At 69.2% G+C, this 54,437-nt stretch carries 63 protein-coding genes and 1 pseudogene (2 of these 64 cut by a window edge); 48 read left to right on the forward strand and 16 right to left on the reverse strand.

Going from position 1 to position 54,437, the window contains the following annotated elements:
- The 6 genes from OHB41_RS49545 to OHB41_RS49570 all read right to left on the reverse strand — a co-directional run.
- Window positions 1–145, reverse strand: the 5' end (the start) of a protein-coding gene (locus OHB41_RS49545; protein WP_266708945.1) for a hypothetical protein. 215 nt of this gene lie to the left of the window's left edge; 145 of the gene's 360 nt are visible here — the first part of the coding sequence; its start codon is at window positions 143–145; its stop codon lies beyond the left edge, outside the window.
- 488 nt (window positions 146–633) lie between these two features.
- Window positions 634–1,140 (reverse strand): lamin tail domain-containing protein, encoded by a 507-nt coding sequence (locus OHB41_RS49550; RefSeq protein WP_266708947.1) that lies wholly within the window; start codon window positions 1,138–1,140, stop codon window positions 634–636.
- 466 nt (window positions 1,141–1,606) lie between these two features.
- Window positions 1,607–2,350, reverse strand: coding sequence for an SOS response-associated peptidase (locus OHB41_RS49555; protein ID WP_266708949.1), 744 nt, complete (start codon window positions 2,348–2,350; stop codon window positions 1,607–1,609).
- Between the two features lie 150 nt (window positions 2,351–2,500).
- Window positions 2,501–2,755: a hypothetical protein gene (locus OHB41_RS49560; RefSeq protein WP_266708951.1), complete on the reverse strand. Its 255-nt coding sequence runs from the start codon at window positions 2,753–2,755 to the stop codon at window positions 2,501–2,503.
- Window positions 2,756–2,890: 135 nt separating this feature from the next.
- Window positions 2,891–3,124: a hypothetical protein gene (locus OHB41_RS49565; protein WP_266708953.1), complete on the reverse strand. Its 234-nt coding sequence runs from the start codon at window positions 3,122–3,124 to the stop codon at window positions 2,891–2,893.
- A gap of 397 nt (window positions 3,125–3,521) precedes the next feature.
- A complete protein-coding gene (locus tag OHB41_RS49570) occupies window positions 3,522–4,388 on the reverse strand; it encodes a pentapeptide repeat-containing protein (protein ID WP_266708955.1) in 867 nt (288 codons plus the stop codon).
- A gap of 142 nt (window positions 4,389–4,530) precedes the next feature.
- Between OHB41_RS49570 and OHB41_RS49575 the strand changes: the two genes are divergently transcribed.
- The gene (locus tag OHB41_RS49575) at window positions 4,531–4,773 is read left to right on the forward strand and encodes a hypothetical protein (RefSeq protein WP_266708957.1); all 243 of its coding nucleotides are present in this window, start codon (window positions 4,531–4,533) and stop codon (window positions 4,771–4,773) included.
- A 108-nt stretch (window positions 4,774–4,881) separates the two neighbouring features.
- Here the strand turns inward: OHB41_RS49575 and OHB41_RS49580 are convergent, their stop codons facing one another.
- The 3 genes from OHB41_RS49580 to OHB41_RS49590 form a co-directional block, all read right to left on the reverse strand.
- Entirely contained in the window at window positions 4,882–5,817 is a 936-nt protein-coding gene (locus OHB41_RS49580; protein WP_266708959.1) for a hypothetical protein, read from the reverse strand.
- Window positions 5,818–5,923: 106 nt separating this feature from the next.
- Window positions 5,924–6,244, reverse strand: coding sequence for a hypothetical protein (locus OHB41_RS49585; protein WP_266708961.1), 321 nt, complete (start codon window positions 6,242–6,244; stop codon window positions 5,924–5,926).
- 59 nt (window positions 6,245–6,303) lie between these two features.
- Entirely contained in the window at window positions 6,304–6,657 is a 354-nt protein-coding gene (locus tag OHB41_RS49590) for a hypothetical protein (RefSeq protein WP_266708963.1), read from the reverse strand.
- Between the two features lie 90 nt (window positions 6,658–6,747).
- Between OHB41_RS49590 and OHB41_RS49595 the strand changes: the two genes are divergently transcribed.
- On the forward strand, window positions 6,748–7,008 hold the full coding sequence (locus tag OHB41_RS49595) for a hypothetical protein (protein WP_266708965.1): 261 nt from the start codon (window positions 6,748–6,750) through the stop codon (window positions 7,006–7,008).
- Between the two features lie 24 nt (window positions 7,009–7,032).
- On the opposite strand, the gene OHB41_RS49600 is transcribed toward OHB41_RS49595, so the two are convergent.
- From OHB41_RS49600 to OHB41_RS49610, 3 genes are all read right to left on the reverse strand, one after another.
- A complete protein-coding gene (locus OHB41_RS49600; RefSeq protein WP_266708967.1) occupies window positions 7,033–9,306 on the reverse strand; it encodes a hypothetical protein in 2,274 nt (757 codons plus the stop codon).
- Window positions 9,307–10,577: 1,271 nt separating this feature from the next.
- Window positions 10,578–11,345 (reverse strand): GntR family transcriptional regulator, encoded by a 768-nt coding sequence (locus OHB41_RS49605; RefSeq protein ID WP_266708969.1) that lies wholly within the window; start codon window positions 11,343–11,345, stop codon window positions 10,578–10,580.
- Window positions 11,342–11,884 (reverse strand): GntR family transcriptional regulator, encoded by a 543-nt coding sequence (locus OHB41_RS49610; protein WP_266708971.1) that lies wholly within the window; start codon window positions 11,882–11,884, stop codon window positions 11,342–11,344. The genes OHB41_RS49605 and OHB41_RS49610 overlap by 4 nt, the downstream gene beginning before the upstream one ends.
- Window positions 11,885–12,035: 151 nt before the next feature.
- Here OHB41_RS49610 and OHB41_RS52490 point away from each other — a divergent pair.
- The 12 genes and pseudogenes from OHB41_RS52490 to OHB41_RS49665 form a co-directional block, all read left to right on the forward strand.
- Window positions 12,036–12,260, forward strand: a pseudogene (locus tag OHB41_RS52490) (helix-turn-helix domain-containing protein); the annotation flags it as partial.
- Window positions 12,261–12,524: 264 nt separating this feature from the next.
- Window positions 12,525–13,337: a hypothetical protein gene (locus OHB41_RS49615; RefSeq protein WP_266708973.1), complete on the forward strand. Its 813-nt coding sequence runs from the start codon at window positions 12,525–12,527 to the stop codon at window positions 13,335–13,337.
- 395 nt (window positions 13,338–13,732) lie between these two features.
- On the forward strand, window positions 13,733–13,900 hold the full coding sequence (locus OHB41_RS49620) for a hypothetical protein (protein ID WP_266708975.1): 168 nt from the start codon (window positions 13,733–13,735) through the stop codon (window positions 13,898–13,900).
- Window positions 13,897–14,184: a hypothetical protein gene (locus OHB41_RS49625; protein WP_266708977.1), complete on the forward strand. Its 288-nt coding sequence runs from the start codon at window positions 13,897–13,899 to the stop codon at window positions 14,182–14,184. The genes OHB41_RS49620 and OHB41_RS49625 overlap by 4 nt, the downstream gene beginning before the upstream one ends.
- 152 nt (window positions 14,185–14,336) lie before the next feature.
- Window positions 14,337–14,489: a hypothetical protein gene (locus OHB41_RS49630; protein WP_266708979.1), complete on the forward strand. Its 153-nt coding sequence runs from the start codon at window positions 14,337–14,339 to the stop codon at window positions 14,487–14,489.
- A 70-nt stretch (window positions 14,490–14,559) separates the two neighbouring features.
- Window positions 14,560–14,724 (forward strand): hypothetical protein, encoded by a 165-nt coding sequence (locus tag OHB41_RS49635; protein ID WP_266708981.1) that lies wholly within the window; start codon window positions 14,560–14,562, stop codon window positions 14,722–14,724.
- Between the two features lie 170 nt (window positions 14,725–14,894).
- Window positions 14,895–15,209 carry a WhiB family transcriptional regulator gene (locus OHB41_RS49640; protein WP_266708983.1) on the forward strand — a complete coding sequence of 105 codons (315 nt, stop codon included), beginning with the start codon at window positions 14,895–14,897 and terminating at the stop codon, window positions 15,207–15,209.
- A gap of 55 nt (window positions 15,210–15,264) precedes the next feature.
- The gene (locus OHB41_RS49645; protein WP_266708985.1) at window positions 15,265–15,468 is read left to right on the forward strand and encodes a hypothetical protein; all 204 of its coding nucleotides are present in this window, start codon (window positions 15,265–15,267) and stop codon (window positions 15,466–15,468) included.
- Between the two features lie 352 nt (window positions 15,469–15,820).
- Window positions 15,821–16,012, forward strand: a complete 192-nt coding sequence (locus OHB41_RS49650) for a DUF5999 family protein (protein WP_323138641.1) — start codon at window positions 15,821–15,823, stop codon at window positions 16,010–16,012.
- A 493-nt stretch (window positions 16,013–16,505) separates the two neighbouring features.
- Window positions 16,506–18,266: a DUF2637 domain-containing protein gene (locus OHB41_RS49655; RefSeq protein ID WP_266708989.1), complete on the forward strand. Its 1,761-nt coding sequence runs from the start codon at window positions 16,506–16,508 to the stop codon at window positions 18,264–18,266.
- 113 nt (window positions 18,267–18,379) lie between these two features.
- Window positions 18,380–18,865, forward strand: coding sequence for a hypothetical protein (locus tag OHB41_RS49660; RefSeq protein WP_266708991.1), 486 nt, complete (start codon window positions 18,380–18,382; stop codon window positions 18,863–18,865).
- Entirely contained in the window at window positions 18,862–19,170 is a 309-nt protein-coding gene (locus tag OHB41_RS49665; RefSeq protein WP_266708993.1) for a hypothetical protein, read from the forward strand. Before OHB41_RS49660 ends, OHB41_RS49665 begins: the two co-directional genes overlap by 4 nt.
- Window positions 19,171–19,492: 322 nt before the next feature.
- On the opposite strand, the gene OHB41_RS49670 is transcribed toward OHB41_RS49665, so the two are convergent.
- Window positions 19,493–19,750 (reverse strand): hypothetical protein, encoded by a 258-nt coding sequence (locus OHB41_RS49670; protein ID WP_266708995.1) that lies wholly within the window; start codon window positions 19,748–19,750, stop codon window positions 19,493–19,495.
- 1,191 nt (window positions 19,751–20,941) lie between these two features.
- Here OHB41_RS49670 and OHB41_RS49675 point away from each other — a divergent pair.
- The 33 genes from OHB41_RS49675 (at window position 20,942) to OHB41_RS49835 (ending at window position 45,954) form a co-directional block, all read left to right on the forward strand.
- Window positions 20,942–21,370, forward strand: coding sequence for a hypothetical protein (locus OHB41_RS49675; RefSeq protein WP_266708997.1), 429 nt, complete (start codon window positions 20,942–20,944; stop codon window positions 21,368–21,370).
- A 24-nt stretch (window positions 21,371–21,394) separates the two neighbouring features.
- Window positions 21,395–21,814 (forward strand): conjugal transfer protein TraB, encoded by a 420-nt coding sequence (locus tag OHB41_RS49680; RefSeq protein ID WP_266708999.1) that lies wholly within the window; start codon window positions 21,395–21,397, stop codon window positions 21,812–21,814.
- An 82-nt stretch (window positions 21,815–21,896) separates the two neighbouring features.
- Entirely contained in the window at window positions 21,897–24,023 is a 2,127-nt protein-coding gene (locus OHB41_RS49685) for a chromosome segregation protein ParM (RefSeq protein ID WP_266709001.1), read from the forward strand.
- Between the two features lie 25 nt (window positions 24,024–24,048).
- Window positions 24,049–24,312: a hypothetical protein gene (locus tag OHB41_RS49690; RefSeq protein ID WP_266709003.1), complete on the forward strand. Its 264-nt coding sequence runs from the start codon at window positions 24,049–24,051 to the stop codon at window positions 24,310–24,312.
- 131 nt (window positions 24,313–24,443) lie between these two features.
- A complete protein-coding gene (locus tag OHB41_RS49695) occupies window positions 24,444–24,950 on the forward strand; it encodes a hypothetical protein (protein WP_266709005.1) in 507 nt (168 codons plus the stop codon).
- A 300-nt stretch (window positions 24,951–25,250) separates the two neighbouring features.
- Entirely contained in the window at window positions 25,251–26,030 is a 780-nt protein-coding gene (locus OHB41_RS49700; protein WP_266709007.1) for a hypothetical protein, read from the forward strand.
- A 103-nt stretch (window positions 26,031–26,133) separates the two neighbouring features.
- The gene (locus OHB41_RS49705; RefSeq protein ID WP_266709009.1) at window positions 26,134–28,635 is read left to right on the forward strand and encodes a DNA translocase FtsK; all 2,502 of its coding nucleotides are present in this window, start codon (window positions 26,134–26,136) and stop codon (window positions 28,633–28,635) included.
- A gap of 244 nt (window positions 28,636–28,879) precedes the next feature.
- The gene (locus OHB41_RS49710; protein WP_266709011.1) at window positions 28,880–29,353 is read left to right on the forward strand and encodes an RRQRL motif-containing zinc-binding protein; all 474 of its coding nucleotides are present in this window, start codon (window positions 28,880–28,882) and stop codon (window positions 29,351–29,353) included.
- A 243-nt stretch (window positions 29,354–29,596) separates the two neighbouring features.
- Complete coding sequence (locus OHB41_RS49715; protein WP_266709013.1) at window positions 29,597–30,115, forward strand: hypothetical protein; 519 nt, start codon at window positions 29,597–29,599, stop codon at window positions 30,113–30,115.
- Between the two features lie 130 nt (window positions 30,116–30,245).
- Complete coding sequence (locus tag OHB41_RS49720) at window positions 30,246–30,623, forward strand: hypothetical protein (protein WP_266709015.1); 378 nt, start codon at window positions 30,246–30,248, stop codon at window positions 30,621–30,623.
- Between the two features lie 65 nt (window positions 30,624–30,688).
- Complete coding sequence (locus OHB41_RS49725) at window positions 30,689–31,411, forward strand: NUDIX domain-containing protein (protein ID WP_266709017.1); 723 nt, start codon at window positions 30,689–30,691, stop codon at window positions 31,409–31,411.
- A gap of 433 nt (window positions 31,412–31,844) precedes the next feature.
- The gene (locus tag OHB41_RS49730; RefSeq protein WP_266709019.1) at window positions 31,845–32,300 is read left to right on the forward strand and encodes a transcriptional regulator; all 456 of its coding nucleotides are present in this window, start codon (window positions 31,845–31,847) and stop codon (window positions 32,298–32,300) included.
- Window positions 32,297–33,028, forward strand: a complete 732-nt coding sequence (locus OHB41_RS49735; protein ID WP_266709021.1) for a hypothetical protein — start codon at window positions 32,297–32,299, stop codon at window positions 33,026–33,028. Before OHB41_RS49730 ends, OHB41_RS49735 begins: the two co-directional genes overlap by 4 nt.
- 153 nt (window positions 33,029–33,181) lie before the next feature.
- The gene (locus OHB41_RS49740) at window positions 33,182–34,141 is read left to right on the forward strand and encodes an ATP-binding protein (protein ID WP_266709023.1); all 960 of its coding nucleotides are present in this window, start codon (window positions 33,182–33,184) and stop codon (window positions 34,139–34,141) included.
- Window positions 34,138–34,338, forward strand: coding sequence for a hypothetical protein (locus OHB41_RS49745; protein ID WP_266709025.1), 201 nt, complete (start codon window positions 34,138–34,140; stop codon window positions 34,336–34,338). The genes OHB41_RS49740 and OHB41_RS49745 overlap by 4 nt, the downstream gene beginning before the upstream one ends.
- 118 nt (window positions 34,339–34,456) lie before the next feature.
- Window positions 34,457–34,756: a hypothetical protein gene (locus OHB41_RS49750; RefSeq protein WP_266709027.1), complete on the forward strand. Its 300-nt coding sequence runs from the start codon at window positions 34,457–34,459 to the stop codon at window positions 34,754–34,756.
- 94 nt (window positions 34,757–34,850) lie between these two features.
- Complete coding sequence (locus OHB41_RS49755) at window positions 34,851–35,528, forward strand: GGDEF domain-containing protein (protein WP_266709029.1); 678 nt, start codon at window positions 34,851–34,853, stop codon at window positions 35,526–35,528.
- Window positions 35,525–35,965, forward strand: a complete 441-nt coding sequence (locus OHB41_RS49760) for an ASCH domain-containing protein (protein ID WP_266709031.1) — start codon at window positions 35,525–35,527, stop codon at window positions 35,963–35,965. The genes OHB41_RS49755 and OHB41_RS49760 overlap by 4 nt, the downstream gene beginning before the upstream one ends.
- Complete coding sequence (locus OHB41_RS49765) at window positions 35,962–36,240, forward strand: hypothetical protein (RefSeq protein ID WP_266709033.1); 279 nt, start codon at window positions 35,962–35,964, stop codon at window positions 36,238–36,240. The genes OHB41_RS49760 and OHB41_RS49765 overlap by 4 nt, the downstream gene beginning before the upstream one ends.
- A gap of 21 nt (window positions 36,241–36,261) precedes the next feature.
- Window positions 36,262–36,465 carry a hypothetical protein gene (locus OHB41_RS49770; RefSeq protein WP_266709035.1) on the forward strand — a complete coding sequence of 68 codons (204 nt, stop codon included), beginning with the start codon at window positions 36,262–36,264 and terminating at the stop codon, window positions 36,463–36,465.
- Window positions 36,465–36,941, forward strand: a complete 477-nt coding sequence (locus tag OHB41_RS49775; protein ID WP_266709037.1) for a hypothetical protein — start codon at window positions 36,465–36,467, stop codon at window positions 36,939–36,941. Before OHB41_RS49770 ends, OHB41_RS49775 begins: the two co-directional genes overlap by 1 nt.
- Complete coding sequence (locus OHB41_RS49780) at window positions 36,941–37,126, forward strand: DUF8839 family protein (protein ID WP_266709039.1); 186 nt, start codon at window positions 36,941–36,943, stop codon at window positions 37,124–37,126. Before OHB41_RS49775 ends, OHB41_RS49780 begins: the two co-directional genes overlap by 1 nt.
- Window positions 37,127–37,251: 125 nt before the next feature.
- Complete coding sequence (locus OHB41_RS49785; protein WP_266709041.1) at window positions 37,252–37,596, forward strand: hypothetical protein; 345 nt, start codon at window positions 37,252–37,254, stop codon at window positions 37,594–37,596.
- Entirely contained in the window at window positions 37,593–38,348 is a 756-nt protein-coding gene (locus OHB41_RS49790) for a hypothetical protein (protein WP_266709043.1), read from the forward strand. Before OHB41_RS49785 ends, OHB41_RS49790 begins: the two co-directional genes overlap by 4 nt.
- Window positions 38,349–38,447: 99 nt before the next feature.
- The gene (locus OHB41_RS49795; RefSeq protein ID WP_266709045.1) at window positions 38,448–38,687 is read left to right on the forward strand and encodes a hypothetical protein; all 240 of its coding nucleotides are present in this window, start codon (window positions 38,448–38,450) and stop codon (window positions 38,685–38,687) included.
- 175 nt (window positions 38,688–38,862) lie between these two features.
- Window positions 38,863–39,168 (forward strand): hypothetical protein, encoded by a 306-nt coding sequence (locus OHB41_RS49800; RefSeq protein ID WP_266709047.1) that lies wholly within the window; start codon window positions 38,863–38,865, stop codon window positions 39,166–39,168.
- 75 nt (window positions 39,169–39,243) lie between these two features.
- Window positions 39,244–40,125: a hypothetical protein gene (locus OHB41_RS49805; RefSeq protein ID WP_266709049.1), complete on the forward strand. Its 882-nt coding sequence runs from the start codon at window positions 39,244–39,246 to the stop codon at window positions 40,123–40,125.
- 113 nt (window positions 40,126–40,238) lie between these two features.
- Complete coding sequence (locus tag OHB41_RS49810) at window positions 40,239–40,673, forward strand: RapZ C-terminal domain-containing protein (protein WP_266709051.1); 435 nt, start codon at window positions 40,239–40,241, stop codon at window positions 40,671–40,673.
- Window positions 40,670–41,350 (forward strand): hypothetical protein, encoded by a 681-nt coding sequence (locus OHB41_RS49815; protein WP_266709053.1) that lies wholly within the window; start codon window positions 40,670–40,672, stop codon window positions 41,348–41,350. The genes OHB41_RS49810 and OHB41_RS49815 overlap by 4 nt, the downstream gene beginning before the upstream one ends.
- Window positions 41,347–41,874, forward strand: coding sequence for a hypothetical protein (locus OHB41_RS49820; RefSeq protein WP_266709055.1), 528 nt, complete (start codon window positions 41,347–41,349; stop codon window positions 41,872–41,874). The genes OHB41_RS49815 and OHB41_RS49820 overlap by 4 nt, the downstream gene beginning before the upstream one ends.
- 251 nt (window positions 41,875–42,125) lie before the next feature.
- Window positions 42,126–43,088 (forward strand): phage Gp37/Gp68 family protein, encoded by a 963-nt coding sequence (locus tag OHB41_RS49825; RefSeq protein ID WP_266709057.1) that lies wholly within the window; start codon window positions 42,126–42,128, stop codon window positions 43,086–43,088.
- Window positions 43,089–43,204: 116 nt separating this feature from the next.
- Window positions 43,205–44,134: a DUF1643 domain-containing protein gene (locus tag OHB41_RS49830; RefSeq protein ID WP_266709059.1), complete on the forward strand. Its 930-nt coding sequence runs from the start codon at window positions 43,205–43,207 to the stop codon at window positions 44,132–44,134.
- Window positions 44,135–45,147: 1,013 nt separating this feature from the next.
- Window positions 45,148–45,954: a hypothetical protein gene (locus tag OHB41_RS49835; RefSeq protein WP_266709061.1), complete on the forward strand. Its 807-nt coding sequence runs from the start codon at window positions 45,148–45,150 to the stop codon at window positions 45,952–45,954.
- Window positions 45,955–46,185: 231 nt separating this feature from the next.
- Here OHB41_RS49835 and OHB41_RS49840 read toward each other — a convergent pair whose 3' ends face one another.
- Both OHB41_RS49840 and OHB41_RS49845 read right to left on the reverse strand, forming a co-directional pair.
- A complete protein-coding gene (locus OHB41_RS49840; protein ID WP_266709063.1) occupies window positions 46,186–47,097 on the reverse strand; it encodes a ParA family protein in 912 nt (303 codons plus the stop codon).
- A gap of 301 nt (window positions 47,098–47,398) precedes the next feature.
- Complete coding sequence (locus OHB41_RS49845; RefSeq protein WP_266709065.1) at window positions 47,399–48,571, reverse strand: ParB/RepB/Spo0J family partition protein; 1,173 nt, start codon at window positions 48,569–48,571, stop codon at window positions 47,399–47,401.
- Window positions 48,572–49,065: 494 nt separating this feature from the next.
- On the opposite strand from OHB41_RS49845, the gene OHB41_RS49850 reads away from it, so the two are divergent.
- Window positions 49,066–50,949, forward strand: coding sequence for a DUF2637 domain-containing protein (locus OHB41_RS49850; protein ID WP_266709067.1), 1,884 nt, complete (start codon window positions 49,066–49,068; stop codon window positions 50,947–50,949).
- Window positions 50,950–51,262: 313 nt separating this feature from the next.
- Here the strand turns inward: OHB41_RS49850 and OHB41_RS49855 are convergent, their stop codons facing one another.
- On the reverse strand, window positions 51,263–54,437 hold the 3' portion of the coding sequence (locus OHB41_RS49855) for a LysM peptidoglycan-binding domain-containing protein (protein WP_266709069.1). Its footprint extends 98 nt past the window's final position; only the last 3,175 of its 3,273 coding nucleotides appear in the window; the start codon falls outside the window, past its right edge — the gene reads right to left on this strand; the stop codon is at window positions 51,263–51,265.

The following is a 54,437-nucleotide window of genomic DNA, read 5'->3' on the forward strand; positions in this document are numbered from 1 at the left end:
TTACCAGCTGCCGGACCAGGCCCTCCAGAGAATCCGGGGCCGTCAGTCCCCACTTCCTGAGCCTACCGGCGACCGCCGTGAACGCCTTGCCTGGCGCCCATGGCTGTGCTTCCAGCGACCAGGCTGCGCCCTGGCGGTTCCTCATGACCGGTCGCCCGCCGCGACCCGAGTGCTGGGTCTGGGACAGGGAAGAGGGTCCCAGGCGGATCTGCGGTGGGGGCGGAGACGGAGGCTTCTTCGGTGGCGGAGGGGTCCTCGGAGGGTAGTCCGGGCGCGGCTTGATGGCCTCGGGCTCGTTGTTCGGCTCCATGGCGGCCCCCAGGGTATCCGCGTGCGTGCTCACTCATCGTAGAGGCGTCATAAGCACTCTGAGACGAGAATCGTCGCATCTCCTCCCGGTATCCGGCCCACGGTGCTCACTCTGCCGTCACTATGGGCGCCGCGGAGTCGGCTCTGCCGACTGGTAGGGGGCTGCGATAGGCAGCTCCTGTGGCCAGGCGCGGTGTGGGGCATCGGTGGGTCGGCAGCCGACGGCGCGATGCGAAATCCCGCCTCCGGAGTACCGGAGGCGGGATCGTGTGGAGCGCCTGCTCGGTGTGGTGACCGGCTGTGTGGTCACCGGTGGGTGGGGGTTCAGAGGCGGCGGCCGTGGTGGTTGCCGTCGTGGCCGCGGTGGTGGCGGCCGCCCCAAGAAGCGTCGTCGATGAAGCGGCCGTGGTCGTTGCGGAGGGTGGCGGTGTCGGAGCGGTTGTCCCAGACGTAGTTGCGGCGGTCCTGGTAGACGTCGCGGTAGGTGTCACGGCCGATGCCGGTGTGGACGCGGACGGTCGAGCGGCCGTCGAGGCGGTAGTGGTGGAAGGTGTAGGTGTGGCCGTCCTCGTCCGAGAGGGTCCAGTCGTCGAGGTTCACGCTGCGGCGGGAGGTGTTGGTGACGTCGATCCACTCCCGGTTCAGGGAGCGGTTGGAGCGGTCGTCGAATCCCGGGGAGTCGGCCTGCACGTCGCTGATGACCACACTCGAGCGGTAGGCGGCGGCCTGGTGGGGGCTGGACTGAGCGGAGGCTGGCAGGGCGGCTGCGCCGAGGGCGGCGCCGGCGGCGAGCGTGGCGGCGGCGATACGGCGGATCGAACGAGAAGACATGAGCAGTCCCCTGAGGTGCGAGCCCACAACCTGCCGGGGGTGACCGGCAGTAGATGAGCGGTGTGCGGATCCCGGCTGGTGCCGAGGACCCACAGCTTGGCCGCTCGCCAGACTCGATGGGAGTTGCGTCGTTTCATGTTGCTGTATGCGGACATTTCCGTGACGGTCGCCTGCACTGCTCAACCAGCGCTTGGAGGCGGAAGGGCCGGTTCACGGGAGGGTGCACCCACCGGCCACCCGCTGGAGTGGAAGCGGTTTCCAGCTCCCTGTGCGCCCTCGCTACGGCACCCTTCTGCGCCCCCGCGGGCCCCATTTGGTCGGTAACAGGCGAAAGTTGCGGATATTCGCACTCTTGGTGAGTAAGAGAAAGTGTGCGCGACTCATACCGCTGTGGGGAGTTGGCGGCCTCGCATCGGGGCGCGGCCTGACGCTCGTGGCCACGGTGGATCTGTCCCTCGGCTCGCGGCTACGCGGGAGGTTCGTCCACCAACTGGGGGCCGTTGTTGCGGACGCTGTTGACGGCCGTGGAGACCGGGCGGGTGTCGAGGTGGCCGTCGCCGGGCTGGGTGAGCAGGGCGCGAAGGTCGTCGGGGTCCTGGTGGTGGGGGTCGAGCCAGGCGTCGTAATGGTCGGGTGTGAGGGCCAGCGGCATGCGAGGGTGCACCCGGCCGGCGGCGTCGGTGGCCTCGGTAGTGAGGATGGTGCAGGTGATCCGCCAGGCGCCCGGGTCGTCGTCCGGCCGGATCTCCGGGTTGCGCCAGTACTCGTACAGGCCGGCGAGCGCCATCACCTGGTCGTCCTCGCGGTAGATGAAGTACGGCTGCTTCCGGGCCTTGCCGGTGACCTCATCCGTTGCCTGCTGCCATTCGTAGAAGCCGTCCGCGGGCAGCAGGCAGCGACGCTTGACGAAAGCGCGGCGGAAGGCAGGCTTCTCGTGCACGGTCTCCACCCGCGCATTGATCATCCGCGCGCCGATCTTCACGTCCTTCGCCCACGACGGGACCAGACCCCAGCGCAGCGGCCTCAACTCACGTTCCACCGGCGCGCCGTGGCCCTGATCGCGCGGCGCGCGCTCGAGGACCGCCCACACCTCGTTCGTCGGAGCGACGTTCCAGTTCGGCGCCAGCGCTTCCTCGGGACGCCAGGCGGCGACGTGGAAGAGCTGGACCAGGTCCTGGGGACTGCGAGTCGAGACGTAGCGGCCGCACATGCAGCAACTGTGCCACCGTCGCCCCAGGACGCCGGTCATGCCTTCATCTGCGGACGTGTCGGAGCGAGTCGTCATCACGCGCCATGCGGAGTTCCGCACCGATCAGGGCCACCTGATCGATACACCGCAGAGCCGCAAGGGCCTCAGGGGTCAGCTGCGCTCGGTCCATTCTCTGAGGACGGCTGCCAGGGCCTGCACGTCCGTCTGCCCGGATGACACCTGTTCGGCAATGTCGGTGGCTTCCTTGGCGAGGATCCGTGCGGGCAGGCCGCTGGCATGCAGGTAGCCGACCGCGACCGCTGCGCCGAAGAGCTCGTTGCTGTGCTCGAGTGCCGGTATCCGGGCAAGGGAGTGGAAGAGGGAGGCTGCCCGGTCCCAGGGCTGCGGGTATGCAGGTTCGTCCATAACGTGGAATGCGTGCCGCGCCCGGGCCGCCTCCAGCGCCCCCCAGTCCGTAATATCTGGATCACCGAGCTGCGTGCGCGCAACTTCCAAGAGCCACGGAAGATCTACCGTGAGGTACACGAAGTCGTTCCCGCCTTACGCGGCGGTCACGCTGGGGCCGGGCTCGGGGCCGAACCGGGCCGCGAACTCCTCCCGCATCCCGGGAGTGCTCAAGAACTGGGCACTACCCTCAAGGAAGCGGGCCCTGTCGAGCTGGTGGGCCAGCACGCGTCCGGCGTACACCGTGGGGTCCTCGTGCAGCTCGCCGGCTTCGCGCGCGAGCTGCTCGTACTGTTCGTCGTCAATGCTGATGCGGAGCTCCCTGGGCATGTTCTTCACGGTAGCTGGATTTGCCGCCTGCTGGGGAGAGTAGGGCCGACAGGATCCGGAACCTGCGCGGGCACTGATGGCGGCGGCACCACCCGAAACGATTAGGCGTTGTTTCTGCGGGCTTCGTCCGCGAGGGAGGCCCGGAATGCCTCTCGTCCCGGCCCCTCGGGCGCCCACGGCATACGGCCGCGCTCCGCATGTACAGCGGAGGTCACGTCGAGAACGCCCGGCCGAACGGCTCGGTTGCTCCTGCTGAGGATCGCGACTCCAGGTTCTGGCCCTGCTCGCGGTTCAGGGTCCTGCGGACCTCGCGCAGAAACGGTCAATTCCGCGGTTCCGGAGTGCCCGCAGCCAGGCGTCCCTGGCGGCGGCGGCTTCCTCGCTCTGCGCCACGTCGTCAGTCCCGTTTCGCATCCCTTTGCGTGTCCCGTGTGATCTTCGCCCGGACTCGCGAATCTGACGCCAGCGGCTTTGGTAGTTGCCGCAGCGGTGGGATTCGGCTGGCACTGAGCAGTTGATCCACGGTGAGAGTCGCCTCAGAGAGGTCCCCTTGGCTGAAGTCAGCAAGTACGAGGTTCGCCCCGGTGAGGTCTACGCCGGTGAGGTCAGCTCCGTCGAGGGTCGCTAGCTCGAGGTCGGCCTTGGTCAGGTTCGCCTCGTTAAGGCCCGCGAAGCGAACGTTGGCCCCGTACAGGTCAACGTTCGCAAGACTCGCCCCCTCGAGCATCGCGAAGTCGAGGTTCGCCCCTCTGAGATTGGCGTGGTCCAGGTCCGCCTTCTTGAGGTCGGCGTTGGCCAAGTTCGCCCCGTGCAGGTCGATTTGGGCGCTGCCGTCCTCTGCGGTGTTTCGCTGGACCAAGACTTGCAGAGCCGCAGCGATGTCCGGCGGCATAGCGCCGATGGCCTTCAGCGACGGAGGGGCGGACCGGGAGTGGGGCTTCTGCGGAGCGTGCACCCGGGCGAAGGCGCAGAGGATACGAATGATGGCAGGCTGGTCGCGGGCGGAGTCGGTCATAATGCGTTGAAGCGCGTAGATGCCGCCGAGGCGGATGTCGATGGTGTCTGAACCGAGATTGGTGACGGCATCGTTGTACCGGTCAGTGATCTGCCCCTGCTCGGCTATCTGCAGAGTCTCCCCTGACTGCTGCACGGTGGAGAAGGTGAAGATCAGGGCGATCACGGCCGCGATCCCCGGCAGCCCGGTCACAACCACCATCGCCCACTGGGTTCGTAGTAGCCGTCGCTCCGCCGCTGTGTCGGACATGACTCCCCCTTAGATCGGAGGACCGACGGTAGCGCCGGTGTCCACATCCGGTCCCTGATTCGCCTACTTGCCCTCCGGTAGCCCGATGTACCCGTGCCTCTCCATCGGAAGGCGAGGCATAGGCCAATCAGTGAGAGGCGCAATGCACTTCACCGCGACGGTCTGCGCCCACGATTCTGGACCGCCGTTCCGTTTATTCGGCAAGCACCGGCCCGAGCACGGTGCACACATGGACAAGGTCCGTACCCTGACCAATGGCCACCTGCGGAAAAGGATCGCGGGGCACGGGCGGAGCGTCCAGGACCACATCCTTCACGGCGCCGAATACAGCCTCGGCAGCGGCGCAGTGAGCTCGGTCATCGTGTGGGTTCAGAGCTGCTTCTGACCCGAACGGCTGGAGTGCCCGCCACCGATGGTGGCGGACCCTCCAGCCCTTTCAGATGTCATGCCCGCGGATTCTGACCTGGTGCCCGATGGCGTTCCCTGCCAGAGCTCAGCTGTCGAGGTCGAATGTTCCGGAGACACCGGTCTCGCAGAACAGGGCGTCGTCGTGGCGCACGGCGACCGGCCACAGGTTCACGCACTTGCGTTCGTCGACGACGACGTGCCCCGCCTCCTTGAGGAAGTACGTGAACCAGGCGAAGGGCCGGTCGCTGCGGTCGAGATCCACGCTGGCCTGGACGACGGCGCGCGGGTCGGACCACGGAGAGACGGCAGCGGACCCGGGCACGGTGTCGCCGTCGTCGTCGGTGGCGGGCCCGAAGGCTCCGATGCGCAGGTCAAGGCCCATGCACGCGGCGCAGTAGCAGTGCGCCCTGGCGTAGGCGCCGCGGTGGCCGGTCACGCTCCAGCGGGGCCAGTGGTTGGTGCGCGGGCCCCAGCCGAGCTTCTTCTGCTCGCGGACGGTGCGGGCGCAGGCCTGGCAGGTTTTCGGGATCCGGCCGTGCGCGGCGATCATCTTCTCGTAGTCGGCCCGGTTGTCGGGCAGGTGGAAGTCGACCATGTCGCTGCCCAGGCCAGTACCCCAGTTGGGCTTGTCCCGGTGCCGCAGCGGCAGCATGTCCGGGGTGCTGGATGCTTCCAGTGCGAGGGGAAGCAGGGCGTGGGTGTCGGCGTCGGCCGGCCAGGCGCCGCCCGGCAGCGCGGCAGAGATGCGGGCGGCTGCGGCTTCCGCGTCCGGGCGGGTGAGGCAGGGGAAGCGGGCTGCGGTGTGCCCGTCGGGTGTGGAGATGTTCCAGCACTGGGTGCCGTAGCCCTCGTATGCGCGGTGTTGGCGGCGGATGTGGGGTGCGGCGTCGAGGGGGCGGGACCAGCCGGTGTGGACGACCAGGCCGCCGGGGGTGAGGTAGCCGGTGCCGGTCTCGGCTTTCACGTCGTCGGGAAACGCCGGCGTGAAGGCGATCGTGCGCGCGAGCGTGAGCTGTGTCATCTGTCGTCCCATCTCAGGCGGGTTGGATGCGGGAGTCGGTCCACGGCGAGGTCGGACACACGCAGCGGTGGGGGTCCCCAGCTGTTGTCGGGGACCCTCACCGTGTTCACCAGAAGCAGACGCGGCCCTCAATGCGGGCGAGCAGTCCGTCGGGGAGCAGGTCCCGGTCGGTGGCGCTGTGCAGCACGATGAAGGCGGGATCCATGTCGACGGCGCCGTTGGGCAGGACCCGGTAGGCGGAGATCTGGGCGTGCCAGGTGCGTCTCGGGGCGATGGCATCCGCCTCGTAGGCGATGCACGCGCTGTACGGCGCGATCGTCGTGCCGGAGCGGTCGCTCACGTGCGGGATGTCCGTGAGGGTCAGGAAGGCGAGGTGGGGAAACTGGCCGGTGGAGGGCCCCTGCGCGGGGTGGACGGTGGTCAGCACGGCGGTCTCCCTTCCGGCGGGGCGGCGTGGCGTGACAGGGGTGTTGAGCGCGGACGGCGTCATGACCGGTCTTCGACCTGCTGCGGAACCATGACGATCCGGCGGCCGTCGGCGGCGATGACGATCAGGGGGTGGCCTTCGTCGGCGGCGTCGAACACGGCTTGGGCGATGTCCTGGTTGCCGGTCAGGGCCTCGGGGCTGGGGTCGATACAGAGGAAGTCGACCGGGCACTCCAGCGCCGCGCGGACGGCGTCGCGGGTTCCGGGCTGGGACGGCGGCCGGAGACCGGCGGCCAGGGCGGCCTGGTCCAGGTCGCTGTCGGTGAGATCGCTCTGCGCGCCCGTGCTCAACACCGAGTGGACGAGGGCGGCTTGGTAGGCGGCGGGCTGAGTGCGTTCGGTGATCCGTGGCATGGGTCCCCCACACAGAGCAAGTGGCTTGCCACTTTTAAAGGTAGCCGGACCTGTTGAAAGTGGCAAGCCACTTATGGGATGGTCTTCGTCATGAGCAGCAGCAGACACCGCGACCCGGGCCTCACCGTCCGTCCGCCCGCCGCCCTCAAAACAGCCGCCCAGGACCAGCTAGGCCAGCGCGGCCGGGAGACCAAAGCGTTCGTCGTGGCCTGCCTCAACGCCCTGGTCGCAGACCCGGACGGCTTCCTGGAACACCTCGCGGAACACTGGCCGGCCGAGTCCCGCCGCGGCCGGCCACCGCGAGAGACCCCAGCTGAGTCCTGCCGAACGACCACGCCCCATGGGGCGTGACGCCCAGGTACTCAGCGACCTCCATCACGCCACCACCGGCTGGCTGCCCGCACGTGCGGCGGGACTCGCCCACGTCGCCCGCTGCCGGAGCGCGTGCAGTTCCCCCACGGACTGTCGGAGCAGGTACTCAGCAGCGCGGCGGCCCGCTGCATCCGCCGCCCTGACGGCTTCCGCTTCAGATCCTTGACCCCGTCGGCACGCCGCGTATGCACTATCGGCCTCCGCCACAGCCTCCCGCGACCTCAGCAGCCGGCGCAGCGCGGCCGTTCGACGGTCATCGCGGATCTGCTGGGCGATCTGCGGAGTGGTGTACGCAATCCACTCCGGCTCGGCGTCCGGACCGCAGGCCTGCTCGCACGCCGCTACCAGCAACTCGCGCGTGTCGCACTCGCACCGCCTGGTGAGTGCGGCGACCGCGGCCGCGTCGGAGAGATCTGCTCGTACGGCGACCGCCAGGTCGACCGACTCCTGCACCAGGTCCTCGGCACGGCGCCGGTAGGAACACCCTGGGCACAGGCCAGCGGAGCCGGGCAGCCCACAGTCCGCGCAGGAGGCCTGCCTGCGGGCTTCCTGCGCATCTTCCTCGAGAGCGCGGCGCCGCGCGACGGCCTGCTGCCGCTGCTCGACCTCGCGTTGTGCCCGTGCCCGGCGCAGCTGTGCCCGCTGCTCATCGAGGGCATATTCCTCCCGCAGCCGCCGGTCGGTCTCGGCCCGGCGCTCTGCGAGTGGGGCGTACGGCATGTCGGCGTCGACCGCGGCCGCGATTCGGGCCCGCAGCGAACGCCGGATGTGGACGACGTTGCCGCAGCTCGGGCAGTCCTCGCCCGTGTCCAGGCGGATGCCGTCGTCGCATCGCCGGTCCGGGCACGCTGGACGCTGGACCAGACCCCGACCCAGCAGCCAGCCCATCGGATCCCGGACCAAGGCCTCGCCTCCGACCTCCCGCAACCGGTCAACGAGGCGGTTGGCCAGCACCTGCGGGGCGGCGGCCGGATCAACGATGCCGGACAGGACCACCAGAGCCTGCTCAACGGCGGGAAGAACCACGGCCCTTTGGCCATCGCGCAGGTGCCGCCACAGGTAGGCCACCGGAGCCAGAGCCACCTGCGATCGAAGAGCGCCGGGGTCCTTTTGCTGGTGCTGTCCGTGACCGTCGCTGACGACCGGCGGGCATACGCGGCTGCTGGAGTGCCCGAAAGCCACTCCCCCACCTGGATCGTCTTGATGGTTTTCCCCGCGGAGCGGGCCGCCTCCCTGAGCACCGGCAGCCGGTGCGGACGACGCAGCAGAAGCGTCCAGTGCCTGGTCCTCGTGCGTGCACGCGCGCTCCGGCCGACCACAGCACCCCGAATCGGCGTAGCCGGAAACCCCAGGACCACCATCAGCTTCAGGAGATTCGTCAGCCACAGGAGGGTGATCAGTGTGAAGGGATGCCGTCTCTGCGAGGTCTGCCCCATCAGGACTGCAGACCTCGCTCTCGCCGTTGACCTGCGGCGTTACCGGCACAAGGGACCTCCTAGCAGGCAATGCCGAACCTGCGAGGTCTCTAACACAGCCATCAGGGCCATCACTTCGTCCACGGAGACCCCCGTTTCTGACACCGTGCGCGGCCGTCACCGCCGGCACCACCAGGCGTGAGGCCTGCCACAGGCCCGACGCGGTCTGCCGCCGCGGCCGCTCCACCAGGCCGGCATCCTCCAGCCGAGCCATGACCCGCTCAGCCCGAGACGACGAGCACCCCAGCAGCCGAGCCAGGGTCACCACCGGCCGCCCGTAGCGCTGCTCGACCCGGCCGCCACACAACCGCACCCGGCCCGTCTCCGCCGTCTCCAGCACCAGCAAGAGCATGGCCAGCCGGTCCGTCGCAGCTCCATGCCCTGTCCGGGCACCCAGCAGCCCGGCCGGGGTCACACGCCCATCCCGATGCGCCCAGCCCGGCGCCATTAGGGCCTCCATCAGCCGCAGCAGCGTTGCCAGCTCTGACTTCTGCAACAGCAACGGGTTCCCGGCCTTGCCTCGGGCTTCCCACAGCGGCAGCACACGGCAGGTCAGGCCGCGGTCTTCGCCGAACTCACCGGTCATCGTCTCGACGTCCACCACGCCGGACCGACGCAGGCCCGGAACGACCGCGTGTCGCACCCTGGACTCTGACAGCCCCAGCCACCGGCCAAGCTCACGAGCCCGGATCTCCACCACGCCGGTCTCGGACGGCGTACGGGCAGCCAGCACCACCACCGCAAGCCGCACCGAGTCCGACACGCCATCGTCGAGACCCGAGGCATCCAGCAGCGTGTGCACGGCAGCCGTCAGACGAGCCCGGGCATCTGTCCCGAGCACCAGAGGGTGCCCGGGACCTCGTTTCACGGTCGGTCCGAGCACATCCGGCACGGCGTGGAGCAAACGACGCCGTACCGGACGGTGGGTAGCAGGCACGGTCGCGGAGCTCACGACGACGCTCCGGTGGACCGCACAGGACGCGCCATTTCAGCCCGCTGGCATGGCGGGATAGCGGCTTGAGGCCGAAACTGTGACCGGGTAGACGGCGCAAAATGCGCCAAACGGGCATGGGTGAGCTGACAAAGAGCAGCCTGATGCTGCAACATGGGTCCTGCTCTCCTGCAGTTGAGGGAGGGCACGAAAAAGGCGCCTTCGGCGCTGGTTCGGGGAGAACCAAAGATTGAAGTGTTCGGCCGGCTGCTAACCGGACGAACAATCCCTTCAGGGGGCCTGCGAAGCCCGCCTGGTGGCAGATGGGACGCCATAGCCGAGGTGACTGCGAATCGCCTAGGTGGCCGGGCGTCCCGACGGCTGTTAGACCCGCTTACCGGGCGCCGCCTATCGCGATTACGACATACAGCCCCCTCGTGGGGCAGTCGTGTACCCGTACGCGGATCGGTGCGGGAAGTCCGAGAGGGCACCAGGCCGGAGCGACGCACTGGTCGCTGCTACAGCTGGTGCCGTGTTGTGTGTCGTGCGGAGGGTACGGGTACCCTGCTGCATGTCGATCACCTTGGTCGTGGAAGGGGTGGTCGGCTGGCCGCAGAGCCTCCGCCAAGAGGTTCCGGCCCGCCCCCTTGACTTGCCTAAGGTCTTGGGGGCTTTTCATTTTTGGATCAAGCTCGGAGACACGATACTCCCCAGTCCTGATCCCCGTAGTGGCTGGGGAAGACGTGTCGTCAAAAGCTGTATGGTCCCGCCGCGCGGTGCCTCGAAGGCTCCGTCGTCAGTACGCTCGAAGGCCGGGCTGCCGTTTGCACACCTCGTCAGCTGTTGCTGGGGGAGCGCCAGTTCAGTCTGGTCTTCCAGGCGGCGAAGCAAGGTGGGCAGGGGCGCCTCATGCGTGTCAGTCACTTCGGTGCGGCTGCGCTTCCATGCCTGGTGAACATCTCCGGTGAGGCGGCATTGCTGGTCTCCTTCGCGAAGTGCCGTGAGCTTCCTTCACCAGGAGCCCCGCAGCGGGGGAGCCAGAACCACCGAGTGGCCTCGGTGGCCCTGAGATCTCAAACTGCGGCCCAAGCTACCAACCTTTCGCGAAATGCGGCAAGGTCGCGAGCGAGTGTGAGCAAGCCTCAGAAGTCATAACGCAGTTCATAGAGGTGGCTGGCCTTCGCCATCTCAGTCACCTCGATCACGCGATCCTCGCGGCTGTGTACAACTCGCAGCGTGCGGAGGATCGGAAGGTCGCTCGGCAGCCTGAGTGTTTCGTACTGCTCCTGGGTTGCGATGCATGCCGAGACCCGGTCCACGGTTCGGACGGGCGGGTAGCCCGCTTCAGCAAGCAGGGCGGGGGTGCCCCCACGGATCCGCCTCTTCTGTGCGATTGGCGTATTTCGTGCAAGTTCCAACGGGTAGTAGGACTTCACCAACTCACACGGCTCGTCGTTGAGGAGCAGGATCTGCTTGCGCAGCACAGCCGTTTCGTCCGCGGTGATGCCGAGCGCCTCCCGAACATCGGCAGGAGGAATGACTTCTGCAACTTCAAGGAGTTGGGATTTCCCTGTCTGACCCCTGTTCTCCGCCTCCGTGATCCACCGGTACTGGTCACCCGGGGCGGCCGGCGGCGAGTACTGAGATGGAGTCATGGTCTGCAGCCGCTGGCGCCGAACTTTCACGGAGCTCCCCGGACGGCCGACGATCAGTCCTTCGTTCTTCAGCAGCCCCAGAGCTTTTTGGACAGTCGCATTCGAGGCTTCGAAACGTGTCTTCAGCTGTTCCGTTGACGGGATGGCCGTGTCGGCTGCGTAGTCGCCGGATCTGATCTGCGCGCGTAGGTCGGCTGCGATCCGCTCGTGGAGGGGGCGTGGGTCGATGCTCTCGCTATCGATGGCGGGGCTCATCCCTGCTTCTTCAAGGTGTAGGAGAGGTGGCGCCCTCGCGAGGGCATGGTGATCGCGTCTACTTGCACAGGCTTGCCGTCTGAGGCGACGTGGACGCGGAGCAAGAGCAGCACCGGCTCATCTGCGCCAAGGTGCAGGAGCCGGCGTTCGTCAGCAGTGGGCATCCGTGCGCTGATGTCTTCGTGGATGTCGGTCACGGCGTACCCGAGTTCTGCAAGTAGCGTCACAGCCCCGCCCTTGATCTTCTGAGGAGAGGCGAGCGGCGTGTCGGATGCGACCGATGTCGGGTAGTAGGTATCGGTGAGTTCTACCGGTTCGCCATCGAGAGTGATGATCCGCTTTCGCGCTACAGCGGCCTCTTCCGTGTCGACGCCAAGCGCCCTTGCCACCAGTGGCGGTGCCTGCATGGTGCCTGCGAAGATCAGCTCTTGGCCCCCCTTGCGGCCGTGACCTGCGGCTTCTTCGGACCAGGCATCACGCTGGCCTGGAGCGCGTGGCGCAAGGTATGGCGCTGAGGCACTGATCCACTTGTCACTCACCAGCTCGACCTCCCCGCTCGTTGCGATCGCCGAACCTTATCGCTATTCACGATAGGTGCCCTGGTGGGGTGGCTGCATCTTGATGCGAAACCTTGCCGCCTTTCGCGAAAGGTAGTACGTTCGTCGCGTCACTCGGCCCAGAGGAGCGAGATTCATGGAACAGCCTGCGGCTTCGAGGCCCGACCTCTCCGTACAACAGGTAGCCCGTCGCCTGGGGAAGCACCCGGCGACCGTCTACCGGTACATCAAGCGGGGAGAGCTGGGGGCCGTTCGAGACGAGCGACCTTGCACCTGCGGTGCAGGTGTACGAGGCGGGGCGATCCGCATCCCGGCCGAAGCGCTCGAGAACTTCAATTCCGCAGCTGCAACTGGCTGAGCCAGTCCGCCGATTTTTGACGGACCTCTAGCAGAAGCAGCGTTGCTACACCGCGAAACAGCGGGAGTCACCGCCTCTCGGGGCGGCGGCAGTGGGGTCGAGCCGAGCTCCCCCGGCCGGAGGCGCCTGTATCGAATAGCTGTACCTGATTCACCTCGAACAGCGCAGCTGCGCTGTCTGTCCGCCAGGCCGGCCGAACGGCCAGCCTGGCGTGGCAGAGAAGGCAGCACCCGCGCTTGCCGCCCGCTCGCGTCAGGAGGATCGATGCCCCGCATTCGACCCGGCCGTACCCGGTCCAAGAACACCAACCGCCGACCGCCGCTGCTGCTCAGCACCATGGCCCCCGAGGACTTCAATGTCCGCCCGGGCGAGGTGCGGTCGATCGTCTGCCCCGACTGCCTCACCTGGCGTCGGATCATGGGCGATACGGTCCTCAAGATCCGCGAGCACTGCATCTCGGCGAAAGTGGCGGAGGGCGAGAAACACATCCAGTGCGACGGTACCGATCAGGTCGTGGAAATCGACATCGACGTCCGGCGCTGGCAGGCCCGGCAGGACCGCTTACTGCGGGACGCGATGCCGCAGGAAAACCGTCGCGCCGCGCAGCAGTTCTACAAGCCGCTCCCGGCTCCGGCCACTCCGGTCTCCCGGATCACGACGGAGGTCACGCTGGACTCGGTGCGCCAGTCCTACCTGGCCCACCGCAAGGGTTGCACCCTGTGCGCCGGCAGCCAGCACTGCACAGACGGAGGCGTCCTTGCCCGCCGGTACGTCCTCGCTCTTCAGGTCGAGCCCACTCGGCGCCTGGCCCGGGACCTGATCGAAGAGGAGGAGCGGCGTACCGCGAAGAAGCTGGCGGCACAGTGGCCGGCCGGGCGTCGGCAGCAGTGGGCCAAGCACGGCGGTGAGGCGGTTGAGAGGGCGAACAACCGGTGCTCGGAGCGCACGCCGGGATCGGTCTCCGAGTTCCGCGGTCCGCAACTTCCGCTGAGGCCGCAGAACGTGGCAGCGCACGAACGACGGCAGGCCGAACTCGGCGAGCAGTACGCGCTGAAGAAGTCAGCACCCGGCGCCTGACCCGTACCCCGAGACGAACGACCACGGCCCCGGCCATCCCTTCAGCCGGGGCGGCCGGGGCCGTGGCTGCTCGTACAGCGGTCAGTGAGGAGGAACGCGCAATGAAGAGCGACGACGACGTCTCCTTCGAGGAGATGTGCGACGGGTACGAGACCGCGGACCAGAGGGAGTACGAGGAGTTCATGGCCGCGACCGAACCGACGACACCAGACGGCAGCTAGCTTGCGCTGCCCACCGGCGACCGCGCCCGCTGCCAGCCAGCGGGGCCCGGCCGCCGGTGGAGTGCGCAGGACGCACTGCCCCGCCGCGGCGGGGCCCCATCTACGGCAAACCCCCGGGGGTGTCCACCCCGGGGGTTCTTTGCCGCTGGTCACCCTCCAGACAGGACGACCCGCATGACCATTCTGAACGACACCCCCATGGCAGTCACCCGCCCGCCGTTACCGAACCGGCCGATCCCCCACGAGAAGACCCCCGACCGGCCAACGCCCGCCAGCCCCCGCCCGCACCCACAGAACGCACGGCACGACGGCCTCGACGTCCTGATCGGAGCCGCCGCATGATCCCGACCGCGATCCCCCGGCCTCGCTCCGAGGACGAGATCGGCCCGCGCCAGCCCGGGGCGCTCTACCAGACCGACACGGGCGCGTACGAGGTCCTCGTGCTGATCACAGACCCGGGCGAAGCGGCGCAGCTGCTGCGCCGCAAGGACGCACAGTGGGCGCTCATCGTCCGTGACGTGCTGCGGGCCGACAGCGAGCCGCACGCGACCGGCGCCGCGTGGACCAGCGATGACCGCCTGGTCCGCCCCGGCCGCGCGCCCGCGGCCTTCGTGCCTGCCGCCTGACGATCCGCCACGGTCCCTCTTCCGTCCGACCCGCTCGCTGGTGCGACGGGAGACGGGCCGCGGCTGTTCGTACGAACAGTCGCCTGAACAGCACGACAGCCCCGGAGCGTCTCAATTCACCGGGGCTGTCCAGGACCTGCTTGGAGGACCTGATGCACCACAGCATGGCACGCGCTACCGGGCAGCCGCAGGCTGGGATCGTCGACGACATCGAGCGCGAGGACGACTTGAAGGGCTATGAGCCGGAGGACGTCGCCGTCGTCGGCGTGGCCCAGGTGCTGGCCGGTTGGGAGCTGGCGGCATGACTGACGCCGAACGCGAGGCGCTCTCGCAGAAGAACGCGGAGAAGAACAAGCGGTCGGAGAACCACCAGAAATGACTCGGCCGACCGACGACCTGTTCGTCCGCTACATGAAGGCGTTCGAGGACTCCACCGAGCACACCGCCGACTGCCCGGCCTGCCAGGGCCCGACGCCATGCGCGTACGGGGCACCGATCCGCGAACGGTTCACCCGCCTGCAGGACGCTTACACCGAATGACAGCGGCAGCGCTGAACCCCCGGCTTTGCCCGTCGTCCCCGCGCCTTCCCGGCCTAGGCCGGCGGAGACCGGGAGCTCCCCCGCTCAGGCCGTCCGGCCGCCGACATCAAACAGCCCCGGGGTGGCCGCCCCGGGGCTGTCTCTTGAACTGGACCTTCTGGGAGGCCCTGATGAATCGCAACTCCAGCGTACCGACGTGGGGCTACGGCTCCGTCTCCACCGCCGCGGGCCCCGCACGACCCAAGCCCGCCTGCGTCGGCGAGGACCCCGAGCTGTTCTTCCCCGTCGGCAACACCGGTCCGGCGCTGTACCAGATCGAGGAAGCCAAGGCCGTCTGCCGCCGCTGCCCGCTGCAGGAGAGCTGCCTCCAGGGCGCGCTGGACCGCGGTGAGGCCACCGGCGTGTGGGGCGGGCTGAGCGAGGACGAGCGTCGCTCGATGAAGCGCCGCGCGGCTCGCAACCGTGCACGTCAGGCCAGCGCCTGACACTCCCCCTCCACCCCAGTCCCGCCCTGCCCCGACCTGATTTGAGGAGACCGACGTGGCCCTCCCCGCCTGGCTTCGAAACCAGCTCGACGCTGCCCAGGCCGAAACGGAGAACGACGGCACGACGTGGTCCGCGTTCGTCACCACCGATGACGGCCTCGCTCCGATCGTTGGTGCTCATGACCGAGACCACGCCCAGCAATGGCTGGACGAGGCCGGGCGTACCGGCCTCGTCGCGCAGAGCCGCCGAAAGAACTGAGGACAAGCCGCATGCTTGCCCGCCGCCCCGGCGGCACGCCACACAGCAACTCACGCCCGCAACCCTGCCCAGCCCGTCGTCACCGGCCCGGCCCCGGCCAGTCCGGTGACGAAGGAGAACGCAGGGACCGCACGCGGACTCCGCTGCCGCGCTGACTGATCCGTTCTGTCGGCTGCCTGACCCGCCCGGCCCAGCCTCGCACCTCGCGTGCAAGAGCCGGGCCGGACGGCGTCCAGGGGAGCCGCGCAGCCGCGCAACTCACCCCACTACAACGCCCGGAGGCACCATGCACACGCTCCCGTTACGGACCCCGCTGGACGACACCCGCCTCAACCGCCGCCTGCCCGCATCCCTGTGTCGGCACACCCCGGCCTGCCCGGCCGCGAGCAGCACGGACGCGGAAGCAGCTCGCGTCGTGACCAGCCACCCCGGACAGGGCTGGAGCCTGCTCTGCAACGGCCTGGTCGCCTTCGAGGACACCGGCGACCTGCTGCCCGACGGCGCGGTCGTCGCTCCGCGCCGGGGCTTCACGGTCGTGGCCTGACGGCTGCCTGATCCGCCCGCACCGACCGCCTCTTCGGCGTCTGGGTCGGGCGGTGACTGGGAGCCGGACAGCCCGGACCGATAGTCGACAAGAGCCACTTGATCACGGCGAGCTCAGGGTCCAGCCCGAGACAGGGCTTCGCTTCGCTGTCTTGGCGGTTTCGGCAGCACGCCCCAACCGCGGATCGACCGAGGCCGGTTCTTCGGCATCCCCCACACCGACCTTCGCTCGCGTAGCGCGGATCCGAGAGCTGATTTCGCGCGTACCCGGCGGGAGCCGCACCCAGTTTCGCGCCCGCCCCAGGGCGCTTCGCAAAAACGGTCGCCCGTCTATCGAGTAACCGTCCCAGCCGCGCGCCCACCGCGGGTGTGCCGGGGCCGGTTTCGCGATCAACAGACCACATCTACCGCTGCTTCGGGTACGCACCCCCGCGTTTCGGGAGCAGCGCCCGCCGTTTCGTGCACGCCCCGAATGATCCCTTCCGGAGGTCCCGATGACGATGACTGACTGGCCGCGAACCGCGGTCGGACCCGCTCCCGAGACGCCCGCGCCGGCCGCCGTTTCGGAAACACCTCAGCCGGTTTCGACGACAACCGATGCCGTTTCGGGCAGGACAGACGTCGTTTCGGAGACGACAAACGGAACCGGAACGAAAGCCTCTCCGGCGAAGCTGACCGGCACCCAGAAGTGGACCACCGGCGGGATCGTTCTGGCCGCGCTCGCCCTCGCGGGCATCGGCCTCTACCTGTCCTTCGAGCACGTCGCGGACTTCGCCTTCAAGGAGCTGCGGTTCGGCACGCTGGGCAAGGGCCAGCTGTTCGCGGTCGGTGTCGACGTCGGCATCATGGTGATGATCGCTGTCGACCTGCTGATGGCCTGGCTGCAGCGCCCCATCGGCTGGATCCGCTACCCGGTGTGGCTACTGACCGGCGCGACTGTCGTCCTCAACGCCGCGTCCGGCGCCCCGGAAGGGGCGTGGAAGCTCCTCGACTACGTCGCCGCCGGCGCTCACGGCGTGGTGCCGGTCCTGTTCATCACGGTCGTCGAACTCGGGCGTACCGCCATCGACCGCGTCGTCCGGCCCGAGCAGGAGGAACGGGACTCCATCCCGTGGCTGCGGTGGATCCTCGCCCCGATCGCGACGGCCCGGATCTTCCGCCGGATGCGGCTGTGGGGCGTCACCTCCTACCCGGAGATGATCCGCCGCGACCAGCAGCTCATCGCGTACGAGCAGTGGCTCAAGCGCAAGTACAAGGGGGACATCGACGCGGCCAGCGAGGACGAACTGCTGCCGATGCGGATGGCCCCCTACGGCTACACCGTCGATCAGGCCCTGGCCATGCCCGACGAGCAGGAGCAGGCAGCCCAGGAGCGCGCGGAAGACGCTGAGCAGCGGCGCCTGGACGCGGAGACACGCAGCGAGGTCGCCAAGGCGGCGTCGCAAGCCGAACGGCTGCGCGCCAAGGGCCAGGTACAGATCGCCCAGGCCGAGGTCGACGGCCAGACCGGTCAGGCCCGCGCTCACGCCCAAGCCCAGGTCAGCGCCGCAGAGCGGGCTGCTGAGCTGGAGCGGGAGGCACTCGACAACGCCGTGGTGGCCGAGGCCCGCAGCCGCGCTGCGGAGGCGGAGCGCAGGGAGGCCGACGAGCGTGAGGCCAAGGCCGCCGCGGACCTGCGCGCGGCGGAACTGGAACGCCAGGCGGCCGAGAAGCGGTGGGAAGCGGCGCTGGCCGACCAGGTTGCTGCAGCGGAGGCAGAGGCGATCGAGACCCAGGCCGTTGCCGAAGCCCGCAAGGCCACGGCCGAAGCGGAGCGGGCCGCTGCCGAAACCGCACGGGACGCTGCCGAAACGCGGCGCGCCGCTGCCGAAGCGAACCGGCGAGCAGCGGAGGAAGCCGAGCGAGCGGCGACCGCCGACGCCAACGCGCAGGAGGCCCGGAAGCGCGAGGCCGAAAGCGAGTTCGCCGCCGCCGAAGCGCGGCTGGCTGCCGCCGAAACCGAGCGACGTGCGGTCGAAATCGAGGATGAGGCGAAGGCCACCCCGCGCGAGCGGGCGGTCCGTAAGGTCGCGCGCATGGCGCTCGCGGCCGGCCTCGTGCCCGAAGGCCTCGCATACGAGGACATCCACCACGAACTGCGCGACCGGATCTCCATCGCCGACGTCCAGCGCGAACTCGCGGTGTCCTCCACGGACACCGCGTCCAAGTACCGCCAGGAAGCCAGCGTGCTCATGGCGCACGGCTACCGCGGCTGAACAGCCGTCCGGCACACACCAGTGAGGGCCAGCCCGCGCGATTCGGGCTGGCCCTCGCTGCGACTGCCGGGAGCAGTCACAGAACCCCTAGTACAGCAGGAGGAATCCCCACCGTGAACAGCAACGACCCGAACCAGAATCCCTCTCCCCTCAGTGAGGTCGCGCGGAACCCGGATGCAACTGCCCGGTACCTGGCCAACGTTCAGCGGGTCCTGCTGGACATCGGCGAGAACTTGGAAACCCTCGCCCGCGAAACGCGCCTCCACCTGCGCGGCACGCACGTGGAAGGAGATCGCCGCTATCACGCCGCACTCCGTGCCAGGCCGGTCGAAAAGGCGCTGAGGGACGTACTCGCCGACCTCAACCACCTGGCGGCGGGCCTGGAAAAGAGCGCCTACAAGCGCCGCGCTCACGATGAGGCCGTCGTGAATACGGTCAGGGACCGAAAGGAGAGGAAACTGGAGAAGATGCGTCGGAAGAATCCTGAGCTGCAGGCGACGCCCGGAACCACCTCTGACCAGGGAGAACGAACCCGGAACGTGGGATACAGTAGCCCTGCGAGCATTTACGACCTGTCGCGTAACCGGGATTCCGCGTGACGCGGCCCCTCAACAGCATCGAGCGCTCCATTCAGGGGCGGAACGAATGGCTGAGAGAAGAAGAGCGCAGGTCGGTCGAATCGCGCGGCGAACTCGGCCGCATGGAGTTCTGGCTCCGCATCACTCGATCCCAGATCTTGAAGGACGTCAAGGCCGGTCGAAGCGATGCCATTCCCGGATTCACTCAGGTGTGCCGCCTGTTCGGACTGGCCATCGGCAAACGGGCCGGCGGCGACGACCGGCTGTGGAACCACCTGATGCAGTACGCGGAACAGGTTCTGCAGCAGCACGACCCACGTCACTGAACGTCACACACGAAGGCCCCGTCGGACGTCGGCGGGGCCTCGCGCGCGTAAAGCGTGCACACGTGCACGTGCACGCGCGTGCACACAAGACCTCACGCTCTGTCAAGCCCCTGGAAGGAGGTGCACCGTGTCCGACGTAGACGATCCGACCGGCATCCTGGTCCGCGGACCGTGGCGCGATGAGCCGTCGTACGCGCCGCCACCCATCCCTGATTTCGCGGACACTATTCCGGCAGCAGATGATTCCTCGGAAACTCAGCCGGACCTGTCTGGAAATGCTGCGCTGAATCTTTCCCCGATTCCGTCCGCGCCGGATCCGGCGTCAGTGCTGCGATCCGACGGAATTGCAGAACCAGAAGCGGAAGACGGTGAGGATCAATACGGGGACGGCGAGTATGTTCAGCCTCGTTCTCTCGCCGATCGACTCGGTGACTGGCTGGAATTCCGTCTGGAAAGAGCCCGAGACCGTCACGAAGGGGAAGCTCTTTTTCGTGAGGCGGAAATAGCGCGGAAAACGGAGCTCCTGAAGGGGCGTACGGCGCAGGAAGTCGCGATGTTGGAGCAGAACGGAAAGCTCCACGCCGCGATGATGAAAGCGAAGGGTGACAAGGCGGAGGCGCGTGGCAAAGGCGGCGTCGACCGGACGAAGTCACCGGGTTCGGGTCTGGGATCAGGCAAGGGCCTTTCGAAGTCCGGGGGTTCCGGCGGGTCTTCCTCGCGCGGCAAATCCAATCTCGGTGGCTCCAGCGGGCGTTCCGGTCCCGGCTCGAGCAAGGGGGCCGGCGGAGGAGGCAAGGGCGTCGGAAAGGGCCCTGAGCGTTCGCCTGGCGGCCGCACGAACGGGGGCGGGGGAAAAGGGTCGCCCGGAGGTTCGAAAGGCCTCCAGAAGGGCCCTGGTGGCGGGAGCGGGAAGGGTGACCGCGGCCACGCTCAGCCGGGCCCGGCGTCCAGCGGCCGGGCCGAACGAGCCCGCGGCCGCCAGGAGCGGGCCGGCACCCGACTTGCTGCGCGGCAGGCAAGGCGCACCGCAGACCATGCGGCCGCCCTCGCTGACCGGACCCAGGACCGTGACCAGACCCGTGCGCAGCGGCAGAAGGACTGGAAGGACCGTCGGGCAGAGCGGAAGAAGCGCGATGCTGCGCGGAGGGCGAAACGGGAACCCGCGGCTTCGGCAGGCTCTGAGCGCACGACCCTGGGCGCGGCCGTCACGCAGGAGGCCCAACGCCGCTGGGACAAACGCCGAGACAAGGCGAAGAGCGGCCGGGAGAAGGTGAACCTGACCAAGGAGAAGGAGAAGCCGAAAGGAAGGACTGGGGGCGCCGGCGGAAGCGGCGAGAAAGCCGCCGAGGGGGGCAGGGGCGCCGGTTCCAGCACCGGTAAGGACCGGGCCGGCAAGCCAGGCGCCTCCAAGCCTGCTGGCGCACAGCCGGGCTGGAAGCGCCGTCGTTCTCAACGCGGGAAGCCGAGCGGCACCGGCCGAGCACGTCAGGGGGGCCGCGCTCGCCGTGACGGACGCAGCAGAACCCACAACGGGCCCTGGCCGGACGACCCGTTCGCGCCGGAAGGCTCTGTCCCCGATGTGGAGTGGCCCGATCGGCCCACCCGGTCGCCGCGCAGCCCTGGCGGTGGCGAGGAGGACATCGAGGACGCGGTCATCGTCCCGGACGACCCTGCCGCGGTGACGACTGGCGTCCGGGGTCTGCCGCCCGCACCCGAACCGCACACCGAGCGGCCAGGTACCAGCCGACCCACCAGCACGGAAGGGAACAGCGTGAGCAGCGCATCGGTCCGCAGGGCGTCCGGCACGGGCGGCCTGGCTGCCCAGCACCGCACGGACATCACGTTCGACGAATACCTGATGACGATGGCGAACATCGCCATCCAGGCCGCTTCCGACCGGGAGCGGGCCGAATCCCTCGCTAAGGCCCTCGACCAAGTCGCCGATGCCCTGCGGGAGATGGCCGCCGACCTGGTCGGCGACCACAACATCGAATCCTCCGTCACCGACCTGGTCGTCGACCTGGCCGACGCGGCGGACCGGATGAAGAAGCAGGCCGAACGGTGCGCGATCGAGTGCGAGCTCGCCATGGAGGCCGCCAAACTGGCGGCCTCCATGGTCGCCCGCGTCTACGGCCAGGACATGGCCGCGAAGGAAGAGGCTGGACTCAGGACCGCGTCGGCCGCCGCCCACCACGACTAGGAAACAAGAAGGGAGACAACCCTGATGAGCAGTGATGTCGCACCCCAGACCACCAGCGCGGTGCCCGTCCCGGCCGACGCCGACAACCGCTTCAAGGCCGTCCAGGCCAAGCTCGACGCGTTCGCTCGCGCACTCGACGACGCCGGCAGCGACCTGGAGAGCCTGGTCCGCAGCGTCAGGAGCAACGCGGGCCGTGCCGAGGACACCGCCCGTGACGTCGCCAACGCCGAACTCGACCCGAAGTTCGTGGAGCTGAGCAGCAGCGTCGGAGTCGCCCTGGGCGGTGCCGCCGTGCAGGTCCGCAGGCTCCGCAACACCGCACAGGAGACCGCCGACCTCACCCACGAGACCCGGCGCAAGCACTCCAAGCTCTACGGGGCGCTGGACGACATCCGCTCCAACCGCCGTGAGAGGACGCCCCGGCCGGGCTTCTTCAACCGCTGACCTATCCCCCACCCATACCCGCCACGGGCGGCCCCGCAGTCTCGCGCGGGGCCGCCCGTGCCCTTTCCTGAAGGAGACAGCCATGGCCGCGCCGCGCAGTGTCGCGCTCGAACGCCTCGCCTACACTCTCGCCGCGCCCGTGCTGGCCGTGGCCCCCAACGCCTACTCCGACAGCCCCGTCAACCAGGTCGTGCAGCTGGCTGGCGCCGCCGGCCTCGGCGGCTGGTTCCTCGCCTGGAAGGGCGAAGAGTCCGGCGCCGGGCGCAAGATCCTGCGCTGGAGCCCGGCGGTCCTGGCCGCTGCCGTGGACGTCGCCGCCCGGCATACCCCTGGCTGGGGCCCGTGGTGGCTGGACGGACTGCTGGCAGCCGGATGGGCGGCGGCTGGTCTTCTCGTACTGCCGTTCTCGCGGCACACCCGCCGCCACCACAGGCCGGCCCTCGCCACTCTCCCGGCCGACCTGCGCCCCACGGCCGGGCCGGAACCGGCGCCCGCAACCGTGCGCGCCAGCACCGACCGGCTGACTCACGACGCGAACGTGCTGTGGGAGATCGCAGGCATGCCCGCCCGCACTCACATCGTCAAGGCCACCCGCCACCCGGGCATGCCGAACGACCTGACGATCCTGGTGCGCGCCACCGAAGCCGGACGGCCGATCACCGGACTCACCGAGGCCGTGGTCGCCGCAGCGTTCGGCGTCCACGAGAGCGACGTCGAGCTCTCCGACATCGCGATCCAGCCCGGCCGGCAAGGCGGCCCGGGCTGGCTGGAAGCCCACATCACCCCCGACGCGAACGAACGTCGCCGGAGCCAGCCCACCGACCAGGAACGCTGGACGGACCGCATCGGTAGTCCCAAAGGCGGAGCCCCCGGTTCCGTCCTCGTCCACCGGACCCGCGACGATGCACGCGGCGTCACCTTTTACCGGGCGAAGATGGCCGACTCCACCGACACTCCGCGCATCGACCTGGCCAAGGTCTGCCGCGGACTCGGTGTGCCCGAGGACGACTCCTGTGTGTTCGTCCTCGTCGACGGCAGCGAGTTCCTGATCAGCGCGTTCGACGAGCCGCCGCTGTCCGCGATCTTCCCTGCCACCCGCGAGCTGCTCACCCCGGACGCCAAGGGCATGTACGTGTGCGGGTTCACCATCACCGGCCAGCCGGTGAAGACGATGGTGTACCAGCACGACAAGAACGCGGCGGCCCACGGCCTCACCCTTGGGGTCAGCCGGTCGGGCAAGACGCAGTTCTTCGCGATCCACATGGCTGCCCAGTCTCTGGACGGGGAGGTCGTGTGGCTGTCCACGGTCCGCAAGGACGAGAAGACCACCGTGCTCGGTCGGTATATCGACCGGCAGGGTTCGAACGCGCTGTGGATGGCCCGCTCGCTGCGGGCGGCTAACGCGCTGTGCGAGATCAGGGCGGAGATGCCCTGGTCGCACGACGGTCAGCCGCATGACTACAAGCCGGGCGATCCGCGCTGCCCGTACCGGCAGCTGAACGTCTACGGCGACGAGTTCATGACCGCGGCGCAGGACGCGGACTTCGGCGAGTTCATCCAGAAGGACGGTGACGCCCTTACCGTCACCGGCCTCAAGTACGGCATCGGCTTCAACCCGGCCGGCCAGAGCCCGTTCGCGCACAACGGCTTCTCCACGGAGATGAAGGACAACCTGCGGCAGAACTCGAGGCCGGTCATTTTCAACATGGGTTCGCCCGGCGCCACCCGCAAGGCGGCGGAGGGCACCATGGAGAACGCCCACGACGTCCCGACCATCCCGGCCCGCTACTCCCGCACCGAAGGTTCTGCGATCGAGCGGGCCATCCGCGGCGAGGCCGACCCGGAGAACGGCGTGTCCACCGGCGGAGTCGCGGTCATCGTCCTCGACAACGGCCGCGCCGTCCTCATGCGGTCGCTGTACGCGGACTTCGACACCGACCTGGCCGACCTGTTCCCCGAAGAGGTCAACCGGCTCACCGACCATGAGATCAGCGAGCTGGAGAAGCGCGGCCTGTGGTTCGACTGGAACGAGCCCGTGCGGCCCGGCGAGTTCTGGCCCGAGCCCGAAGAAGACGACGACGCTGACAGCGACGAACCGTCCCGCCGGTACGGCGGCAGAGGCGAGACCTCGTCGAGCGGGCACCAGGCCGAACCCGTCACGTCAGCTCGCCAAGCCCTTGCCGCCATCAAGAGCCTCGAAAAGGCCTAACCCCTCTACTCCACGGGGCCGGCCCGTGCGAACAACGCTCGCCCAACCCCGGCCCGACCCACCTGACATCCGCGAGCTGGACAAGCGCGGCCTGCGGGGCGACTGGAACCGGGACCCCGACCCCGGCGAGTTCTGGCCGGAGCCTGAAGAGCCCGAAGATGACGACGAAACCGGCGGCGGCCGCTCCCGCCCGCATGGCGGCGGAGCCAACTCCGGCGACCACCGTGGCGAGCAGGTCACCTCAGCCCGCCAGGCGCTCGACGCCATCAAAAGCCTCAACAACGTCTGACCGGCCCCGGCCGGGGCCGTCCACAGGCGTCTAGCTGACCCCCGTTCACCTCCACTGATTCCCGCCCTGCCCCCGCGCGCTCCCTGCCAATCGGACGGGAGCGCGCATGCCCTTTCCGATTGGAGAACCCCATGGACGTAAACCGCTACACCCAGCCCCGCACCGAGTCCGAAGCCGCAATCGAAGCGAAGCGGATCATCGCCGAAGCCTGCCGTCCGGAACCGCAGTTCCCCACCTCCCACCGCGACGACACCGAACGGCCCGCGGTCGGCGACGCTCCGCCCGTCCGGCAGGACGACCGCCGGATCGTGCCCGCATGGGCCTCGGGCATCGCCGTCGCGTCCATCGGCGTCGGCGCTGGATGCACCGGCCTCGGCTGCGCCGCGTGGCTGCTGTTCAACGGACTGTCCCAGGTCAGCGTCCCCGGCCTGGAGCGCTTCGCGGCCGTCATCATGGCGCCGTTCGCCGGCCTGGCCCTGGTGATCACGGCCGCAGGCGTCGCCATCCACCACGCCATGGCGTCGACGACCACGCACAACACGACCAACGTCTACGAAGGGCCGGTCACCCATAACGAGAACCACGAGAAGAAGGAGACGCGCGGCTTCATGGTCTGGGTCCGCAAGCAGGTCAACTGAGGACCCGCGGTCGTGCCTCGTATCCGATCCCTCACCGACAGGTCAGGCATCGGATACGGAACAGAACCTCCGGCACTCGCCACACCTGCTTGCCCGACCTGGGACCCGCAGCAACTATCCGCGGGCGCGGACCGGCAGCATCCGACCCTGCCTGGCACCCACCCGGCGGCTTTCCCCTCCCCCGCCCCGCCGCAGCGGGACCCACCGCTGCCACCTGCACGTATCCCCACCTGCGACGCACGCGACGTGGCTTCACCCGCATGCCCGCCCGCCCAACCTCCACTGACGAGGAGCTGCCCCATGCAGACTCACGACCGCCCCAGCACCGGCCACCCCCAGACTGCTGCCGACAACCTCCCTGTCCACGTCCCACGCCCGGTCACGAACAGGCCCCGGACCGCCAAGATCCGTGCGCGGTGGAACAGCGCCTGGCGCACCGGCGGAATCCTGCACCAACTCTGGGACGACATCCGCTGCGCGCGCATCGACGGCTGGCACGGCATGGCGGACTGGCTCAAGACACTGATCGCACTGACCGGCCTGTCGATCGTCGTCCTCTCGACCAGGTTCGCCGGCCTCATCGTCATGGACGTCCTGCACCGCCTGCTGACCCTCGCACCGAAGATCCAGATCGGCACCGACACCACGTCCGGCGTGTGGGCCGTCGCCGCCCACCCCGTACGCACCTACATCGCGCAGCACTCAGCGGGCCTCGCCATCAGCGGATCCACCGTCTACACCCTGTGGCTGCTCACCGGGATCACCGGCCTGGTCGGCGGGTGGCTGTCACAGAGGAACGCCCTGCGGCTGCTCTGGGCGGCGCATGGAACGGTCACCGCGTACATGGTGTGGGAAGCCAGCCCGCCCGCCTGCAAGACCATCGCCACCGCCCTCGCGATCCTGACCTGGTCGCTGCTGAGCCTGTTCGCGCTCCGCGGTGTGCACCTCCGCCGCTGGCACACCCGCGCAAACCGACCCGCCCGCGTATCGGTCGTGCTCATCCAGACCACTACACCGCCAACCGACAACCACACGGCCCGGTGGCCCGGCGGTCCCCATGACTTCGACGGCCCGCACTGACGACCGGCCACTCTGCCTGGCCCTCGCCCGCACTGCACCAGCGGGCGAGGACTGGACAGGCCGACCGGCCGCCTTGATCCGGCCAACCGTCACGGAGCCCCGAATGAAGAAGACCCCCGTCAAGAAGCCCACTGCGAAAAGGGCGGCTGCGAAACGGACCACCGCGAAGAAGACAACTCCCGCGAAAGGGAAGCAGGCCAAAGCGCGTGCCGCGACGAGGACTCCCGCCAAGAGGGTCTCCACAACGTCGGCGTCCAGCCCCGCCCGGACCGCGTACCGGCTTGCTCGCAACACGAGAAAGGGCGCCCAGAAGCTCGATCCGGCACATCGCAAAGACGGCCTGGCGTTGCTCCTGCTCGCCAGCGCCCTGATCGTCGCCGCGGGCACCTGGACTCACCTGCAGGGCCCGGTCGGCAATCTCGTTGAGAACCTGGTGACCGGATCGGTCGGCCGACTCGGCCTGCTCGTACCGGTGTTGCTCGCCGCAACCGCCATGCGTTTCATCCGGCGCAAGCGGAAGAGCGAACGCAGCGGCCGCGTCGTCATCGGACTCTCCGCCCTGGTCATCGGCGCCCTTGGGCTGCTCCACATCGCCTGCGGCTCACCGACCAGCGAGAGCGTGCAGGCTCTTCGGGACGCCGGCGGCCTGACTGGCTGGTGCATCGCGACCGCGCTGACGTACTCCATGGGAACCGTGCTAGCCGCAGTGCTGCTGGTACTGCTCAGCACCTTCGGGCTCCTGGTCGTCACCGCCACCCCGGTGAACGCCATCCCGCAGCGGCTGCGCACGCTGGGCACATCCCGTGGCACCGTCCGGAAACAAGCGGCCGTGCAGCCTCTCGAGGACAACGAGGGACACACACAGAGCCTGAGCGTGGCGTCGCCGGCGCGCGCCACGTACCCTCCTGCGCCCATCGGGGAGGCCGACACCGTCGGGGTCGAGCAAGTCGAGCAAGAGGCCCTCCAGCGGCGCGGGAAACCCAAGCCCGCGGCAGCCGCCGCGCCCACCGGCGCCCAGACGCACAGGAACTTGCCGGCTCCCAGGGCTGTACCCCAGGCCACGAAGGCGCCGTTGACCGATATGGAAAGCGATCGTCGGGTGCCCGCGGAGCAGCACCGGATGCCCAACGACAGCACCTACTCCCTGCCGGCACTCGACCTGCTCACACACGAGGGCCCCGGCAAGGCGCGCAGCGCCGCCAACGACGCTGCGGCAGCCTCCCTCCAGAACGTGTTCACGCAGTTCAAGGTCGACGCCGCCGTCACCGGCTTCACCCGCGGTCCGACGGTCACCCGCTACGAGGTCGAGCTCGGCCCGGCCGTGAAGGTCGAACGGATCACCGCGCTCACCAAGAACATCGCGTACGCCGTCGCCAGCCCCGACGTGCGGATCATCAGCCCCATCCCCGGCAAGTCGGCGGTCGGCATCGAGATCCCGAACACCGACCGCGAGATGGTCAACCTCGGTGACGTGCTGCGCCTCGCGGACGCGGCCGAGGACGACCACCCGCTGCTGGTCGCGCTCGGCAAGGACGTCGAGGGCGGCTACGTGATGGCCAACCTCGCCGAAATGCCGCACCTCCTGATCGCCGGGGCCACTGGTTCCGGTAAGTCCTCCTGCATCAACTGCCTGATCACGTCCGTGATGGTCCGCGCGACCCCCGAGGACGTCCGGTTGGTCCTCGTGGACCCCAAGCGGGTCGAGCTGAGCGCGTACGAGGGCATCCCGCACCTGATCACGCCGATCATCACCAACCCGAAGCGGGCCGCCGAGGCGCTGCAGTGGGTCGTGCGGGAGATGGACCTGCGTTACGACGACCTCGCGGCGTTCGGCTTCCGGCACATCGACGACTTCAACCAGGCCATCCGCGACGGCAAGCTGAAGACACCCGAGGGCAGTGAGCGGGAGCTGAAGACCTACCCGTACCTGCTGGTGATCGTCGACGAGCTGGCCGACCTGATGATGGTCGCGCCGCGGGACGTCGAGGACGCGATCGTGCGCATCACGCAGCTCGCCCGCGCGGCCGGCATCCATCTGGTGCTCGCCACGCAGCGGCCGTCGGTCGACGTCGTCACCGGTCTGATCAAGGCGAACGTGCCGTCCCGCCTCGCTTTCGCCACGTCTTCACTCACCGACTCGCGCGTGATCCTCGACCAGCCGGGCGCCGAGAAGCTGATCGGCAAGGGCGACGGCCTCTTCCTGCCCATGGGGGCGAACACGCCCGCCCGGATGCAGGGCGCCTTCGTCACCGAGAACGAGATCGCGGCCGTCGTCCAGCACTGCAAGGACAAGATGGCACCCGGCTTCCGGGACGACGTCGGCATCGACACCCAGCAGAAGAAGGAGACCGACGAGGACATCGGCGACGACCTCGACCTGCTGTGCGCCGCGGCCGAACTGGTCGTCACCTCGCAGTTCGGGTCCACCTCGATGCTCCAGCGCAAGCTCCGGGTCGGCTTCGCCAAGGCGGGACGGCTGATGGACCTCATGGAGTCACGCGGCATCGTCGGTCCCAGCGCCGGTTCCAAGGCACGCGACGTCCTCGTGAAGCCGGCCGAACTGGACGAGGTGCTGGCGCTGCTCCGTCTCGAACCCGGTCCTTGAACCCAGTCCCTCGGCTGCTCGTGGCGTTCGATCACCGAGCAAGCCTCTCCCAGCCGACAACACCGCCCTGCGTCCCGCCGCTTCACCGTGCGCGGGACGCAGGGCTTTCTGCCCAGTGATGCCTGGAGGAACAGCCTGTGCTCAGTCCCCGCCCGCGCCGCCGGATCGGCCGGCCCCGCCCCCTTCGACCCGGCTGCCGCTACCCGCAGCGTCCCGTCCCGCTGCCCGGAACCTGGAGGGCGTGATGGACGGCCGCGACGACGAAGTCCCCGTCGACGTCGACCCCCACGACGACGGCACTTTCCCTTCGTTCGGCAACAACCAAGCCCCCGGCGCCGTGGCCGTGCGCGCAGCTGTACACGGGAAGCGGGACGCCCCGACGGCCGGGCTGGCCACGCGTCGCCAGTTACGGGCGCTGGGCTTGAGCCCCGGCGGCCAGGAACCCGTCGCCCGACTCATCTGCCGAGGCGGGAACCGGTGGGCATGGCTGTTCCGCATCGACCTGGCGGTGCCCAAACGGACCCCCACCCTCGCCCAGGAGATGGCTCTCGACAGGGCCATGGCAGCACGACAGACCTGCCCGAAGTGCCGGAATCGGTACTACGTGTGCCTCCCGCTACGCACCCAGGGCCACTGCGACCCCTGCGAAATGGGCATCGCGCCCAGCCCCGACACCGTCATGGTCCCGGCCCCGCTCGGACACCGGCTCGCCGCGTAACCGACCCGGCCGCCAATAACCGGCATCCGCTCGGCAGCCCGTTCCCGGAGATGGAGGCCTGCGGGTGCTGGGCGGGCCGGCGCGAACTGCGCCCCCGGTTCCTGCCCCGACCCGCCCTCCTGGACGTCGATCCACCGTTCTGACGGCTCCCCGTGCTGCCCCGACCCGCCGTGTGCCGGCCGGGGCGGCACGGAGGACCGGACAGCCCGGCTCCCGCACGACTGATCCCGACAGGGAGACCAGATGACCGAGACACTCCACACCCCGTCCCGCCCGTATGGTGCGGACTCCCCGCTCGCCTACCTGCTCGAACTCGCTGAGCATGCGGCCGGTCCCTCCGAGCAGGAGCAGCGCGACGACGCGGAGACAGCTGCCGTCCACTACATCTGCAACGAATACGGTTCCACCCTCGGGCAGGCCGTCGACGCGGAAGCCTGGCAGGGCTACCCGGGCGTCCCTGAGGACGGCAGCCAACGCTTCGAGGCATCAGCGGTGGCGTGGCTGGACGGCGGCCTGTGGCTGCACCACACCCTGCGGATCACCGAACACGACGGCGCCACCGACGTGCTCACGCTGATCGTGCCGTGCACCTGCGGCCGCGGGTACGTCGACATCGTCCTCGACGGCGAGGAGGACCTGATGCAGACCCTCGCGGACTTCCGTCCCACGGCCGGTCAATCTCCGCACGACGAGAGGGACCCGCTCGATTGCGCGAGCATCACAGCCCGACCGCGTCTCGGAGCCGTCGACGCCTGGCGATAGCAGGATCCAACGGTCAGTCGCCCCTGGCGCTCTCCGTGCACCCCCAGCCGTCAAACACAGCGGCGGTTGGGGAGGCGCGGTGTCCGCCCGGTCGCCCGGACCCGGCGACGACCCTCCACCGGAGGTCTTCGTGCCCGCAACCCGTTCCCTGATCGATGCCGTTGCCGAGCGTCTCGGCTGGCGCCGCGCCTACGCCGACACCACCGAAGTCGACGCCCTGCTCACCGCGCAGACCGACCGCGCCTACAGCCAGGCCCCCGACCCTGCCGACCTCGCCGCCGCCCAGCATGACGAACTCGCGGTGCAGCCCTGCCTCCTCGACGTCCGCGCCCGCGCCCTCGCCGACTTCGTCTACCTGGAGGCAGTCCTCGCCGACGCCCGCCGCCGGCGCCTGTCTCCGGATCTCATCCGCGGTCTGCGGGCCGTCGTCGGTCACAGCCGGGAACTGACGGCGCTCCTCGCGGACGCCGTTCGGACCACCGCGGCCGTACACGCCGACAGTCACTGAACGCGGGAGGGCCGCGGCACGCTGCCGGGGCCCTCCCTGCACCGATCACGAGACCTGGAGAGCCCATGAGTGACAACGCTCAGAACATCCCTGCTGGACTGCGCTGCTGGTCGGCGAGCTGGCCCGGGTACACGCCGGTGGACATCACGCCACCGGAGCTACAGCCTGCGGCACTGGCCAGGCACGTGCCGGACTGGGCCGAGGCAGCCGCGACGCCGGCCGACGTCGACGACTGGGACGTCCGACGTGCTCGCGCGCTCGTCGACTACGAGTTGGACATACGGGGCTGGCCCTTGCACCCGCAGGGCCGCACCGGGCGCACAGGCCGGAATCTCGGGAAATGGGGCGAGAACGCCGCTGCCGACCCGATCGTGGTCGCCGGCACCGGCGAGCAGCGACGAGTACTGCTGATCACCCGGGACGACATCCATGTCGAGGCGATCCCCGGTGGCATGGTCGACGCTGGCGAGACCGCCCCTGCCGCCCTGGTCCGGGAACTGCGCGAAGAGACCGGTGTGGACCTGGCCGACCACCACCCCGTGATCCTGGGTCAGGACGTCGTGGACGACTGGCGCACCTCGGATCACGCATGGGTCGCGTCCACCAGCGCCCTGTACTGGTTGCCTGCCCCGGTGACCGCCGTCGCCGCCGACGACGCTCTGGACGCCAACTGGTGGCCGGTCCAATCCCTCGACGAACTCGACGCAGCGATCACCGCCGCAGGCCGCACCCTCTACGCCGCACACCGCCCCCTGCTGCAACGCGCCCTGGACCACCTGCCCAAGTAGCCCGCCGCCAGCCGCAGCACAGGCACTGCCCCCGCCCGCCCGTGCACGCCCGCAGGGGCGGGCGGGAGCGGAGTCCGCGCGCCCACGACAACGACCAACCCCACCACCACACACCACACCAGAAAGGCCCCAGAGATGACCGCACCCGCCAGCGCGTCGACAAGCTCCTGGAGGGCCGCCGCTCCCTCTCCCGAGCTGCGGTTACGGGAGGACGAACTGCAACGCCTGCGTCGGTGCATGCGTAAGGCCGCCGAGTTCGTGCACGACGACCAGCACGACCTGGACGCCCGCCGAACCCTCGCAAAGCTGCTGGAGATCCCTGCACCGACATCTCGGGTCACAACCCGTCGTGTCACCCGGTGGCTGGCCCGCGCGCACCGCGCCAGCTGCTCTCGCCTCCGCTCGTTCGCACAAGATCAGGAGAACGGCCAAGATGACTGAGTACATCCCCCCTGCCGCCCGATTCGCCGCGGTGTACGCACTGCTGCGCGCAGCCTCGGACCTGGGCGACCACTGGATCCAGTCCGACCATCAGGCCACCACCAAGGGCCAGCACGACGAGACCGAGGGACAGTCCAGCAGGGCTGGCCGTATCGCCTGCACCACGCACGTGATCACCTACACCGCCACGCAGGCAGCGGCCCTGTACGCGGGATCCCGAGCGCTCGGCCTGCGCCTGTGCCCCGGCCGCGTCGCCGCGGCGCTCGCCCTGTCGGCCGGCACGCACTGGTGGGCGGATCGACGCATCCACCTCAAGGCCCTCGCCGACGTCACTGGCAACGGCAACTTCTACCAGCTGGGCGGCCCCCTCGGCGGCAGCTACGCCCTTGACCAAGCCTTCCACCACGCTGTCGAGACGGCCGCAGCCGTCATCGCCGCCTCGAAATGAAGCCCGACCACGAACCGACCCCACACCCGGCCGAAGGCGGCGACAGCGGGGCCGGGACCTGGCACACCAATCAGTTCGCAGGCGGTGCCCCCTACCCCACCCGTCACTACACCCACGTCGACTGCGGCGACCACGGCAGCCGGTACCTCGAACTCCCCGCTGAGTCCCTCCAGATAATCCGCGCCATCCACGAGGCCGCACACGCAGTGATCGCGCTCGCCGGCGGCGCACACCTGCACCACACGAAGATCGACAAGCCTGGCAGTCCCGGCGACACAGCAGGGGCCACCGGCATCTGCGGGCTCACGGACTCCCAGAGCGTCGCCGCCTACTGCGCAGCTGGAGAGCGAGCCGACGACCGGTGGCTGCGCGACAACGGCCTGTGGACCGCTCGACGCGCCGTCTGCGTAGAAATCGGGGCCCGCGCCGACCGTCAGACCCTGCTCGCCCTGAACTCCCACGTCGGATTCGGCGACACGGACATCCACTACCAGGCCGTCCACGACCTCGCCGACCGGCTCATCGACCAGCACTGGGACCAGATCACAACCCTGGCCGGTCACCTGGTCGAACGGCTCTACCTGGACGGCAGCGACGTCGCCACCCTGACAGAGATCGACGGCCCGGCGTGCACGTGCGGCCGCAGCGCCGCGCGCAGGCAGGCCCGGCGTCCGTGGCGGTGCTGGATTCCGGCACCTCGTCCAGCAACCCGGTGGCACCGCCGGTAACCGCTAGCTGCACCCCCGCGCCTGCTCCTCCCCAACGGGCCGAGACGGCGCGACGGCGATGCCGCCTGCCTTCACAGGAAGTCGACGACCCACTCACCGACCCCGCCGAGCAGCACGCCGCACGTGCTGCCGTCACCCGCAAGGAGATTCCGCATGAACGAACCGGTCTACCCGAACCTGCCGGAGAACAGCTTGGTGGTCGTCATCGGCCCCTCCGGTGCGGGGAAGAGCACCATCGCGCGCACATGGCCCGACTCGCAGGTCCTGTCCCTGGACGCACTGCGTGAGACCGTCAGCGACGACGCCGGCGACCAGGACGCGACCAGCGACGCCGTCGCCGCCCTGCACCTGCTCCTGGAAGCCCGGATGCGGCGGCACCGGTTCACCGTCATCGACGCCACCAACGTCACCCGCGATGCCCGGGAGCCACTGGTCGCCGCCGCCAAGAGGCACGGCATGCTCCCCATCGCGCTCCTGGTGGCCACCCCTGGCACGACCTGCGTGGAGCGGCAGGGACCACGGTCGGCCAACCGCACGGTGCCGGAGGAGGAGGTCCTCCTGCAGCGCAGGCTCATGGTCGAGTCACAGGCCAGCCTCGAGGCAGAGGGCTTCACCGAGATCATCTACGCCGAGAGCCTCTACCGGCTGCTGCCGTTCCTGCAGCGGCTGAGCGAGCGACGGCAGGCCGACCTGGGCCTGGACGGCGGCGACGGCCTGGGCGATCTCCTGCTCGTGCAGCGGGTGTTCGGCCCGGAGATCCTGCCGCTGTGGCAGTGGAAGCCGGGCTCCACCCTCGCGGGCGCAGACCGCGTCGCGGAGATCCGCCTCGGCCAGATGTACCTCACCCTCGCCTACCGCGGGGACGTCGACGGGCAGGGCGACTACGGATTCGACGTCGCCGTGCCCTGCCCCCGCGACGACGAATGCACCGGCCGCGCCTGGGTGCCCGCCTACAGCGTCACCTGCCTGTTCCGGGCGCTGAACGGCGACCTGGACGACAGGGAGGACATCGTCTGCACCGTCCACGGACCGAACAACGACGACGACCAGGACGACGACCCCGAGGGCCGCGCGGACCTGCAGGCGCAGTTCGCGGACGCGGTTCGGGAATGAGCCGAGCCGCCGACGGACCGCACCCACACCCGCTCACCCCGGCCGAACTCCCCGCCGGCGACGACTGGTTCCACGGCTGCCCGGACTGCCACCTGCCCATCCAGGGCGGCGGCGCAGGCCTGGCCGCGCACCGCCGCACCGTCCACACAACCACCGGGGACCCCCGGCGAAAGATCACGATCGACCTGGAGTTCTGACCTCCGCCGCGCCACAGCGTGACGGACGCTCCGTGCCGCCCCGGCCCTCCCCGCACGACGGAGGCCGGGGCGGTCGCGGTGGTCCCTCACACCACGATCACGAAAGGAGACGGACGTCATGCCGCTGCCCTACTTCGAGGTGGATGTCCCCATACACCGAGCAGACCAGCCGGGCGAAGGACTGCACGTATTCACGGGCCGCGCCGACAGCCCCGTCACCGCCGTGCGGCTCGCCCACGAGGCCTACGAGGCGGCGCGGGCCGCACGGGCCGCCGGGCTGGAGATTCCCCACGGGCATCCGGACGGCTGGGGTGCCTGCGGCTACCGCCCTGGCTGGGAGCTCGACTGGACGGCCGCGACCGCCGGCCCCTGGAACAACCCCTACCGCTGGACCAAGCCCCGCAGCTTCGCGCTGTAGCTCCACCCCGGGACGGACAGCGAGGCGTCCAAACCAACCGCCCGTCCCGGGCCCATCCCATTCCCGTTCGAGACGAGAGAGGGAGATCCTCAGTATGGACTCCGTCCTGCGCGCGCACGGCCGGATCGGCCCGCGCACCCTCCTGATCACCACCGCCGCCGTTCCACTGACCGGCTGGACCATGCACGCCCTCGCGCTGCACCACAAGCTCGCCGCGACCCGGAAGGACCCGCTGACAGGGCTCCTGCGCCGCGACGCCTACACCGCCCGCGGCCGCCGGATCCTCGCCCGCCACCGCGGCGACACCACCGTGGTCATGGTCGACGCCGACCGGTTCAAGGCCATCAACGACACCCTCGGACATGCAGCCGGAGACACCGTCCTTGTCGCGCTCGCGGCCCGGCTCACGGCCTGGGCAGGCCCCCGTGCAGCCGTCAGCCGCCTCGGGGGCGACGAGTTCGCCGCAGTCCTGGAGCTGCCCGCCAACCGCCGCGCCAAGCGGCTGGCGCAGCTGGTGCGGATGCTGCACATCCCGGTCATCCTGGACGACGGCCGCATGATCGACGTCGCCGCGTCGGTCGGCGCCGCCGCCCCGGACATGACGGGTGTCCGCGATCTGAGCGGGCTGCAGCGTGCCGCCGACGCCGCCCTGTACGACGGCAAGCACGCGGGCCGTGCGGTCCTCGCCACGCACCAGCACGTCACGGTGCCTTCCATCAACGGCCGCCGGGCGGGACGGCTGGGCACCGCCACATGGGGGCGAGCCGCATGAACGCACCCCACCTCGTCGGGGACTGGATCCGGGGCATCACGATCCGCCAGCCCTGGGCGACCTGCATCCTCGCCGGGAAGACCGTCGAGAACAGGACCGTGCACTGGCCGTGGCGCGGCTGGGTCCTCATCCACGTCGGGAAGGCGAAGCCGGAACCTGCCGTGCTGCGTGACCCGCTGGTCGCCACCGCGATCCGCGGCCGTGAACTCCACCTGGGTGCGGTCATCGGCGTCGCCCGGCTCGTCGACTGCCACCTGGACCAGGGGCCCGAGCGCTGCACCAACTCCTGGGCGCAACGCGCCGCACACCACCTGGTCCTCGCCGACGTCCACGAACTGGCACTGCCCGTGCCCGCCAGGGGCGCCCTGTCGGCCTGGAAGCCAACACGGGACCTTGTGGGCCAGGTCCTCCAGCAACTGCCCGGCCTGAAGCCGTGAACCGCAGGCCAGGCCAGAGGCTCCTGTTCGAACCGGGCCTGATCCCGCCTCCCGGCTGCCTCCTGGACTGGCGCGACAACCAGCACTTCGACCGCTGGCAGGACCTCCCCTGCACGCTGTGCGAGCAGCCCACGCCGATGCGCTCCCACTACGGAGAGCCCGTGCACAAGGCCTGCGCTGAGGACTGGATCTCCACGCACCCCACCGAGGCCCGTCTCGGCAGGTTCGCCTCCGACGTCCAGACCAAACGCCGGCGCGACGACGACCACGCCTGAACCCCTCCAACCGGAGGCCCCATGAGCACCAATCGCGACGTCGACCACGCCCTCGCCTACCCCGAGCCGCCCGCCTCGTCGCTGTGGCACCGCCACGGCGGCATGCAGACCCGGCCCCTCACCGACGCACAGAAGAAACGCAACCGCGAGCTCCTGCTGCTCGCGCAGCACACCGCTCGACCCCGTACCCCTCGCCGCACCAACACCCTGACGGAGACCACCTGATGGAAACCACACGCTGCGCTCTCGACGGATGGATCGAGGCGATACCCGTCCCCGGCCCGCACGGCACCGTCACCTTCGACCTGGTCGTCCGGCCCCCGGACGCCGACAGTCTCCCTGACGACGCACCCGACACGATCATCTCCTGCACCAGCGACAGCCCCCGGATCACCCACGAACTCCTCAACGCCGTAGACCCCGGAGCTCTGGTACGCGCTTCGGGCACCCTGAGCCAGCCCCAGACCCCCGGCGAGAACGCCCACCTCACCCTCGAGGCCCTGGAGATGCTGGACGGACTCGAACCGAAGCCGAGGGCGGGCCGTTACGGCAACTACTACGCCGTTTTCGGCTTCGATGCCGGCACCGACGCCGTTGCCGTTTTCACCACGGGCGGGCGGTGGGTCGGCCTCGCGGACAACGTGCACGCCCTGCCCGCCCTGATGGACATCGACCAGCGGGTGAACGGTGGTGACGCCTGATGGCGGCCATCAAGCTGGCCCGCACCGTCCTGGAACGGTTCCCCGCCGGAGGCCCCCGCGGGTCGTGGCCGGCCGAGGATTTCGCGGCCGGCCAGCGAGCCCAAGGCAGGAACGCTCAGGTCGTGATGGACCTGGAGAGCGACCAGTTCTGGGTGCTCGCCGACAACGCGGAGGCCGGGACGTGAACGCCACAGACACCAGGGCCCGGCAGACCTCCCAGGCCCGTGCAACCCAGCCGATCCGCCCGCACATCCCGTCGGCGAAACGGCCCGCGAACGCCGAACATCCGGACGCCGGAAGGAGCCGACCCATGGCGACACCCGACCCCGTGCACGCCCCGCTCACCGCTGCGCAAGCCGTGGCGCTGGTCCTGCTGCGTGACGGACGCACCGAACGCAGCATCAGCCAGCGCACCGGCACCTCCGGCGACGACCTCTACCGGCTGGCCGCCGCGCACGGCATCACCGCCCCGCACGCCACCGTGGAGGGCCACCGCTGCCACGAGGCGGCCGGCACCGAGCCGTGCGACGGATGCAGCCTCGCCGCCGCCCGCGATCAGGCCCGCGCACTCGCCCGCCACCGCCGGTCCGTCAGCTCCCTGCCCCACGCATCCCGCCGCCAGACCACCCGACGCAGGAGGACGGCAACCCGATGATCGAGCGCATACCGATCGCCCTCACCGGCTACCAAGACGCCGCCGCCACCCCCGGATCCGACGTCGACACCGCCGCCTGGCGGATCATCTCCTCCCCCGCCGACTGCGAGGCGGCAGACGAAGCCATCATCCCCTGCACCACCAGGCAGCCGGACGTCGCACGCAAGCTGCTCACCGAGTGCCAGCCCAGCGACCTGCTGCGTGTCACCGGCTACCTCACCCTCCCCGGCACCGCTGACGGCGGTATCCGGCTGGACGTCGACTCCGTCGAGATCCTGTGGGAGCCGCCGCTGCAAGAACAGCCCCCCGACCACCCGACCGAAGACCACAGCGACCGAGACCGGGCGATTCAGGCCCTGGCCGAAGCCCTCACCGGCCTCCCCTGCACGACGACTGCGGGGGAGCCGCCGGACGTCCGCATCAACATCGGACCCATCGGCCTGCACGGCCTGGACATCGGCAACTGCCACAGCATCGACGTCACCACAACCCACACCGACCAGCTCACCAGCGCGGTGACCGCCATGCTGGCCACCCTCGGCAGCCTGCCCCCACAAGCCGGCACTGGCTTGAACGCGCTGTCCCCGGCCGACATCGCCGGATTCTTCGACGACCTGGACCTCACCGAGCTCACCGAGCTCACCGGTGACGCTGACGCGAGCCGGCCCGAGCACGGGGTGATCGGCCCCCGCACCTGGGACGACCTGCTCGGCAACTCCCCCGGCGCCGCCACCGACGACAACGACCGGTAGACCACCGCCCTCCCCACAACGGCCCCAACGAGCACCGCGACCCCTCCCCCAAGAGGGAGGAGTCACGGTGCTTTCGCATCGACGAAAGAGAGTTCTTCCATGGTCCGCATCCTCGTTCGCATCGAGTCCCGCCACGCCGACAACAGCCCCTGCACCCACAGCGTCAAGCCGTCCGGCAAGCCCCGCGACCCGAACTCCGGCTGCCCCGGAAGGACCGCGTTCGCCGTCGTGTGCAGCGAACACGGCGACGTCGGCAACCTCCACCACGTGAAGGCCGCCGCTGAGCCCGCGGCCCGCGACCACCGCGACGAGCACCGTACGGCGCTCGCCGTCCGCTGAACCGTCACGCGTGCCCGCGCCCGCCACTGCCGACAGCACGCCCACCGGCGCGTCCTCCAGACGGTCGGCAGGCACGACCGGGTGCCGGGACCAGACGGTCCACGACGGCATGTGCCATCCAGGAGAACCCCCCCATGCACACCCACCCCGACACGCCGCCCGCCCGGTGAGCGGCATGACCGGCCGCGCCTACCTCGAACGCGGCCAGACCGTCACCGTGGTCATCCCGTACTGCGCCCGCCGCACCCCTGACCTCACCGCCGACTGGCTGCACTTCCAGTGGCCCAGGCGGCGACCCGCCGCCGGACCACGCAACGTCGCCATTCGCCGAACCGACGGATCGATCGTCGTCCGGCCGTTCCGCGGCCTCACCCTCCAGACCCCCGCCGATCGGCAAGCCGGCCCACACCCCCCGGCGGCACCGCACCTGACGCGCAGCCGCCCACGCAAGTCCGACTCCCCGCACCACCCCTTCCCATGACACCCGAAAGCCCGGAGCGCCGCACCCGCCGCCACGCGGGCGCGGCGCTCCCTTCACTCACCACGGAGCAGCCACATGCCCATCAGCCCACCGGCTCCGGAGCGTGCCCCGCGGCTACTGACACACCTGCAGCAGTTCACGTCCCTCCAGACCGGGCAACTCGACGCCGCCCGGCGCCTTTTGCGGCAGCACCCCAGCCTGCCGCTGGACAGCTTCGGGATCTCCAGCAGCATCTACCCCGAGCCGGGCCGCCCCCAGCACAACCTGATCCTGCGCCTCGGCGCACACGACACCGCCGGCATCACCGCATGGGCCCGCGCCCTGGGCACCGAGCCCCGCATCGACGGTGCCCGCCACCGGCTCAACACCGTCCTGGACGGCATCGGGATCTGGGCGTCGGCCACAGTCCCCGAGACCGACTACGACATGGACCAGGCGGTGTTCGTACCGACCGCCGACGACGTCACCGAGACCATACGGGGCCTGCTCGTCACCGACTACGGGGACGACGGCTACCTGCTCATCACCGGCCACCCGCCCCTCCGCGACGTCCTGGCCGTCACCAGCGCCTACTACCGCGAGACCTGCGGGGTGCGTCTGCGCGCGTTCGACGGCCGCGCCCTCGCCGACAACATCAGCCGCAGCTGGGGGCAGTTCGTCGCCTACCCCACCCGAGAGGAGTGGCAGCTCCGCAGCGTCCCGGAGGACACACCCGGCGCCCTCCCCGTCACCTGGATGTACGCCCGTGACGGCCACACCCAGGACATCGGCGCCCCCGTCCATTGCCCGACCTGCGGACGCCCCAGCCGCGGCCTCGACTACGACTCCGAGACAGGTGACCGCGTACACCTCTGTCCCGCACCCGTCTGCAGGCACCGGTGGCACGTCGACCACTGCCCCACCTCTCCGGGCCTCGCACCCGACGCAGACCAGCGCGCCGCTCTCACCTTCCACTGACCCGCCCGGGCCGGCCCGAAAAGTCCGGGCCCCCGCCGGTATGAACCGCCGGCGTGGGCACCGGACACCACTCGACAGCAGCACCCCCTCCCCTGACAGGAAGGACCCGCCTCATGCCTCTGCGCGACCCCGGACACGTCCTGCTCACCTCGTTCGGCTACCTCCATCTCCCCCAAGACGCCGACGGCCGACCCGTTCCGCCGCCGGCCGACCGCATCGAAGACGTACGGGACCGGCTCCGCGACCCGGCCGCCGCCCGCGACATCCTCGACCTCGACGGCCTCAACCCCCGCGTCCAGGACGTCGTCTGGAACACTCCCGGCACGCGCGAACTCCTCGGCAACCTCGCCGAATACGCCGGCCTGCCCGCCGGCCCGCGCCGTATCGCCATCGGATGCGCCGGCGGCAAGCACCGAGCCGCCGGCCTCACCGAACTCCTGGCCCGAGAACTCCGCCGCCGCGGCCACCAGGTCGACGTGCAGCATCTCCACGTCCATCTGCCGCGCGTCCTCACACCCCGCACCGCCGAGCAGGAAACCAGCCGATGATCCGCCGCATGCTCCGGCGCCTCGACAACACCCCTGCCACCGGGGCCCCCGCAGCCCGGGCCGTCACCGGCGACCGCACCGCACCCCTCGCCGCCTCGAACCCGCAGCCCTGGACACCGGGCTGCGACCAAGACGTCGCCATACGAGTCGGCCCGTTCATCGAGCGAGCACACCCCATACCCGGCGACGACGTCGGCCCCGACACGATCGCCGTCAAACTGGTCCACCCCGACACCCCGTACGCCACGGCCTACCTCCACGGAGACGCCCTCGGCTACACGGACACGGGCTGGCTGCGCTGCAAGACGGCCACCATCCTCGGAATCTGGAACCCGTCCTACACGGCACTCACCCACGCCGCAGCGAACCTGCCCCTGCCCGACGACGTCGGCATGGACCGCGCCCACTACGCCATCCACATCCAAGCCCGCCGCAGTGACAACACCGAGTACACGCTCCTGCGCCTCGGGCCCTACTTCCAGAACCGCATCACCTCACGCGACGTCGACCGCCTCAACACCGCACTGAAACGCGGGACGGCGCTCGCCATCCCGGACATCACGCTCACCGCCGAAGACGCACAGTTCAACGTCAACGAGTACGCGACCTACACCGACCCGTACCAGGCCGACGTCGTCTCGCTCCTGGCCGACGCCATCGTGGGAGCGAACGCATGACCGCCACCCAGTACGAGATCGAGACCAGCACGGGCGACGACGGCATCCCCCACCCCAACGAAGCCATCTGGACCCCGGCCGGCGACGACGCGGCCCGCCACGGCTTCATCGTCCACAACGGGCTGTACACCACCGGCATCAGCTCGCCGCCTGCCGACGACCTGTACCCGCAGGCATTCATCACTCTCGGACACCACCGGTGGTCCGACGCCATCGAGGGCGCCGCTGCCTACATGAACCTCGTCCACGAGTGGCGCACCCTCCACCTCTACCCCGGCGACGACCCCCAGGAGACCATCCACCGCATCCCGCGCGCCGTCCTGACCTGGGGGGTATTCCTGCGCCACCTCCACGACGACGACCGATGCACCTGCGAGCAGGAGGGAAGCTGGCGGATGGCCTGGGCGCCACCCACCGAGCCTGGGTCAGTCCCCGTCACAGCCATGCGTCACCCCGCTGCTACGGCTGCCGGCGCAGGCATCCCCAACCCAGACCACGCCTCCCACGCGATCTGGGCCGCCTGACCCCATCGGCCGCCCACGGGTGCGGGAAGGACAGCCAGCACTGCCTCTCAGGCGTCTCTGCACTCTCCCGCTGCGGCCGCCTCCGCATCTGATCCGCCTCCCCGAAATCGGCCCGGGGCGGCCGTAGACCACAGAGTCCGGCCGCCCTGGATGACTCCTCCCTTCGCGTACACCACCGCGGCCTCAGCCTCACCGAAGGGGCCCATGCCCCACGGCCCCGGGCAACCCCAGCCACAGAGGAGCCAACACCCATGGGTGACACCCGAATCGAATGGACCGACAAAACTCACAACGCCTGGTGGGGCTGCACCCCCGTCTCATCGGGTTGCGACCACTGCTACGCAGACACCCTCGCCCGACGATGGGGCCACGACGTTTTCAAGCACCGCGCCCCCCGCCGCATGCTCTCCGACGACTACTGGCGCAAGCCCCTCACTTGGAACCGCGAAGCGCAACGCACCGGCGTACCGATCCGCGTGTTCACGATGTCCATGGGCGACCTCTTCGAAGACCACCCCCAGGTCACCGAAGCACGCGAGCGGCTCTGGCCCCTCATCGACCAGACTCCGTGGCTGCGCTGGCAACTCCTCACCAAGCGGCCCCGCAACGTCACCGGCATGGTCCCCTGGGGGAACGCCTGGCCGGACCACGTATGGCTGGGCACCTCCGCGGAAGACCAGCGCTGGGCGAACATCCGCATCCCGGCACTCCTGCAGATCCCCGCCGCCGTACGGTTCCTGTCCTGCGAACCCCTCCTCGGCCCGATCGACCTCAACAAGGCCGTCATCCCCATGGGCAGTCAGCGCGGCCACGGCCTCACCGCCTCCTACGTCCACGCCGGCGACTGCTGCACACGCCGCCTCCACGGCATCGACTGGGTCATCGCCGGCGGCGAATCCGGCCCCAACGCCCGCCCCATGCACCCCCGCTGGGCCACCGACCTCCGCGACCAGTGCAGTGCTGCGGACATCGCGTTCTTCTTCAAGCAGTGGGGAGCGTACGCACCCGAGACCCACCACCACGACCGCGGCCGCATCACCGTGATCGACCTCCAGGGACACACCTGGGACGCAGCCGACCCAGCCACACCACCAGACGCCATCCCCATGCGCCGCGTCGGAAAAGGGAAAGCCGGCCGCTGCCTCTCCGGACGGCTCCACGAAGCGACCCCACCCCTCTCCCCCACGCGCACGACCAACGCACCCGTCACCTGACCCGCCAGCCCGACGCCCCCAGACCGCCGTACGCAACACGCCCAGAACCGCGGCACTCCCCCACCACACCCCGAGCTGCCCACGAACAGAATCAGCCGACCACGAAACGGACCACCATGATGCAACCCCCGACCCCTCCACACCTCGACGTACGGCGTTCCGCCGCCGTCTCCCCCTGCGGCCGGTACCGCTACCTCCTCACACGTGAATGGGCCGACACCGGGAAGACCGCCACCTTCGTCCTCCTGAACCCCTCCACCGCCGACGCCACCCAGGACGACAACACGACCACGCGATGCATCACCTACGCACAGACGTGGGGCTGCGCCGGCCTCCTCATCGCCAACGTCTATGCGTGGCGCTCAACCAAGCCCTCAGGCCTCGCGGCCGCCGACGACCCCATCGGACCGGACAACGACCTCTACCTCCAGACCGCGGCCGCCGTCGCCCACGACACTGGAGGCCCCCTCATCGGCGGCTGGGGAACACACGCCCAGCCCGACCGTGTCGCCGACGTCCGAGCCATGCCCGGCATGCACCGGCTCCGCGCCCTCGCCGTCACTCAAGGCGGCCACCCCCGCCACCCGCTCCGCCTCGCCCGCAACCTCATCCCCCGACCCTGGGGAGACGACGCGGTCAGCGGCCCCCGAGCCTTCGACCAGCACGGAACCTGCGCCGTCGTCGTCGCGCGCCCCGGCCTCACGAACATCCGCATGGGCCCCTACGGATCCGTCAACCGCGCCAACTCCGTCGCAAGCAGCCTTCGACAACAGAGGAGCAGCACCCAGCACGTCCCCGGCACAACCGTGAGCATCGAGCCGTACCTCCCCGAGCGCGACCACATCGACCCACAGCTCACGAAGGATCCCGACCGCATTGCAGACCTGATGGACACCGAGCCGGCCGGTGACGGCACCGGCCGCAACTTCCCCGACCTGTGGGCCCGACTGCACGCACAAGAGGGGTACGAGAGCGCCACCCGGATCTGGAAGGCGGCCTGCTCCGCGTACGACGGCCTGCACCACGACTTCACGGAAACCGAATAGCTGCGGACCCAGTTCCCCTCAGCGTCCTCGGCGTAGCCGTGGCAACCAAACGAAGCCCCGCTTCCTAGACCTTTGGGTCCGGGAAGCGGGGCTTCTTGCGTTTCAGGGTGAAGCGCGAGTCCGGTTGGTGACCGGGGTGTCTGCCGCTATCCAGACGACCTCTACCGATGGCAATCACAGGGGCACGCGACTCCCGTACACCCACCCGGACTGTAGGTGGGATCGAGCCGCCCCCGCGCCTGCAGCGCAAGGGCGAGCCGCTGGAAAGCGGCAGTTGACTCACTGTCGCTGACGTTCTCGTCGCCCGATGCGTCAGCGAGCCTCCTGCGAGCGATCGCGAAGCCGCAGGAGTATTCGGCTACATGCCACACGACGAGTGCATCGAGGTAGTCGACTGCGCGATCACCCTGTAGTCCGCTGCGCCGCATGGCCGTGCGGCCGGCCTCGATCCGTTCAAAGCACCAGAGCACCGTGAAGTACGAGGTGAGTGCCAGTTCCCAGTCCGTGGGCGCAGGGTGTGAACCATAGGGCCCGTAGTGGATGCTAGCGACGACCTTCCGGGCCGCGGCCACCTCGCCGGTAGTCAGATCATGGTGCAAGGCCCGAGCGCTTTCGAAGTGCGCTCGCCGATGTTCGGATCTCAACGCGATCACAGCGACCGCGACTGCTGCCAGTGCCAGCACAGTCGACGTCACCCCAGCCAGAGCCGACCAATCGTCTGGACTCACAGATCCCCTCCCCGATATCAACACCGTTACCCTCGCGGTGCCACCCCATAGGTCCTCGCAACAGCGTCACTACTGCACCTCGGCCGATTCGACAGTCGAGGGCCACGTGCGCCAGTGGCGCTTACGTGGCACAACGGAGCATCAACCCAGCCAGAGAGATTCACAAAACGCCCAAAGTACGGCCAGTCGGCCGCGAGACCTGGAGGCTCCTGGCGGTACTCAGACGCCAGAACCACATCGATTCACAGAATGTGAATCGCTCTTTTTGCTGGCAGAATTAGAGACATGGCACGACCCTCCCGGAAGCCACCTTCCCCAACGGGGCCGCTGCTCAAGCCACCGACCCGTGTGGGGAACCTCGACTTCGCGGCTCTTGTCGGAGAGCTGCGTCAACTGCACGAACTAGCCGATGATCCGGATATTCACCGGATGCCAGCTGACGAGGAGCTGTTCGGGGCATTGCAGTACCTCGAGGCGCATGCAGGCGCGCTTAAGACCGCAGACGCCCGACGGAAGGCCTCTGTGACCCGGGTGAAGTTGTGGCAGTACCTCCGTGAGCAGGCCGACTCGCACCAGGCGAAGGCCGTCGAGGACGCGCGGTCAGCGGAGGTTGAGTGGGCCCAACTCGCGCCCGCACTCGCCGTCAACACCGCCAGCGCCGCGTACAACAAGTCCCTACGCCTGCGCGCTGCCTCTTTTGCCGATGCCTCACACGCCGAGCCTCGGGTCCGTCGTACGCCCGAAGCCGTCCTGGAAGCCGAAAGACTGGCTGCGGCACAGACCGCAGCCGTACGGCGAGCCGAGCAGGAAGCCGCTCGTCGGCATCGCCTACTGGCGCCGGTTGCAGCCCGTCTCCTCCAGTACCGGGCGGGCCTCGATGACGGCGACGACATCACCTACTGGCTCGACGAGATCGAGGCCGTGCTGCCCTCATGCGAAACCCCAACCCAACTCGTCAGCTTGGCCACATACGTCAAGGCCGTAGTCCGCGAGGTGCGTAAGGCCGAGCACGGCAATGAGTACCGGACTGGGATGACGGACAACGCGAGGACCGCCTGCGCTGCCGCAGCCGAACTCCTCTCGCAGGACTGAGTATCTGGCCAGCCGCGTCGGGGGTACCTGTAGCCAAGATGCGCTCAGCCCTCTGATCCGATCAGAGAGAGGCTGGCTAACCAACTCCATTGAGGCGTAGAAGAAGCGGCCGTGTATGTGCACCTGCTCCAGCTGGCCATAAGGCACGCAAGAGGGGAGGCGCTGAAGCCCGGAAATCAGGACTTCAGCGCCTCCCCTCTTGCGTGCAGGCTGATTGCGGCGCAATCAGCCTCACCTTCGCTTGAAGCCGAGTGCCTGCGTCACGAGGTAGTAGTCGTCCGTTGCCGACAGCGCGGTTGCTTCGGTGAGCTTCGACGGGTTCTCCGTTACGGGGTCGTAGAAGCGCAGAACCTTCTGGGCAGCGTAGGCCTCCGGGATCCGCGGGCTCCGCCGTACCGTCGGCAGAACCAGGTCCTCGTAGGCCTCCTTAGCCTGCTGCTGACTGTCGTCGTACACCGCGCCCTGGTTTCGGGTGGTGGGGCAGTCGACGATGAGGATGTTGGACAGTTCCGCACGGGCACCCATCGCGGAGAACGTCTCCCGGATCCCGTCGATCTTCGCCTCCATGCGAGTCAGGGCCCGGAGTTCCTTCCAGCCCGGCTTGACGCATGCGACGACCTCGTCGGCCGCGACGATGGCGTTCACCACGATCAGGCCCAGGTTTCCGGGACAGTCGATCAGGATGAGGTCGTAGCTGTCGCGGATCCGCTCGATCTGGGTCCGCAGCCAGAACTCACGGCCGGTCTTGGGTGCGAGCAGCTGCTCTGCTTCTTCCAGCTCGCTGGACCCAAGAACGATGAACATGTTGGGGATCGGCTTGGTGTCGCCCTCCCCCATCGGTCCCGCCAGCGCCGGAACGACAGCGTCCTCAATCTTGGCCGCGCCCGTGAGCACGTCGTAGAGGTTCGCCTGGTTCGGCACATCGTCGGGATTGTCGTAGCCCGTGGCGGCCGACGCGTCGCACTGAGCATCAGCGTCGATCACGAGAGTCCTGAACCCGAGATCCGCAGCGCTGGCGGCGACGTTCACGGCAGAGGTTGTCTTTCCCGCGCCGCCACTCTGGTTGGTAAGGGCAAGGATGCGTGCGAGCCGGCGGGCCGCCAGAGCATCGTTATGAGCGCTGCGGTTCTTGGATGAAGTCATGGATGGCCTCCACGGGTGATTGCGGCGCAATCAGCGCTGGCGTGATGATCGCGCGGGTCCTGGCACGTGGTCCGCAAGATGTGGGTTCGGATCAGCTGATGCTGCCCTGAGGGCGGGCGCCGAGCCCACTCAAACGGTGGGGGTGATTGCGGCGCAATCACACAACTCTGAAGGCCAGCACCGGATGGTGGTGTCGGGCTTGGGAGGAAGTGCGATACCGCGCCGCACGTTACAGGGCACCTGTCCGGAAAAACCAGTCACCCCACCGGTTCGGACCGGTGGGGTGACGAATCAGTCATGCTCAGGCAGACAGATGCTCCTTGAGTGCCTCGATCTCTGCACGGTCGAGCAAGTCGATGATGCTGAGGGCCAACTGTTCGACGCTCTGCACCACGATGACCCCACGCGGCTCCTCCCGAGTCGCTACAGCAGTGCCAGCGGCAGCCGACTTCTCAGGTGCGCTCTGAGGCGATGCCGTCCCGCTGCTTCCGTCACCTTCAGAGGCAGGCGTAGGCGGGGAGCTCTGCAGAGAATTTCGAACCGGCTTCAGTTCGGAACTGATGCCCTCAGCGCTTGAATCACTCCCCCGCGGCACCGGCAGCGCAGTCTTGACCGAGTCCTCCTGGGCGATTGCGGCGCAATCACCTTCGTCCTCGGCAGACGGCAGCGCCTGCTGATCGCCAGGAAGCTTGCTGACGGCGGCTGCGTCGCCAGCCGCCAGCTCGCCGCGCACGAAGGCCTCCTGGAGGTCCGGCCGCAAGCGTGCGTAAACCGTGGCAGCCTCACGAACCGGCAGAACGAGCAATGCCCCTGCGTTCCCGGAGTCCTGCCCTTCGGTCTCAAGCAGCTGCTGTTCCTTCAGCCAGTGGTTCACAACCGCCTGCTGCAGCGCGGGAACAAGGCGGAGCAGGGCCACTCGGTGCGACACGTACGTCTGCGAGCAGCCAGCGCGCTTCGCGAGCTCTCGCTGCGACAGCTGCTTTCCGTTCTCGTCCTTCTCGTCGAGCGCCGCCTGGAACTCGACAGCCTCCTCGACGGGGTTGAGACCCATCCGCTGGAGGTTCTCCTGAATAGCGGCGATCCGGAGACTCGGCACGTCTCGGCGCACCAGGATCGGCACCTCGCTCAAGCCGGCCTTCACAGCGGCGGCAAGGCGGCGGTGGCCGTGGTGAACGACGAAGAGGACGCCCTCGGCGACCTTCTCGTCGACGGCCTCCTTGTGCTGCGGATAGAACTCCACATAGACATCCGGGGGGATCACCGTCATCGCGGTGTTCATGCCGTCGGAGGTGAGCGAGTCCGCAAGCTCCTCGATCCTGTGCAGCTCCTTGCGGCCATTCTCCGGGCTCGACATCAGCTGATCCGGTCGCACCGTCGGCAGCCCCTGCGGCACCAGCCGGACCTGCTGACTGGCCGCCCTACGCGCTGCCCTCTCGGCAGCAAGGTCTCGGTTGAGGCCGGGTTTCTGAGGCATGGGCGTCTCCGTAGTGTGCTGAAACGTGTGCGAGGCCGGAGCCTATCGGCCGAGGTGAAGTCTTCGCCGCACCCGTGCGTGATTGCGGCGCAATCACGCAGAGATGGAGCACAGCCAATAGCCGCTTTTGGGACTATGTGCTCGATAGACGTCTATCTGACCGCTGTTGACCCTACCGTCCCGCTGGCATGGGCAGGCTCCAGAGCGCCAGCGCACCCGATGGCTCCGCACCACAAAGTGCAGCTATGGGCAACGGCGAGGCGAGCCCAAACCACGGCACGCGCACGCGAGAGGGGAGTGCGGCTTCGGCCGGGAGACCAGTCCCATCATCCGTCGGACTGCTGAACCCTCAGCGGACAGAAGAGCACCTGCACGCCCACGATCACTTTTCGTTGACGATCCGCCAGGATTCAGCTCCGCAGCATCTCTACCTGGGCCAGCCCGTGGCAGTGTGAGACCCGTTCAGTAGTGAGGCTTGAAAAGGGGAGTGGGACGTGGCTGCGGGGAACGATGCGATACCCCAGCTGACTCGAGCACACCGGATTCTCATCGGTGTGGTCGTCGCCGGTGCGCTCGTCATCGCGGGAATCGGCTTCGCGGGTTCGTACGCGGCCGTGCGCGAACTTGCCCTCAAGAAGGGCTTCGGGAACTTCGCGTACGTCTTCCCGATCGGCATCGACGCGGGCATCTGCGTCCTGCTGGCACTGGACCTCCTCCTCACCTGGATCAGGATCCCCTTCCCGCTGCTGCGCCAGACGGCGTGGCTGCTGACGGTCGCCACGATCGCGTTCAACGGCGCCGCGGCCTGGCCGGACCCGCTGGGCGTCGGCATGCACGCCGTGATCCCGGTCCTGTTCGTGGTCTCCGTCGAGGCGGCCCGGCACGCGATCGGCCGGATCGCCGACATCACCGCCGACAAGCACATGGAGGGCGTCCGCCTCACCCGCTGGATGCTCTCCCCGCTCCCCACCTTCCTCCTGTGGCGCCGGATGAAGCTGTGGGAACTGCGCTCCTACGAACAGGTCATCAAGCTGGAGCAGGAACGGCTGGTCTACCAGGCCCGCCTGCGCTCCCGCTTCGGCCGCGCCTGGCGCCGCAAGGCCCCCGTGGAGTCCCTGATGCCGCTGCGCCTCGCACGCTACGGCGTCCCGCTCGCCGAAACCGCCCCCTCCGGCCTCGCCGCCGCGGGCATCGAAGAACCAGCCCAGATCACCGTCGAACAGGTCCCTGCTGCGACGCCGGCGGAACGGTCTGCCCTCGACACGGCGGCTGTCCCTGAACCAGGGACAGCCGCGCAGCCTGCGTCCGCGTCGGAGTCGGCTGGGGCCGAAGCCGTCACGATCCCGCGACCGCGGAGTGAGGCGCCGAGCGAGGAAGCCGCCGAACGGTTCGCCGTGGCCTATCAGGCGTTCCTCGCGCAGTTCCAGGCCGAACCGACCACTGCACAGTGGGCCCTGTGGCTCCGCGACCGCTACGGCATCTCCACTGGCACGGGCGAGCCGCTCTCCGAGGAGCAACTCCAACCCCTGCTCCAGGTTCTGCGAGTCCGCTACACGGATGCCGGCCCCGAGGCCACGGTTGAAGAGCCGGAGCCGGCAGACCAGTCGTGGGACGATTACTTCCGCAGCGCCTGGTACAGCTACCAGAAGCACCACGGTGTCTACCCTGATGCTGATGCCCTGGCGGCCTACCTCTACGAGCGAGACGCCATCACCGGTGACGGCGGGCGCCCCATCGCGGGCGCCGACCTGGCAGGCTTCGTCGCGAGCTTCGAGCAGCGTGAGCTCGATGGCCCGGAACTTCCTCCCGAGGATGCGGCCAGCACTGCCGTGGCGAACGGCAGCGAACTGGACCCTGCGGACACATCCTCGTCCGATCAGAAGGGCGGCCGAGACGAAGCCCCATCGACAGTCGCCGCGGCTGAGGGGACGAATCGCGGTCCGCGAGCGCAGGCCACGCTCGACCAGGCTCCTGAAGCGGAGCTCGCGGGGGAGAAGGGCGGTCTGACGACCGTTGACCGCTACTACCTCGCGTGGGCTGGCTTCCTGGCGGAGCATGGGCAGGAGCCCAAGGACCGCCAGCTCTCCGCCGTACTCGCTGAGCGACACGGAGTCCTCGGGCGAGGTGGCCAAGGCGTCAGTCCGAGCACACTGCGGCGATACATGCCAGGCTTCCGCGTCTACGCGGCCTGGTCCGCGCTGCGGGAAACCACTGCGACCCCCACTGCGCAAGACGTCGCGCGTGAGTGCGCAACTCGCGAGATCTCAGTGCGCAGGACACCTGTCACACCGGAAATGATCGAGCCGGACCTGTCAGATTTCGAGCGTCGCTGGCACGCCCTTGCGCAGCACGAACGTCAGGAAGCGGCTGCCAACTGACACTCAACAATATCGTTTGAGTGCCTAAAGAGTTGCGCATTGTGGCCTTGAGCTGCAAGGACGTATCACCGGACGGGATCCGTAGGCGCGGGTCCGCATTCCGCGGCGTGAGTTCCCTCCCTCCACGCGGCAGTTGCGCAGTCACGTAGGCGAGGTTGCAGGGAACCCGTGTGAATGGCAGGGCAGGCTTCTCGGAAGCCTGTGCATCCGTCGCCGGCGTGGCATTCAAGGGTGTACCCGGTGCTCAACCCGCTTCGAGCGAGTGCCGCCCACGGAGCGTTCTGCTGCGGCATCACCGGCCCGCTGACACCTGCTACACGACGGCGGAGAGTTCGGCGGGGGAGGCGAGCAGAGAGTGGATGAGGTGCTGAGTCTCGTCTTCCTGGGACGCGTCGATGGACCGGTTGACCTGTTGCAGTCTTGAGATGGCGGTGTGCAGTCCGGACCGGTTACCGCTGGCGTGTTCGATCCTGAACCAGTCGCGGTAGAGCAGTTCCGCGCTGCCGTCGACTTCCAGGCCGACTGCTACGGCTTGCCGGGCTGCTGCAAGGTCGCGCCCGGGTCCTTCGAGCATGCGCCACTGGGCGACGCTGTGCGCGACGTCGATGATGCGGGTGACCATCTCCTGGGCGTAGGGCTCGGCCCAGGGGAGGGGCTGGGCGCCGAAGGGCCTGCCGCGGACCATGCCGAGGGCGTCCTCCAGCCGCGCGACTGCACTCGGGCCGTCTCGTAGAGCTTGTTCGGCGAGGTCTTTGAATCCGTCCCAGTCGCAGAGGACGTTGGGGCTGATGGCGTAGGGGTCTTCGATGGCTGACCGACGGGGGATGTAGGGATTGCCGTCGGGGTCGTCGCCGAGTGCGCGGCGAAGGTCTCCCATGCGTGTGTTCAGCGTGCGTCTGGTCCACGGCGTGAGCGGGTCCATGTCCGTGCAGAGCGTGTCCGCACCACGTCCCGGCTTGAAGTGCAGCAGGGCGGCGAGTTGTGATTCCCGCGGCCCGTGGCTGCTGCCGGCGCCGCTGCTGATCTGCACGGGTCCCAGCACGCTGAGGAAGGGTCCTGGCTGCCGGTGTCCGGCGGGCCGTCCCGCAGCGTCCGCCCGTGTGGGGAGGCGCGTTGAAGCGGGCGCGGGCTCCGGAGGGGCAGGCGCGGATTGATCTGGCGGCTGTTGTGCGGTGGTGGTCTTGGCCGTTGCGGAAAGAAGCGCAGGGAACACATCGAGGTCCGCAGGACCGGAGCCGGTGGTGCTTGACGGCTCGGGCAGCACGGCCGCGACGGGCGGTCGGATCCGCGACGACGACGACGCCTTCGCCTTCGCAGGTGGGTCGGCCGGTTCTGTGGGCACGTTCTGCCAGCCCCCTTCGGCAGGGTGGGGTGGCTGGCTGGAGATTTCCAGGTCGGTGATGATCTGCTGGTAAGCGGCATCGTCGATGTGCTGCAGGACGACGGTGATGTCGGTGCCGTCGAGGGGCTGGGCGGTGGTGGCGGCCGCGTCGAGGATTGGGGCCTGTGCGAAGTGCCGTGCGGCATGGTCGGCAGGTGCGATCAGCAGGGCGGGCAGCTCGCCGGCCTTGTCGAGCATTTCGGCGAGTTGCCATGCGGTGTCGGCGTCGAGCGAGGTGGCGCAGACCAGAAGGTAGGGCTGGTCGGTGTCGTCTGGGAGCTGAACGGAGGCGAGGAGCCAGTCGGCCAAGTCGCGCAGGGCGTGTGCCGGCTGTCGTTTGTGCCCAATGCGCATGGTGGGCAGCAGATGGGTCAGTTCTTCGACGAAGCCGACGGTGACGATCTCCAGCCGGTCCGCCCACGCGCTCATCGCCAGCTCCAGGACGAGCGCCCGGCACACCTGTCGGATGTCATCCTCGGTCCCGTCCAGGAGGACGGCTCGGACCGCGGCCAGGTTGAGGAGGATCACGTCGCCGGTCGCCTCGTCGGCGCCGATGGTGACGAACGCCGGATACGGCGGGGTGACGTCGAGCGCCTGCTCGGTGGTGAGGAGCTCTGCATCGTCAGGGAGTACCCACCAGCCCTCTGCAGCCGCTGTGAACGGGAGCATCGGCCCGGCGTCCTCGTCGACGGGCTGCACAGACAACGTATTGGGACCCAGCCGGGCCGCCCGTAGCTCCGGCAGCGGCTGCTCGGTTCTGTCTGCATGGTCGGCGAGGGTCCGCAGGGCCCGGTCGAAGCGAGGAGCGGCCGGGGGCTCGGCCAACTGAGCCAGCTGCGCCGCGGCCGGTGACGGGGCTTCCGCTATCGCGATCGTCTCGCCCACCTTGCGGCGCCGGCGCTGCAGCAGACGGCGCGTGCCCAGGGCGCCGGTGACGGCTGCGGCAAGCAGCGCAAACGCGCCCAGAGTCGTCCGCAGCTCGCCAGTGCGACTGGAAGAGTCCGCCGGCGGCACCGTAGCCGGGCGTGAACCGTCGTCCGGCTGCGCCGTGCCGGACGGGGTCGCAGACGGATCGGCGTCCCGCGTCGTTCGTTCGGAGTGCTCCGTGACTGGCGGGGTTCCTGGCGTTGCGACGCTGCCCGCTGGCCCGTCGGCCTTCGGTGTGGCCGGAGAGCTGGAGTGTTCCCGGACCGGTGGTGCGGGTTCCTCGTGGTCCGGTTCGTTGTTCTGTCGGCTTTGGCCCGTGGCTGCGCCGGAGTGGGCGGGCTGTGTGGCGTGGGGCAGCGTGACGGTCTGCCCGGGGTAGATCAGGTCCGGGTCGGTGATCCGGGGCAGGCCGTCCGGCTGCGATCGCCCCTCGCTCGCTGCGTACAGGTCCGGCCAGCGGTCGGCGTCGCCGAGCTGACGCTGGGCTATCCGGGACAGGCTGTCGCCGGAGTGCACCGTGTATGTGCCGTAGTGGTGGCTGTCGTCCACGCCCGTGTCCTTCTGTGCCGTGTCCGGCGCCGCCGGCTGGGTGTAGGCGGCAGGCTCGATCGTCTGCTGCCGTGCTGCAGCGGGGGAGTGGGCCGCCGGGATGTGCAGGGTGGTGCCCTCGGGCAGCAGTGACTGGGTGGCGGGCACGTCCGGGTTGATGGTGCGCAGTTCCGGGTAGCGGGCGCCGTCGCCGAAGAGCTGCTCCGCGAGCTCCCACCACGTCGTTCCGCCTGCTCCTACCGTGTACTCGGCAGTCTCCGGTGCACTGGTTGTGGCCGTCATCGCGGCTGCGGCACCGGTCCGGTGATGGCCGGCTGACGGGCTGTCGGAGTTGAGGTCCGCGGCTTTCGTGGGGGCGTGGGGAGCGGTGGCCGCCGGGCCGGCGGTGAGGTCGGCCGCGCTGGCGGCTGCGGCCGGTGCGGCGAGGAGCAGGCCGGTGATCAGGTATCCGGCGAGCCGCTGTCCGGTGGCCATCCCGGGCAGGCGAGGTGTGGTGCGCCGGGCCAGGACGGAGACGGCCTCGATGAGGACGGGAATGGTCAGCCACAGCCAGGCCGCCCACGCGGCCAGTGTCATCGTCGCCACCAGGCTCGTGCCGCTGTCGTCCTGCGACAGCAGGGCTTCCCGGACG

Source organism: Streptomyces sp. NBC_01571, from assembly GCF_026339875.1.
Lineage (GTDB): Bacteria > Actinomycetota > Actinomycetes > Streptomycetales > Streptomycetaceae > Streptomyces.

Bases quoted from the DNA above. Each gene is read 5' to 3' on its own strand.
- OHB41_RS49785 (WP_266709041.1), top strand. From the start codon at position 37,252: ATGGCGACACCCGACCCCGTGCACGCCCCGCTCACCGCTGCGCAAGCC.
- OHB41_RS49550 (WP_266708947.1), bottom strand. From the start codon at position 1,140: ATGTCTTCTCGTTCGATCCGCCGTATCGCCGCCGCCACGCTCGCCGCC.
- OHB41_RS49745 (WP_266709025.1), top strand. From the start codon at position 34,138: ATGAGCCGAGCCGCCGACGGACCGCACCCACACCCGCTCACCCCGGCC.
- OHB41_RS49685 (WP_266709001.1), top strand. From the start codon at position 21,897: ATGGCCGCGCCGCGCAGTGTCGCGCTCGAACGCCTCGCCTACACTCTC.
- OHB41_RS49630 (WP_266708979.1), top strand. From the start codon at position 14,337: ATGCACCACAGCATGGCACGCGCTACCGGGCAGCCGCAGGCTGGGATC.
- OHB41_RS49815 (WP_266709053.1), top strand. From the start codon at position 40,670: ATGATCCGCCGCATGCTCCGGCGCCTCGACAACACCCCTGCCACCGGG.
- OHB41_RS49795 (WP_266709045.1), top strand. From the start codon at position 38,448: ATGGTCCGCATCCTCGTTCGCATCGAGTCCCGCCACGCCGACAACAGC.
- OHB41_RS49695 (WP_266709005.1), top strand. From the start codon at position 24,444: ATGGACGTAAACCGCTACACCCAGCCCCGCACCGAGTCCGAAGCCGCA.
- OHB41_RS49810 (WP_266709051.1), top strand. From the start codon at position 40,239: ATGCCTCTGCGCGACCCCGGACACGTCCTGCTCACCTCGTTCGGCTAC.
- OHB41_RS49710 (WP_266709011.1), top strand. From the start codon at position 28,880: ATGGACGGCCGCGACGACGAAGTCCCCGTCGACGTCGACCCCCACGAC.
- OHB41_RS49840 (WP_266709063.1), bottom strand. From the start codon at position 47,097: ATGACTTCATCCAAGAACCGCAGCGCTCATAACGATGCTCTGGCGGCC.
- OHB41_RS49725 (WP_266709017.1), top strand. From the start codon at position 30,689: ATGAGTGACAACGCTCAGAACATCCCTGCTGGACTGCGCTGCTGGTCG.
- OHB41_RS49570 (WP_266708955.1), bottom strand. From the start codon at position 4,388: ATGTCCGACACAGCGGCGGAGCGACGGCTACTACGAACCCAGTGGGCG.
- OHB41_RS49835 (WP_266709061.1), top strand. From the start codon at position 45,148: ATGGCACGACCCTCCCGGAAGCCACCTTCCCCAACGGGGCCGCTGCTC.
- OHB41_RS49560 (WP_266708951.1), bottom strand. From the start codon at position 2,755: ATGGACGAACCTGCATACCCGCAGCCCTGGGACCGGGCAGCCTCCCTC.
- OHB41_RS49680 (WP_266708999.1), top strand. From the start codon at position 21,395: ATGAGCAGTGATGTCGCACCCCAGACCACCAGCGCGGTGCCCGTCCCG.
- OHB41_RS49740 (WP_266709023.1), top strand. From the start codon at position 33,182: ATGAACGAACCGGTCTACCCGAACCTGCCGGAGAACAGCTTGGTGGTC.
- OHB41_RS49705 (WP_266709009.1), top strand. From the start codon at position 26,134: ATGAAGAAGACCCCCGTCAAGAAGCCCACTGCGAAAAGGGCGGCTGCG.
- OHB41_RS49800 (WP_266709047.1), top strand. From the start codon at position 38,863: ATGACCGGCCGCGCCTACCTCGAACGCGGCCAGACCGTCACCGTGGTC.
- OHB41_RS49760 (WP_266709031.1), top strand. From the start codon at position 35,525: ATGAACGCACCCCACCTCGTCGGGGACTGGATCCGGGGCATCACGATC.
- OHB41_RS49625 (WP_266708977.1), top strand. From the start codon at position 13,897: ATGATCCCGACCGCGATCCCCCGGCCTCGCTCCGAGGACGAGATCGGC.
- OHB41_RS49555 (WP_266708949.1), bottom strand. From the start codon at position 2,350: ATGTGCGGCCGCTACGTCTCGACTCGCAGTCCCCAGGACCTGGTCCAG.
- OHB41_RS49845 (WP_266709065.1), bottom strand. From the start codon at position 48,571: ATGCCTCAGAAACCCGGCCTCAACCGAGACCTTGCTGCCGAGAGGGCA.
- OHB41_RS49595 (WP_266708965.1), top strand. From the start codon at position 6,748: ATGAGCAGCAGCAGACACCGCGACCCGGGCCTCACCGTCCGTCCGCCC.
- OHB41_RS49805 (WP_266709049.1), top strand. From the start codon at position 39,244: ATGCCCATCAGCCCACCGGCTCCGGAGCGTGCCCCGCGGCTACTGACA.
- OHB41_RS49790 (WP_266709043.1), top strand. From the start codon at position 37,593: ATGATCGAGCGCATACCGATCGCCCTCACCGGCTACCAAGACGCCGCC.
- OHB41_RS49565 (WP_266708953.1), bottom strand. From the start codon at position 3,124: ATGCCCAGGGAGCTCCGCATCAGCATTGACGACGAACAGTACGAGCAG.
- OHB41_RS49575 (WP_266708957.1), top strand. From the start codon at position 4,531: ATGCACTTCACCGCGACGGTCTGCGCCCACGATTCTGGACCGCCGTTC.
- OHB41_RS49615 (WP_266708973.1), top strand. From the start codon at position 12,525: ATGCCCCGCATTCGACCCGGCCGTACCCGGTCCAAGAACACCAACCGC.
- OHB41_RS49605 (WP_266708969.1), bottom strand. From the start codon at position 11,345: ATGAGCCCCGCCATCGATAGCGAGAGCATCGACCCACGCCCCCTCCAC.
- OHB41_RS49750 (WP_266709027.1), top strand. From the start codon at position 34,457: ATGCCGCTGCCCTACTTCGAGGTGGATGTCCCCATACACCGAGCAGAC.
- OHB41_RS49635 (WP_266708981.1), top strand. From the start codon at position 14,560: ATGACTCGGCCGACCGACGACCTGTTCGTCCGCTACATGAAGGCGTTC.
- OHB41_RS49590 (WP_266708963.1), bottom strand. From the start codon at position 6,657: ATGCCACGGATCACCGAACGCACTCAGCCCGCCGCCTACCAAGCCGCC.
- OHB41_RS49730 (WP_266709019.1), top strand. From the start codon at position 31,845: ATGACTGAGTACATCCCCCCTGCCGCCCGATTCGCCGCGGTGTACGCA.
- OHB41_RS49780 (WP_266709039.1), top strand. From the start codon at position 36,941: ATGGCGGCCATCAAGCTGGCCCGCACCGTCCTGGAACGGTTCCCCGCC.
- OHB41_RS49770 (WP_266709035.1), top strand. From the start codon at position 36,262: ATGAGCACCAATCGCGACGTCGACCACGCCCTCGCCTACCCCGAGCCG.
- OHB41_RS49580 (WP_266708959.1), bottom strand. From the start codon at position 5,817: ATGACACAGCTCACGCTCGCGCGCACGATCGCCTTCACGCCGGCGTTT.
- OHB41_RS49715 (WP_266709013.1), top strand. From the start codon at position 29,597: ATGACCGAGACACTCCACACCCCGTCCCGCCCGTATGGTGCGGACTCC.
- OHB41_RS49825 (WP_266709057.1), top strand. From the start codon at position 42,126: ATGGGTGACACCCGAATCGAATGGACCGACAAAACTCACAACGCCTGG.
- OHB41_RS49775 (WP_266709037.1), top strand. From the start codon at position 36,465: ATGGAAACCACACGCTGCGCTCTCGACGGATGGATCGAGGCGATACCC.
- OHB41_RS49820 (WP_266709055.1), top strand. From the start codon at position 41,347: ATGACCGCCACCCAGTACGAGATCGAGACCAGCACGGGCGACGACGGC.
- OHB41_RS49755 (WP_266709029.1), top strand. From the start codon at position 34,851: ATGGACTCCGTCCTGCGCGCGCACGGCCGGATCGGCCCGCGCACCCTC.
- OHB41_RS49640 (WP_266708983.1), top strand. From the start codon at position 14,895: ATGAATCGCAACTCCAGCGTACCGACGTGGGGCTACGGCTCCGTCTCC.
- OHB41_RS49620 (WP_266708975.1), top strand. From the start codon at position 13,733: ATGACCATTCTGAACGACACCCCCATGGCAGTCACCCGCCCGCCGTTA.
- OHB41_RS49700 (WP_266709007.1), top strand. From the start codon at position 25,251: ATGCAGACTCACGACCGCCCCAGCACCGGCCACCCCCAGACTGCTGCC.
- OHB41_RS49735 (WP_266709021.1), top strand. From the start codon at position 32,297: ATGAAGCCCGACCACGAACCGACCCCACACCCGGCCGAAGGCGGCGAC.
- OHB41_RS49655 (WP_266708989.1), top strand. From the start codon at position 16,506: ATGACGATGACTGACTGGCCGCGAACCGCGGTCGGACCCGCTCCCGAG.
- OHB41_RS49830 (WP_266709059.1), top strand. From the start codon at position 43,205: ATGATGCAACCCCCGACCCCTCCACACCTCGACGTACGGCGTTCCGCC.